The following is a 57671-nucleotide window of genomic DNA, read 5'->3' on the forward strand; positions in this document are numbered from 1 at the left end:
GATCCTTACTGTCAGTATACATGAATGGGTTCTGACAAATCATCTGCTTTCTCACCTTCTGGAGGAATTTTCATAGATAAATATTAGCTGTGCTTTAGACAAATGTAAGTATTTTAAAAGGTACCTGTGGGAGAAATTAACGTGAATGAATAAACATTCACGAAAGTTCCGTTCACAGGTACCCTTTGCTATATCCTTCAAGACGCGCTACGAGGTAAATGGCCAGTTTTTAACTGGTGAAAATCCTACCCGCTATATGATGCAATCTAGGCTCGGTCGCTCGACCGGATACCTGAAATAAAATAAAATTCAGTTTGTTAGGTTATTTACACTTTCATATAAATTAGGTAAATCAAATTTAATTTCATATGGTGAAAAAAAATAAATATTAGATGTAGAATTTTTCTTTTCAATATTATTTTTCAAACCAATTAATTTTCCATTCTTTATCTTAACAAAAAGATGTTTGTTATGAATTTTAAATTCAGCATAATCCTTACCATGATGCAAATTAAAAGTTTCTTTTACTTTTCTTAAATATTGCTGTTCTTCCTCGACAGGAAACGTTTTCAACTTCCCATGTACTAGATAAGTTAATAATTCTAATCCAAGTGATCGATTTAACTGTTCATGCTTAGTTTGATTTTGATAATTACGTAAGCACTTATAACATGATGAATCACATTCGTTACTACATGCTTCTAATACCTCAAATGTTTCTTCAATAATTTCAGATATTCTTTCTCCAGCTTCATATGAATAACCCGCCCCACCAGAAAGTGTATCAAATAAATATAAATCAACAAATCCTCCTTCTCCATCACGCTGATTAACACGGTAGCCTACAGTTAATTCTTGCGCGTCAATATCTAAGACTCGGCTGGAAGCAAGTATTAATCCTTCCCCTAATGTACAAAGCGCATCACGCAGCCAAAGCTTATTAGCATGAAAATCCAAAGTAGACTTCATAGATAATCGAATTAATAATAGATCTGTTTTAAAAGAATTCCCTAAATAAACTTCATGTATTATTCCATAGCAACTTTTATTATTAGATCCAGATCGTTGAAATGGTTTGTCATGTTTATTTAAGTTGCCAACATAGTTATTCTTTAATATAGGTTCAATAAAACCGCAATCTTCACACATGTTAAAACCACTTTCATTATCTGTACCACGATTAACTATAAGTAATTCTTCATTTTCTCTGTGTACATATTCAATTAATTCTAGTTGATTATAAATTTTTGAATCAATATGATCATCTTTCAATATAAGCTGAGGTGAACTAGTATAACTATACTCTTGTGATGAATCTCCTTTTCTTACTTCTCTGCCTTTCTGAGGTGAAAAACCCTTAGGTATTATATATGGTTTAATTACTAGCTCCTTTTTACAATTTGGACATTTGTCAATCGCTTCTTCTTTTTCTAGTTTTTCAGTAAAATTACATTCATTACAGATTGCTACTTTTTTATCGTAAATATTAATATCTTGGGCTGGTGCTTCTAGATTTTTCGAGAATGGATTATATATTCCGCCAATACGATATGTTTTTTTATTTACAACAATCTGTCTACCTGGTGCATACTCACTTAAAGCACGATTTAGCTCCAGTTGGGGACGTTGTACTAGAATAACTTTATTGTCTTTATTACGCCCTTGAATATACAAACTCGATAGATTTTGTGGAAATGCATACGTAGGTAAAAAACCATAGTTAAACAAAAAATTAAGCAATAATTCATCAGGATGTTTTTCTGTTTGTTTTTCATTTTCTAGTTCATAATACTTTTTTAAGTTTTCTTCTACTTCGAATTCAAATTTATCTATTAAGTCTTGTTCAAGATTTTCCGCAGCTTCTTTTACAAGCTTCCATTTATCATCATCATTTTCAATGGATTGTTCTGGTATAATGGCAAAAAATTCAGGATTATTTTTAAACTTAATTTTTATCTGCTTTTGAACCCACTCATTAAAATCATTTAGCGAGAATACTGAATAACCTTTAAAAAAGTCAATAGTTGTACCTAAAGCCTCAGATATATCACTAGAACTTTCTCCATCGTTATCAGCACATTCATGGAAATATGTTTGGATTAAAAGTGCATGAATATGTCTTTTAATTATTTTTTTGTTTTTTATATAAATAAGTGCCTCTCTCGCATCGCCACTAATAATTTGCTCTGGATGATTAAAATAATAATTGTCATGCGGACCGTCTTGGGCATAGGTAACTACAGTAGAAATTGATGATCCACGTCGACCCGCACGACCTGCACGTTGTTGATAATTTTCACGTTGTGGGGGAATATTTCTCATTCCAACTGCAGTTAGCGAGCCTATATCAATACCAACCTCCATGGTAGTTGTACAACTTAATATATCAACAATACCTAAATCCTCATCTAATACAATATCTTGGAATGCCATTTCATATTGTTCAGTAGTTGCAAAAGCTATACTAGTATCTTTTTGTGATAATTGGGCTGTATGCTCTTCAACTGATATGTTTGTTATGTTTTCTCCTTTTAAAACTTGAGCTATCGGCGTTCGCCAATAGCCCTTTTCAGCGCGAAGTATATCGCTTTCAGGTAATAATTTTATAATTGATAAAGAGTTACAATTAGGACAGCTTTCATTTACAATTACAGCGTTAATTTGTTTACACGCCCCACATTTATACCAAATATGGTTTATACCATCTTTAATCTTTAATTTATTAAGATCTAAAAAATACTTGTCAGATCTAGATCGACATAATTTTTCAAAGAGTAATTTAATCACTAACCGCGAATTTTCTTCTCCTACATAATTCCTGATAATTGAAAATAGTTGATCTGACACACTATTTATATTTCTTCCCCACTCGGAAGAATCACGATAAAACCCAAGAAGTTCTCTTCTTTCATATGTTTCTAAATCTATATCTACAGCTATATTATCTAACATTTCTTTAATAAATAAAATCGTTATATTTTCAAGATTTTCTTTACTTATTAAATCATGAATATCTCTACTATAAACACGTTTTAAATTTGCCGGTACGACAATACCAGTTGTTGTATCATATATTGAATACCCCGGCTTTCCAATAACCTCCAGCATACGTAGTTTAAACTCTTTACGAATAGATATATCTATATCATCATCAGCTTCTTCAAATACTTGTATCAAATCTGGCCCATGTTCATTAAAAAATTCTTTGACATAACTATCTTTGTCCCTAACCAAGTCTTTTCTCTCTTCCTGTGAAAATAAATACAATTTATTGGTATGCAAATAGTGTAAAATCGCGGGATATATATGCTTACCTAACTTAGCTCGAATATCGCCTTTCTCAAATTCATATGACGCTTTTAATACCAATTGACGAACAGAATCTTTCTCTACTTCTTCAGGTATATCTCGTGCCAAGCGTGCAGCCTTTTGGCGACCATCTGAAAATATTAATACTTTACGTCCTTCATTAATGTTTTCTCTTTTCCCTTCGACTGGAGGTTGTGTTATAAACTGTTCACGAATTAAGTTCGCAAAAGGTTGCTCACCCTTTACCCGAAGATCACGAATATTAAATTTCGCATTCTTTAAACAACAAGGACATTTTTCAAATGAAATAGCATCAGAATAAAATTTGTTGTGTTTACGACTTGATACTTTCTCTACTGATTTATAAACTTGTATAAATTCTTTATTCTTTTCGTTATCGGGCGGTATATTCTGTAAATAGCCTGTTTCAATATGAAGCCATAGTGGTGTTATAGTTTCACTCTTAACATTATCATGAGGTTTCTCAATTAATAAATGTATTTCTCTTAATTTCTCACTTATAACACCGTGACCACTCTCATTCCATAAATATTTTGGAAATTCTCCCATTTCATTTACATAACCTCTAATAAATGCAGATCCACAATATCTATGTGTTAATACTTCATATACTCTACCGTTACAATCACACGTCAATCGATTATCTTCATATAGTTTTCCCAGTGTTCCTACTTCATTACAACTTGAACATTCGTGATTTATACAGGTATAAATTCCAGTGACACCCCTAAAAAACATATGAACTCTTGCTGGTAATAATACTCGTCCATTTTTATTTGCTGTATTTGCTAGAAGTAGGAGATTACTTACAGCTTTCTCTGCACTCTCTTTAAGTTCTAGAGGATATAGTAATGAAATGATTTCATTGAATGAAGTAGCATTTCCGCTTATTTTTTTAATGACTTTTTCTAAAGGTTCCCATCCATCTAAATTATCATATAAATATTGTGGAAATTCTGTAGCGTTAGAAGGCGGAGAAGTCCAATTGAGACTTTCAAAAAAAACGGCTAGTTTTTCAATGTTATCACTATAATCGCTTTTAATATTAATCAGGGCTTCTGTATTCATATTCAATAAAATATTTAGATTGTTTTCTGTTGTATAAGTCGTTTTTCTATTTTCTTTTACACCCTTTATTAATTTGTATTCACGTTTATCAGGCTTCCCTGTTAATTGCTCCGCAAATTGAATTGCTCCTTTTTCATCATCTTCATTTCCTAAGCTCGCGGAAGTTAAAATACATTTCATTCGATTACGATCAATACCTAATCGTGATTGTAAGCGCCTTATTAGTAACGCAACTTCTGCACCACCAGTACCTCTATACATATGTGCTTCATCCAAAATTAAAATAAATTGATTTTCGTCACTTGCAGCTAACCAATCTTTTGTTTGTTTCCATATCGAACGTTCTATTGGTCGCATTAACATATATTCAAGCATAGAATAGTTAGTAACTAAGATATCAGGCGGGCAGTCTTGCATTTCATGTCTAGTAAATAGTTCCGAATCTGTTGATAACCCCTTATATCTACCTTTACTATTTTTCTTTGAATTCTTAAACGCATTTAAATCTTTTGCCGGCCACTTGCCTCTATCTTTCATTTGTTTTACTTCTTCAGGTTTATTATTTTCCAATTCGGAATAATAATTTAATATATCATTAAGTTGATATTTATCTTTATTTGGAGAATGTGATCCTGCATAAGGTGTCCGCGAAGTATACATACCGAATTGAGGATTTCTATCAGCAGCTTGAGAAAATAGTTTTTTAACCCTATCATCTCCAAATAATTTTCTTAACCTTGTCATTTGGTCACTAACTAATGCATTCATAGGATAGAGGATTAAAGCCCTAACAGATCTTTTTTCAAATTGAATTGGTCGTTCAACAGCTTCTATATACAATGTATTCAATATTGGATGTAAGAAAGACTCTGTTTTACCAGAACCAGTTCCAGTAGAAACAATAATATCATTGTCTTCTTGTAAAAAAGCTTGCATCGCAATTTCCTGATGTAAATACGGCTTTGGATATACACCTACTGATTTTTCAAAACGAGACAATTTCATCATTAATTCTTTCGATATTTCTGGAATGTTCATACTTTCATATATATTGCCAGACTCGTATACAGGCGTAGACTCAATGTAGGGCTCTGTAGATAGTGTACCTTTTTTATTTAATAGTATTGTACGTTTTTTTTGAATACTACTTTCACTGATTGGATATTGTGTTTCAATATATTCAGCTAATTTATGATGTAGACGATTAGCAATAAAAGTAATTGTGTAGTCCAACTTTCATCTCTCCCTTCTTAATTCACAACGAGATAAAATATGCTCAACATTAAATAAATTGTGTGATTCAAATATATATTGTTTTGGCCATTTTGCAAATTCAGGTGTTGCAAATATTCTTAAAAGTAGATGTTCTTCTTTAGGAAGTGAACAATTAATATTTAATTTCATATAGTTCCCTTCAATAGGAAATATATTAAAAGTAAATACTTTGCTTTTCTGATAATTCAACGCTAAATATAGGCGAATATAATGTGAATGACTCTCTATTTCAGATGCTTTCCATTGAAAACCGTCCCAAGATGCGAAGAATTTATCAATTTTTTCAGAGTTTCTAAATTTTCTATTAAAAAATAAAATATAAAATTCATTTTTAATTAAGTGATTATTTTTTTTTACTTTTAACGCTCTTGATTTAGTAAAATATATTATTTCTGATGGTTCTTCATCTTCTAGAGCTCCAAGTTTATTCTCATATACTTTTAAAATTTGACTAAAAGTAGGTCTATGCAAGTATTCTTTATATGACAACGCAATACTCATAGGATTCTCAATACTAATTCCCATCCCAAGAGTCTTATCATTTGAATTTTGTTTTAATGAACTAATTTTAAAATAATTTCCATCTGGCATTAACACACATCTTTCTGGTGGTAATGAATAAAAACCGTTACCTATATTTAGAATTTCGCCTACATCAACAAGATAGTTAATAAACTGCATTTCTAAGCTTGGCTTTTCTTTATTAAAAAATGATTTAAAAATGATATCTTCATTATTAAATAATCTAATCAATATCGTAGTTATTCTTTTTATATTTATTGATTCCGTTTGAAATTCTTCACAAAAACTAGCTAATAAATTTTTTGTATAGTTACTGTAATGATTAAGTTTTCTTTGCACAAGTAAATAATGGTCAATCATATATCTTTTCCATTACCTTTTGACATATAAAATGATTGTTTAAATAATTTGTAACACCATTCAAATAACTCTTCTTCATTTGGAATAAAGGTTACCAACTGATTAAGCCAAACAATCAAATTTTTTGGTGACTTGAGATCTTCATCCTTAACATCTTCAATCCAATGATTAAAACGTTTGTATATTCCGTTGCTGAATTCAGAGAATTCAAGATCATCAATCGACGTTAAATACAATTGACCAGTTACAATTTTACTTAAGTACTTTACAACAACTGGTTTTCTAATATAATCAGCAGATTTAATTAAAGGACTATTAGGCATTCTATCTATAAAGTCATCTGCATCTTTCAAAGAATCCAATGTTATAATAATGATATTTGAATTAAGTTTCTCATCGCGCCATTTTTGTTCTTTGATATAGAGTGGCAATGAATAAAATGCAGAAGTTACATGAGGGTTACTAATAATCATTGCTTTTACTAGCTCTAACGAATTGAATTTTTCATTCTGAATATTTAAATTGTTTAAGTTAAATGTTTCTATCTCTGGTATAATTGTTATGCTTTGTGATGAAGCGATACTCTTTGTAATACATTTAGCTAATATTAAACTATTTTCTCCATAAATTAAAATGGGCTCTTGTAATTTTAGTGACGTTAAAATCGTGGAAGATAGTTTTAATTCATTGTCTTTACCACCAAAGATCTTCAAATTTTCCTGTAATAATCTTTCAAAACCTATAATATTGTATATGTATTCACTTTCATATGAATCACTGTTTGAAAACAAGGAGTTACTTAAAGTTTGTTCTTTAATTGAAGGTTTGATTGTTTGAGATTGCGGGAGAGAAGATGTTGCCAATTGTTCAGCATAAACTTCTGCAAACTCAAATTGCATATCATATATTTTCTTATTCATCGTCTCTTGTACAGTATTAAGCTGAAGATCAACAGTTCTTAGTCTTTCCTCTTTTATTTCAGCTTGTATTGTAAGATCATTTATATATTGTTCTAGTTTAGTAATATTTTGCAAAAGACTATTGTTTTGCAATATAAAATTTTCATACTGTTCATCAAATCTCTCTCGAACTTTTGTATCTATGACATTCCCACTTGCCTCTAAGTTCAATAATCTTTCGGTGAAAGTATCTTGAGTCTCTTTATCTAATGACTTATTAGATATCAAATTTATAGTTCTGTTAATTCTCTCTTTTATATGAGGTTCATATTCATTAACTTCGCTATACCATTCTTTTAATCTGCTCGTCACTTTTCTTGTAATTTCACCAAATTCCTCATATTCTTTTAATTGCTTTAATACATCACTTATAACTCTTTGGTCAGTTGCTAAGTCAATCCATCCTTTAATATTATTGTCCTCTATTTTTTCTATACAGAAAAGTCGCTCCTGATTTTTAAAATGATCAAATACTCTTGTTATATTTAAATCTTGTTTGTAATAACCTACAAACTCATAATCTTTAACTATATATTTCTCTTTTTGCAATTCAAGTTTGACCGGGCCAATAATATAATCATCTGCTGTTCTGAAATAAATGAAATCAGATGGTATAAAAGAGAGTGATATACCTTTTAATAGATTTTCCGTTATTAAATGTTTGCTTTTCTCAATTGTTTCATCTAAATCTATCACTTCATATAAATCTAAATTCATAACATCTTTCTCAAGAGAATACTTCGAAAATTTAGGGTTTCCTTCTTCGAAATAAGTAGCCTCAATCAATTCACATAGTTTAAAAACTTCAGATTGTGGAGCTGTATATGAATTTGGAACAAAGACTTTTCCTGAGTTTGGAAATACTGATAAAAGCGAACTTTCATCTATAGGTTCTAATTCGCCGTTTATATATATTCCGTAGGGATATGCTCCAGCAGCATATATAATTCCAGCTTCTTTATTAACACTTACTCTAAATACTTTTAATAATGCTATCATTTATCTTCCTTCAACTCCCTGATATAATCAATTACTGGTTTTGGTATTTGGAAGCCATTATAATTAATTAGATATAACAATTTTCTTTTATTTTTATAATTACTATCAATCACCATTTGTTTTAATGAAATTAACTCCTGTATTGAATAAATGCCTTTAGGAAACATATTTACTCTTTCATAGTAAGACAGTAATTTTTCATAATCCCATATGTTTTTTTTAATATTTTGTTTTGTAATTTTCAAACTCCAAATTGTTGGTATATCTATTCTGAAAGGTGCTTTTAAACCACTTAAATCATTAGTGTTAACTTTATAATCAATTTCATCTTTAGAGCTAACGCAAAATGAATGGGTACTGCTAACTGAACATACATCTTTACAAACTATTTCTCTTTTTTTATAAATAACTTCATTATCATTTATTTTAATAGAAAATAAAGATTTATTGGAATGCACCACTTCAGGAAGATATCGGAGAGTTATGAACTCTGTTACTACTTGATCCATATAAATTATATAATCTCCTTGTCTAGAAAAATTAATTTCAACAACATTATTTTTATTTCCGAATAATTCAGAAATACTTGAATCTGGTGAAATTACAATAATTTTCTGATTAAAGGTAGATACTTTAATATTTGATATTTGTAATTCGACGAATGGTTCAGATACTTCATAAGTTGTTCCAATTTTCTTGAAATTCGAAGGTTTTATCAAGTCGATATGACATCTAACTTGTGTTAATTCATAATCCAAAGTTCTACCAAACCATTCTATTAAATCCTCCGAAAATTCTGTAGGCATTATTAAATCGTAAATATGGTAAACGGAATATTTAAGATAGCTTATAACATCTAAAGATTCATGGATGCTCAAATTATATTTAGTTACTACAAAAAATCTATCTGACAAAGTAATTTTTTGATATGGAATACTAGTAAATCTTCCTTGAATTTCCTTAAAAATTAGAGATCGGTTTTCAAATGGCAGGAATCCTCCACTAATTTTTAAATCTAGATTATTTTCCTTTTCTAAGTTTGAACTAGTTAATGTGTATTTGTTAAGTAAAGGAACTTCTATTACATTATTATTTCTACTTGGTAATAAATTCACTATATTGAATTCAAAGTCTACTATTTCTCTACAACTATACGAATAGTAACTTTTCTGGATCTGATTTAAAGTTATCTCTTTATTAATCAAAGGAAACTTCAAAAAGAATTTATAGTCTTTTGAATTTCTTTCTATGATTAATCTAACACCTTGGTTTGCAACTGTTTCCAAGTTATATACATTATCTATACTTAAACTATTAGAATATAGTTCGCACAATTCTTTTGAATAGTTCTTTTCACCTTTCATATGACGAAAATGTGATACCATTACTTTTCCTGGATAAAAAATCACTTGACATCTACAATATGGACAGTAATACTTCAGTCCAGATACAGCGTTTTTCGCTTGAATTAATTGCTTTTCTAATGTATAAGCAAAATCCAATAAAATCACCTCTCACAATTCATGGTTATATGTGCCTGTATAAATATGTTATTATAGAAAAATGAAATTTAAAAAAACAAAATTTATGTATTTTTCTACTTAAGATCTATTTAGTTAAGTGATTATTAATACATATATTATGCTAAATTTCAATAAAAATACTCTTAAATCATATCTTCAGATTTGCTATATATTTTACTTTAATTTTAAATATTGTATGGTAGTTTCTAACATTATTCTTAGCAACTAATCTTTCTACTGGATAAAATACACTACCCTGCCACACACACTAATCAGCACTGACCACAATCGGCTACCACTTTTTCATCAGTCCATATTCCCTACAACACATCCACCTTTACGATAATTATCCAGATCAGCATCATATCCGTAATCTCCACACCCATCTCTTGTCTATTATCGAGCACGATAAATTAAACGCTTCTCTGCTTCCGCATGCTCTACATACTCCGAAAACGCGAGGACTTTCGGCATTAACCAATCCGCTACGACCCGTCTCACGGAATTTTTTGGCTAAGTAAGTAGTACGCGTCTGCTAGTGATTTACTAAGGTAAAATGCAATCCAAACAGGTCGTTTGGATTCCACCACGAATAATTTAAATTTAAGGACATGTTTTGTTTGCAAATCGCCTTCAGAAGTGACGCATATTGGAAATCAGAACGAAGGCATCTCAGCCTAAAGCGATGTATGCGATAGCTCTCGTTTTCATTCTCTTCTAGAAAGTTCTCATATTGTAATCGGTACAATACTGATTTCTCTTTCACATATCTCGCAAAGATATTCAACTTCCGCTGCAGGGTAGATCCTTCTCCAAGATCGTAAACGTCTTCTACAGGATACAGCTTATCTCCAGATGCTTGGAGCGCTTCGAATAAATCCATAGCCCGTCGCTAGTTCTCTGTTAGTTATAAAGGTTTATCGTGAATTCTGAGAGAACTTTCGGTCACGCCGAATTTTAATTTAGATAGTTGTTTTTCATGAGTAAAAGAGTGAGATCCAAATTTTTAGGTTGGAGAAGTCGTTTTCCAAGAAATTAGTTGGTGTCATTTGGTTGGTTCGTTCCTTCTTTCCTTCTTTCTTAAAGGTAACTTCTTCAACATATTCATACTTTTTCATTTGAATAATTACCATTTTCCATTACAAGTATTCTTTATTTATAATTAATTAGCTTTTCGTTCGCATTGCGACCGCAGGAGCTCACTTTCTTCTTAATAGATCCTTCATTTCTTAGCTTGTACATATTTGATTCACTTGTTGTCTTGGTTTGATCAGCAGCGTTTCAGAAAGACAATCACCGCAGTAATAAATGCTTGTGCTATAAATGAAATCTCTTACCACTTGGGAATTTGACAGGAATCACTTGTCTTCTTTAAAAGAATACCAGGTCGTGATAGCATTCTGAATAATGTTGTGACTTGATGCTTCAAATCATGAAATATTGTTTCTTAATATCTCTCATAATAGCCGTTATCTGACCGCACCTCCACAGTACTGCGTCCATAACTTGACTGAACGTCAAACCTATATTTATTGTACGTATACATTTCTCCGCTCTTCTCATCTCGACTTCTTGCTTCTGACTGGGAGATGAACTGTATGTAAACTGGCTTATAATATGAATAATTACGAATCAAGATCTGCTTCACTTCGTCTTGTGTTAACTCAAAATTTCGTTTGCCGATTCGTGTGTACGTCATATCGTGAATCTTCCATTTTTCTGTTTCCTTTTTAAATATATAATCAACGAAGACTCCACCTGATACTGGTCCATCTGAATCAAGCAAAATCGTGTTGACTATCAACGTGTCTTTGCTTGATTGCGAATAATTAAGACGAACAGACAACTCCGATATATAATAAGGAAAGAATGACGTATCACATTCAAAGCACACATACTTATAGTCCGGTTTCATTTGTATGTCTGTGAATCTCGCAGTGGCATAAGGTAGTAATTGTGAACGTATTTCACTGAACTTTTTATCTGCCAAAAATCCCCTAATCATTACGCCTTCTACTTCAGCTGGCATGCGATTCAAAAGATCTAGCACTTGCTCTCTGCTAACCGTTCCAGATTCGACAGGTGTGACACCAACTTCCAGCGCACGGCTTAAAAATTCCGCATAATGCGCACGCGTAACAGGACGGTTTGGATGAAACTTACCGTTATTGCCATATGCTACGCCATTTGCCAGTAAAGCATTTGCGTGGACAAAGCCCCAATGATCCATATACATATCATGGAAACCACCTGTCCATTCATCCAAACGAAAACGGAACGCTAAATCTAGAATTTTTGCCATTTGAATCCGAGTTATTGGTGCATTCGGATTGAATTTCTGATTCAATCCGCCGCTCACGATTCCAGCTTGTGTTAGATTCATGATTGGCTGATAGTATGGGAGGTTCAGTGGTACATCTTTATAGATCAGCTTCTTACTTGCTTTTGGCAGTTTCAGTGCCTTGTCGAGCAGTGACGCGACATGTTTACGGCTGATCGGCTCATTCGGTCGGAATTTGCCGTCGGGATAGCCGCTGATAAATCCTTTCTTCTCCATTTCTTGAATCGCTGCATAGTTGGGATGCTTCTTCGGTACATCTTTGAACTCTTTTGCGGATGCCTGTCCTATGTTTATGAAAGTAATGGATAAGATGAATAGCATTGTAGTACAAAGAATAGTTTGCAGTAGTTTTTTCAAGACCTCACTCCTTGTAAAATTTTGTTTAATTATTAAACTCATATGAAAAACACTGGCACATTAAACCTTGATTTGTATTAGAACTTTGTTCCTGAAATTTGCACTCACCTTAAATGCTAAAAATGATTCTTTGTGTATAATTAGATCTCTTCAATGTAATTAATATATTAATGTTATTTTTAACCTTCTATTGTAGATATACATAGGTCAGTATTATGAAGAGCACGGTAATAAGAAGTATAATATTAAACCTTCTCTTGTTCATAGGTTCTTTAACTTTCAAAAAATCATATCCACAGTACCTACATGATTTGGCAAATGTTCCTGCTTCTTTATGACATCGTGGACAATTATCACCTACATTTACAGGAAGTACAGCACTACACTTCTTGCAATCTCTTATGCCTACTAGATTGTAAGTATTGCACTTATTGCAATTTGGCATATCCTACCCTCCTTCTACAAATAGTAATTCAAGATTTTTTTATGATTATTCACCAATACACTTAAATATAATAAACAAATTAAAAATAGGATTCTAAGGATGAAACATACTTAAAAATACTATTTGCGTTCATCTCTTCTCTCAAGAACTATGTTTTACAAGAAGAATTTGCAAAATCCCGCAATTGTAATTATATAATATTCCAACTAAACATAGAGCCTCCGCGAGGATGAGTAACAAGCCATAAATCCAGAGATACTAAGGTCTGGATTTGCCTGCGAAAGCTATTATCCACACCACTTCAAGTAAAGTTGCAACGCCGAGTTGGCTTGCAAAACTACGTACTTTCATTTTGCACTATACAAAACATATCAAACATGCTTTTTTCATTATATATTTTGTTACTCTGCATCCTCAGACTTACCCTAATCCTCAATGTCCTTCAGGTAGTTAACTGTACCAATTCTTTCACCAGAAGCCGCATTCACTGAATGTATTGTCACGTCCAACTTGTCAGAAGTTACTCTATCAAACAGTTGATAAAACATACCCGTCATACCTAAACCTAGTATAACGAATCCGTCGAAACTGCTCTCGAGTCGTTCTCTTGATCAACAACCATTGAAAATTCTTGTCTTAGGTAATATCTTTGATAGAAGAAAACTCTTTATGCTGCCTAAATCATCCGTATATTCAATGATGTTTTTTTCATCTCCGTCATTAATTCTTGATTCTTTGCTTTAGACATTTTATACGTGATCGTATCATCTGAATTTACAGTCGCACTCTTCATTTCACTTCCTTCTGCGTTTACTGCTACTTCGTTTAGCTCTTCATCATGGGAAGAAAGATTTCGGTACGGTTATTTCAACCTCTAGCAAACCTTTATCTACCGCCACTATTCTACTCGTATCTCCTGAGTTTTTTACTTCATACACTTTTTCACTTTGCTCTTTATTGCCATTCTTCTCTTTATCTTACAAACAGCAAGCTATGAAAATCAGCAAAGATAATACTAGAGTAAGTAGGCCCTTCTCATTTTCACATCCCGTTTTAAAATCACCAGTGCCAGTTATATGACTTAACCTACATTTCAGTGACCTTGCCTTTAATATCCTTAGGGAAGTTAGGATAGAAAATCTCAAAATCTGCTGTATTGTTCGGATTCAGACTTACTTGTAAGCTCTCTTTTAAGACAGCTACTAATTTCCCTTCACTATCATAAAGACCGGCAGCCAACCGAATATCGTCTACCAATTCTTTATTCGTATTATCTACCGCATTCCACATTGCGCTATCACCGAGAAATGCTGTTTCGCTAGGTGAAAGTACATTAGGAACAGGTGTGCTCATATCTGAAGTGCCCACTATTGACCCACTATCGTCAACAAAGTTAACTTGTGCAGAACCTAATTCTGCAATTGCGTCGCCAGTATTCTCTATTTCTTCGCTATAGTTTGCCAAAATGATACTTATGCTATCTTTCCAAAAATGTACCACTTGATCTACTACTTCGATACTAGCTTGCTACGCAACTTCTTTTTCTTTTCTTTAAACTAGTTCCTTTGGAATTGGTGCTTTGAAGTTATCTCTAAGCTTGTTGAAGATTTCAGTATTAGTCCTTCATACTCAGGACTAATACTGTAGATCAATTTAAGAACTTCATCTTCTTTTCAAAAGCCAATATAACTTTACGAAGATGCCTTTCTGTATTTTCTACATTAAGTAGTACAACCTTCCCTTTGGTTCCATCATCATTAATAATAGCTGAGCTTTCAATCACTCTTATATTTTGACTGTCATTTACTCATTTCTAATGAATTAATCATTTCTTCATAGTATGCTCTTTCATCACTATGGACATTTTCATCAAGAAACATTTCTTGCTCTCCTTCATTCCCCTTAACAAAGAGACTATAAAACTCCAAAGAAAATTTTTCCCTCCCGATTTAAATTTATTTTTTCTGAGGTATCTAGATTCTTAGCTTTTACTCAATTCGTTGACGTTGTTTCTTTGGCTTCTCCACAACCCAATAACAATGAGATAGACTTGCAGTTACAATTAGAGTTTTTCTCATTACCTTTTCCTCACCCTCTTTTTTTTCATTTTACATGAATTTATTTAACATAACAGGATTTTTGTACTAGTTAATAGATTTATGTTAATTATCTCATTAAAAAAACATTTTATGATAATAAAGCATATTAAAATTTAGATACTAGTGTAAATAGATTCATTATTTTTAATGCACACAAAGTCCATATCATGATTATCTCCTAAACAAAAGTACCTGACCCTTAAAATATATTAAATGAATCACGATCTGGTACATTTATAATTTTTATTTTTTCTAAAACATAACTGTCCTTCACTTAAAGCTTTTATACTCATAAAAAGAAGCGCCAAGCCCCAACACTATGCTGAATTGTGTCGGGACCTGGCACCCTTAACTTTAATTGTGTCGGAATCTGGCACCCATAACTTACTTGCTGGCATTCATTTTTGTTGTCTCAATTTCATAGTACAGCTTATGCTTAGTCGGCGCTTTCACATCCACCTTATAACGCACTTCTTTTCCGTTAGTTAAGCGGACTGTCGCGATATAGTTGCCATGTCTATTGACGCGAATGAACACATCCGGTGAATCGGTATATCCTTCAAAAGCCATATTGTCGGATATTACCACTCCATCGGTTTGCGCGAAATGAACACTTTCGACTTTTTCACCCGCTGCCATTTTCAGCCGTACACGAGTCTTTAAGATTTCACTCGGATGTTGAAGCTCGATCTTCAATCGACCGTTTACCTTTTTCACATCGACATAATATTTATTGTAATACCGTTTAATGTTTTGCGCTTCCATGCCATAATTACCACCGACTTGAAGTGTTCCTCTGCCCTCTTTAAGTGGCGTCAACTGTAAGCGGTCACCTGTATAGCCATCCGGTGTTTGTCTGCCTTTAATGATCGCTGCATGATAAATTTCAGAGTTTGGAATGAATTCATCTGTATCCTCATCCGCCATGATTTCCGAAAATCGCATCATCAGTCCAGACTTATCGCCTTGCGTTTTTATAGAATACGTATCAGGATACACGCGCTCCGTTGTCAGCATCATTTTAGAAGCTTGCCCTCTTGTTACGAATTCATTGATGCCGAACCTCTCCGGCGTAACTCCTGAAGTGATGCCGAGTTTATACAGAATCAACACATTGGCACCGTGTGAATTAGTCGATTTCACATCACGAAAAGGATTTTCCTTAGCGATGAAATCAAAACGTGGCAAGTCATACGCTTTGACAAGAATAGAAGCCAGTTGCCCACGTGTGACAGGATCATTCGGACCGAAATTGCCTTTCGCATAGCCTGACATGATTTCAAGTTCCGCAAGCTTCGCGATGGAATTGTAATAGCCATTCGCTTTCGAAACATCCTTAAATCCTGGATCCTGTACATAATAATCCGGGTTTTCTTTCAGCAGCTTCACGATGATCGCTGCAGCTTGCCCGCGAGTGATGGGATTGCCTGGTTTGAACAGGCCGTCCGCATACCCCGTAATAATATGACGTTCTGCCAATTCATTAACCGCCTCCGCAAAGTGCTTTGTTTCAGGCACATCTGTGAACTTCTGGTTACTAGTGGCCATACTTGTTAATGGCAAGCTCAGAGCGAGAGCTACCGTACTAAATGCTATCCAGATCTTTTTCATTATGTTCCTTCCTTTCTGTTCTGTAATCATAAGTCGACGTACAGACGCTAAATTTCCAATATAGTTTCAAATATTATTATTATTTTTTTTGATATAATAGGGTTGGTATATATAGGTAAATAGAATCTTTTAAGTAGTGTAATTTACAAGATCTATAAAGTCTAAAGACTCACTTTTTCTAATTGGTTATTATTCACAAAAACGTGTTGTTAACTTTCTCTTTATATAGTATATTAGAAAAACGGATTTAAAATATTCCGAATAATTCCACGACTTTTTTTAACGAATTGTGCTTACTAGACGTAATTAAAAAATGTATATCGAGGTGTCATACAGTGAAAAGTTCAACTTCAAAAGAAGATACACCTTTATTAGAGATTAAAAACCTTCAAACAGGATTTAAAATAGAAGGCGAATACTATAACGCAGTTGAAAATATGTCTTTTGATGTGAAGAGAAAAAGAATAATTGGAATCGTAGGCGAATCCGGTTGCGGTAAAAGTGTAATGTCTTTATCGATCATGCAACTTTTGCCGATCGGTATCGGAGAAATCCGCGGAGGTTCTGTACTATTTGAAGGTCAGAATTTAGCTCATTATAACGAAAAGGAAATGAATTCTATTCGTGGTAAAGACATATCGATGATTTTTCAAGAACCTATGACGTCACTAAATCCCGTATTTACTATCGGATCTCAAATTGCAGAAGTTTTATTGAATCACGAAAAGATGACAAAAAAGGAAGCCCTGGCTAAATCGGTAGAGTTATTGAACCAAGTTGGCATCTCTCGCCCTGAAAAAGTTATTCATGAATATCCACACCAATTGTCTGGTGGCATGAGACAACGCGTCATGATCGCCATTGCGATTGCTTGTCAACCTAAACTTCTAATCGCAGATGAACCAACTACCGCATTAGATGTAACGGTCCAAGCACAAATTTTAGAATTATTAAAAAGTATTCAAGAAACGAATGATATGTCGATCATCTTGATTACACATGATCTCGGTGTTGTCGCAGAGATTTGTGATGAAGTCATCGTCATGTACGCAGGAAAAGCTGCTGAGCGTGCTGAAGTGAATGAACTATTTAGTGCACCAAAACACCCCTATACGCAATTACTAATGAAAGCGGTTCCAAAAATGGACGAAGACGTGGATGAGCTTGCTACAATCGAGGGACTCGTACCTTCCATACAAAATATGCCTGCAACGGGTTGTAGATTTTCTAACCGTTGTCCAAAAGTAATGCCCGAATGTATGCAAATTACTCCCCTTCTTCGTGAAGTTGACGAAGACCATGAAGTAGCGTGTTTATTATATGACCCGAGCTGGCCCATTGAAGAAAAGAGGGTTGCACAATGACTACTATGCATGAAACAACACACACTTCAGACAACATGTCAGAAGACAATTTGCTAGAAATAAAAAATTTGAAAACCTATTATCCAATCTACGGTGGTTTTTTCAAACGAGTAGTCGGTAATGTCAAAGCTGTTGACGACATCTCCTTTGCGATCAAGCGAGGAGAAACAATGGGACTTGTCGGTGAGTCGGGTTGCGGAAAATCAACTGCCGGCAGAACCATTTTACGTTTGATGAAGCCGACAGATGGACAGATCATTTTTGATGGACAAGATATTACAAAATTGAGCGGTTCTAAGCTTCAACAAGCAAGACGAGATTTCCAGATGGTCTTCCAAGATCCTTACGCTTCATTGAACCCCACACAGATGGTAGGAAATATTATTGCTGAACCTATTTTGAATTATGAAAAACGCAATAAGAAAGAATTGAAAGCGTATGTGAAGTCATTGCTGCTGAAAGTCGGCTTACCTGAGGAAGCGTATTATAAATATGCACATGAGTTTTCTGGCGGACAACGTCAGCGAATAGGAATAGCGCGTACATTGGCGCTGAATCCGAAACTGATTGTTGCGGATGAGCCCGTATCGGCATTGGATGTGTCTGTACAGTCGCAAGTTCTCAATCTATTAAAGAGTTTGCAGAAAGAATTCGGTCTTACGTATTTATTTATCGCCCATGACTTAAGTGTAGTAAAACATATGAGCGATCGAATCGGTGTGATGTATTTAGGCAATCTGGTAGAGATTGCGGCAAATAAAGATTTATATCAAGAACCCTTGCACCCTTACACTCAAGCTTTAATTTCAGCAATACCGGAACCTAATCCGATGTTGAGGAAAGAACGAATTGTACTAAAAGGAGATGTACCCAGTCCTGCGAATCCACCAACCGGCTGCCCTTTCCACACCCGTTGTCCAGTAGCAATGGATATCTGTGCAGAAAGAAAGCCGCCCTTAAAGGAGGTGAGACCAGGGCATTTCGTAGCTTGTGTATTACATGAATAAAAATTAAGGATATAGGGAGGCAATAACATGAAGAAAAAATCCATGTTTTGGGTATTGTCAATGTTACTCGTTCTTTCATTATTTCTTGCAGCTTGTAGCAAAGACAATGCAGACACGGGTACGAAAGACGAAGGTAAAACAGACGACACAGAAGCAACAGATGATGGCAAACCAGAAAAAGGCGGAACACTTGTGTATGGTATCGATACAGAGCCTGAAGGAAAATTCAACTTTGCATTTTATGATATCGCAACAGACGCACAGATTCTTGAATTTATTGATGAATCATTATTCACATACGATGAAAATTTAGAAATTCAACCGAACTTAGCTTCATGGGAAACAGAAAATAGCCAACATTACACATTTACATTTAAAGAAGGCGTAAAGTGGCATAACGGTGAAGAACTAACAGTAAACGACTGGGTATTTGCACTTGAAACCATTGCAGATAAAGACTACACCGGCTCAAGATTTACAAACGTAGATACAATTGAAGGTGCGAAAGATTACCGCGCTGGTAAAGCCGACAGCATTTCAGGTCTTGAAGTTGTAAGCGACTATGAAATCAAAGTCACTTTCGATAAGCCACGTGTAAACAACTTATTGAACATCTGGTCTTACCCACTTCCTGAAAAAGCATTTGAAGGAATTGCCGTAGCAGATATGGCTGAATCAGAAGTGGTTCGTTCTAAACCAGTGGGCGTCGGTCCATTTAAAGTAGAGAACATTGTACCAGGAGAATCATACGAACTTATACGTAACGACGACTATTGGAATGGTGAAGTAAACCTAGATAAAATTATTGTTCGTGTGATCGACAATACGTCTACAGTAGGTGCACTTCAAAATGGTGATATTGACTTAATCGAAGTTCAACCCGTTTCTGCTCCCGAAGTAGAAAAGTTGGATAATGTAGACATCGTCACAGCACCTGGACTTTCTTATTATTATGTAGGATTCAAACTTGGTAAATTCGATAACGACAAACTAGAAATCGTTGAAGAGAAAGAAAAATATCAAGACAAAAACTTACGCAAAGCAATGATGCATGCCATTAACCGTCAAGAATGGATTGACGCATTCTTCTTCGGATATGGAGAGCCAGTTAACAAACCTGTTCCATCCGCACACTGGATTTCTGCTGATGATAGCGACTTAAACGAATACCCATATGATGTTGAAAAAGCAAAGGAACTTCTTGACGAAGCAGGATACGTGGATACAAACGATGATGGTTTCCGTGAAGATCCAAATGGTGAAGAGTTCGTAGTTCACTTCGCACATTATGCAACTGGAAACCCAACTTTTGAAGCACGTTCACAAGCTATTGCTCAATATTGGGAAGAAGTTGGCTTGAAAGCTGAAGTAGATATGACAGAAGTTACGCTTTACTATGACATGATTGAAAAAGATGATCCAAGCATCGAAACATTCTTCGGTGGATGGTCAACTGGTTCTGATCCAGATCCATCAGGTCTTTGGAAATCAGATGTTCTATGGAACTACCCACGCTACAACAATCCAGAATCAGATGCTCTTCTTGAAAAAGCATTAGATATTGATGAAGTCGGAACAGATAACGACAAGCGTAAAGAAGTCTATGTTGAATGGCAAAAGCTGATCAACGAAGACTTGCCAATGCTTTTCATTGCTGAACTTGAGGAAATTGATGGTGTCAGCAAGAAAGTCGGTGGATTTGAAAGAAATGTTGCAGGTAAAAACAATGCTGCAGAATGGTATAAGAAATCAGATAAATAAGAGATAAAAGATATCGGTGGTGGACGGATACGTTCGTTCACTGCCGTTATTTATTTTACAGACTCTTATATACGGTAAGATCTATTTTGGCAGTTCTTCAAATAACCGTGAGTATACAAAGAGAAACACACCTTGCCCAATCACCCAACTAAATAAAATGACTCGTAGTATCGTTCGCTAGACGTAGCCAACCATACGAACTGAGGTATTATTCAACGTCTACTTATGGAGTAAAAATACGTCTTACCGTGTTTAAGAGATTTAACGTAGAGTAGGACATAGTTAAGGAGAGTACCTTATGATAAAACTAATAATCCGTCGTTTTTTAGGGATGATCCCTATGTTATTTTTAATCTCCATAGTGGTATTCGGACTCGCTAAGGCGATGCCTGGTGACTCTTTCACGGGGGAAATCGATCCGAATAACACCAATCCCGAATATATTGAAGAGATGAGACAGAAAACAGGCTATTACGATCCTGTGTACGTTCAATACGGCAGATGGATCAAAGATTTCGTTCAAGGTGATTTCGGAAAATCCACGCGTTATAAAATACCGGTGTCTGAGTTAATCATTCAAAAGATACCGAACACCCTATTTTTAGCGTTAGTTTCCCTAGTCATAACGTATATTCTCGCATTCGCCATGGGCATGTATGCTGGGAGAAAACCCTATACACTTGGTGATAACTTGATTGCGGTATTTAACTATGCTGGGCTTGCAATCCCCTCTTTCGTCGCTGGGGTTTTTGCAATTTATTTCTTTGCTTTTGGTTTGAATTGGTTCCCTTTCGCGGGTTCTGTTGATATTGAAATCTCAAAAGGCACGCCTGCTTATTGGTTGAGTAAAATTCATCATGTGTTCTTGCCAGCTGTCGTACTCGGTATTTTCGCAACAGCACAATATACACAGTTTTTACGTAATGATTTAATCGAGAACTCACGCAGAGATTTCGTTAGAACTGCTAGAGCTAAAGGAACACCGATGAGCCGGATTTATAATGTACATATTTTACGTAACTCTATTATTCCACTCATTACATTCCTAGGATTCGATATTGCTTCACTGCTAGGCGGAGCGATCATTATAGAGAAAATTTTCACGTACCCTGGTATCGGCTTATTGTTTCTTGATTCAGTAGGAAATCGTGATATTCCGACGATGATGGCCATTACGATGATGCTATCGTTCCTAGTACTTTTCGGTAACTTATTAGCTGATATTTTATATGGCGTCGTAGATCCAAGAATAAGATTAGGATAGGAGGAAAGGACATGACAATGAATACAACACCTGTAGAAGAAAAGCCACCAGTGAAAGGCTTATCTCCTTGGGGAATGGCCCGAAAAAAATTCTTGAAAAACAAATTGGCAATGATCAGTTCATTCTTTTTAGCAGCTGTCATCATCCTTTCTCTTCTAGCTCCTGTACTGGCGCCTCATATTTCGCCCATTCCAGATATCGAGAAAGTAAATATTTCAAAAATGAACATCACGCCGAATGGTGAACATCTTCTCGGAACAGATAAAAGTGGCCGGGACGTACTGACAAGACTGTTATACGGGGGTAGAGTTTCACTGTTAGTCGGTTTCAGTGCTACACTTATCGTTATTTTCTTAGGTACTCTCGTAGGTTCAATCGCTGGATTCTTCGGTGGCCGAGTCGATAGCCTTCTCATGCGATTTACGGATTTCGTATTGAACTTCCCATTCCTTGTGTTCGTTATCGTGTTGAATACCATTTTGCACGGTAAAGTAGATGGGCTATGGGTATTGATCGGTTTGATCGGTCTGTTAAGTTGGGGTGGTGTGGCGCGTATTGTACGAAGTAAGATTCTTGCTGAGAAAGAGAATGAATATGTTCTTGCAGCCATTTCAATTGGTTGTTCACCAGCTAAAGTGATCGCGAAGCATTTGCTGCCGAACGTCATGTCGACGATCATTGTACAGGCAACATTACTTTTCGCCGGGTTGATCATCGCGGAATCTGGGCTTAGTTATCTTGGGTTCGGTGTTCCTCAAAAAACGCCTTCTTGGGGTAATATGCTTGCGTTCGCAAACGAGCCAGACGTGCTACAGGGCAAGCCTTGGATGTGGATGCCGCCAGCACTTGCGATTACGTTTACCATTTTGTCAATTAACTTCATTGGTGAAGGTCTAAAAGATGCGATGAATCCAAAGTCGACAAGATAATAGAAACAAAAAACGATCTCATTACTGTGAGATCGTTTTTTACTTGCTATAACTTAATACTTTGTTCTAATATGTTCGCCGCCTGCATTCTCTACTCTCGAAATTATTGTTGAATACATGCGCATCATCACACCGCCATCATAGCTATAGTCCCTTCCGTCTTTCATGTGAAGCATCACTTTTTCGACAGCTGTTGTGCCGTCTATTTTCGTGATGACATCCTCGACGCTTTCAAAATCATCCCATTCGTAGATTAGCGTTGTATGGGGTTAAATTCTACTTACCCTTCTCATCAATTGTCCGTAATAACATTTACGAAGATGTTTCGTACACTTGCTTGAGTAACTCTTCTAAGCTGGGTGTGCTGTTGTCATCTATATATTGCTGAAGGAGTAACTTTATTTTATTGGAAAGCGGCATGGGAACCTTCTGACTGATTTTTCTACTTAAATTTTTACATTCTAACAAATAACTATTGCCCTTTACGTTAACGTCAATGATACACTGTGCTTATCAGAAAATTCAATACAGGAGTGGTGATATCATGAATTCTAACACAGATGAAGATTCAACAGAATTATCTATTTCTATTTCAGACATAGCGAAGTTATACGATGTCTCCACTCGTACTATTCGCTACTATGAAGAAATCGGCTTACTACACCCCTTTCGAACAGCTAGCGGTCAACGTGTTTTCAGTAAAAAAGAGACCACGCGTCTAAAGTTAATTTTTAAGGGAAAGAAATACGGATTCCAATTGGATGAAATCAAGGAAATGATTGAGCTATTCGATCGCGATCCAACTGGCAAGAAACAATTAGCACGAACCGTTGAATATGGACAAGAAAAAATAAATGAAGTGACCGAGAGAATTGATGAACTGATGATCATCCGATCTGAAATGGACACCTTATTACGTGAGTACAATGTGAAATTACACGAATTGGAGAGTGATCATGAATGAACATTTCAAATTTATTAGCTATGCAAGCACGCAAATTCCCAAATCATGAAGGAATTGTTACGCCCAAAGAAAGAATTTCATACGCTGAATGGGACAAGGCAGTGAATCAGCTTGCTGACGGCTTGCGCACATTAGGCATTAGTAAAGGGGACAAAGTCGTCTTGCACATGCCAAATACAAAAGAACTTATCTATTCATACTTTGCTGTGCAACGTTTAGGAGCACTCAGCATCCCTATTAATGCGAAACTAGCTGAAAAAGAAATCCAGTTCATTGTTACACATAGTGATGCCAAAATGCTGATTACGCACAATATGCTATTCCCTTCTATAGAACATATGAAGCTCGATCCATCTATTACGTATGTGAAAACTGGTGCGGCTGTATTCGATTGGCGTTCACTAGACGACATTCTTTTAAATGGTAGCACATCGTCTATTGAATGCTTATCCTCTGACGATGACGAAGCTTCTATTCTCTATACGTCCGGTACGACTGGTGATCCAAAAGGAGTCGTCTTTACTCACCGCAACATCCTAACTGTCGGTATTATGATGGCCATTGAAATGAACATCACTCCAGATAGTCGTTTACTGCATATGATGCCACTTAGTCACTCTGCTCCCCTACATTTGTTTTTAATTGCAGGGACCTACGCAGGCGCAACACATATTGTAACGCCAACATTTACTCCCGAGTTATTCCTACACACTGTAGCTACTGAACGGACAACACATTTCTTCGGTGCTCCAATCGCTTATTTGGCAGGTGCTGCTCATGATAAATTAGCCGATTACGATTTGTCGTCGATGACACATTGGGTATATGGAGGCGCTCCGCTTGATCAATCAAAAGTAGATTTCATTCAACAAAAGTTCCAGACTGACCGACTATATTGTGTATATGGACTAACGGAAGCGGGACCTAACGGCACAGTGCTGATGGGCACAGAACATGCCAATAAAGCGGGTAGTATCGGTAAGCGTGCTGCACTCAACTGTGAAATTCGACTTGTAGATGAAGACGGTAAAGATGTAATCAAAGGCGAAATCGGAGAAATTATTCTAGCTGGAGAAGGAAATATGAAAGGTTACTATAAAGCTGAGGAACTAACTAAGGCTACGTTGAAAGAAGGATGGCTATATACCGGAGATATGGCTTATCAAGATGAAGACGACTACTACTGGGTTGTGGATCGCAAAAAAGACATAATCATTTCAGGCGGTGTCAATATCTATCCACAAGACATTGAAAAAGAATTGATCACTCACCCTGCTGTAGATGACGTAGCTGTTGTGGGTGTTCCGAATCCTGATTGGGGAGAAACTGTCAAAGCGTTCGTCGTCTTGAAAGAACCTATCGATGGCGACTTGGCAGAGGACTTTAAAACATACTTGACTGGAAAGATTGCCTCTTACAAGATTCCGCGATTAGTAGAAGAATTAGATGCTCTTCCGAGAAACGTCACTGGAAAACTATTAAAAAGCCATTTGCGCAATTTAGTATAAAGAGGAGGACATACAATGCCACACTTTTACGAGAGAGATAAAAACTTGCAAACTTTATTGAAAAATCATCTACCTGAACCTTTTTTCAAATGGGCCGACATTGAGCTGAACGATTTCAGTGAGAAATGTACAGGTGTATTCGACGAACGTGCAGTGCATACAGATCGAGAAGGCCAGCCAAAACTTATTCGCTACGATAAAATGGGCAATGAAATATCAAAGGTCTGGTTCAATGAAGGTTACCGTCAAACGGTTGCTGACACGTATGGTGCCGGAATTGTAGGCTATATCCATAAAGAAATTCCTGAACGTGGACACAAAGGAAACTACGTCTATGCATTTGCACAAGGCTATTTATTGTCACATGCAGAACCTGGCTTCTATTGTCCTGTAACTCTCTCAAAAGCAACGGCGTATTTATTGGATCAATACTCGGAGGGCTTCGTTCGTGAACGCTTTTTACCACATGTACTGGCTACAGGTAATGAGGAATTATACGAAGGCGCTACATTCTTAACAGAGCGTCAAGGCGGATCAGACGTCGGAGCAAACGAGACCGTCGCTGTACAAAATGGAGATTCTTATAAACTGACAGGTGAAAAGTATTTTGCGAGCAACGCAGGCGCATGTGGAGTTACTATGGTCCTCGCTCGTATAGAAGGAGCAACTGGCGGCACGAGAGGACTCAGCCTATTCGCTGTCCCTTGGGAAGAAAACCGTGTAGCAGGAAATTTACGCATCCGCAGACTAAAGGACAAACTCGGCGTTCGTGCCGTCGCTTCTGCCGAAGTAGAATTCACTGACACAACAGGCTATTTAGTCGGAGACGCTGACAAAGGCTTCTTCTATATGATGGAAGCACTCAACTTATCGCGTATCTGTAATGCGGTCGCATCCATTGGCATCATGCGTAGAAGTCTATTGGAAGCGTACGACTACGCTACTACGCGCGACGCCTTCGGAAAGCAACTTATTCAATATCCGATGGTGCAAAGTACATTAACGAAACTAGCTGCTAAACAAGACATCTCACTTAAAGCCGTGTTTGATGTCATCGGTTTAATGGATCACGTCATGGGACCTGAAACGAAAAAAAGTGCTTCACAAGATGATACGATTCTATTCCGTCTACTTGTTGCAGTTGTTAAAAAAGAAACCGCAGAACAAGCCATTCACTTTGCGCGCGAATCTCTTGAAATGCATGGCGGCAACGGCTATATAGAAGACTTCGTCACCCCCCGATTACTAAGGGACGCACAAGTACTCACAGTCTGGGAAGGCACCGCCAACATCCTAGGTCTCGAAGTACTGAGACTGCTAACTAAGTATCATGTAGATGAACTTTTCACTACTATGATGACAGAACGACTAATGATTGTAGAAGCTGCACTAAATGAGACACTTACTGAAGAACAAATCCCTACTTGGCAAACTCATCTCCAAACAGTAAAAGATGAATTAGGCGATCTTAATAAAAAAGTCCAGCACTTCCATTCTGCTTCATATGATCTTCAGACCTATTATTCTAAAGAGATCGCAAAAGAGTATTCTGATCTGTTTGAAGGATTGATCGCACTTGAAGCCGCTGCACACGGAGATGATAATCAGAAGATGTTGAGTGCTGTGTTTATTGAGATGACGTTTACTACGCAAGACTCTGGAGATATGACAGAAATGCCTATTGATTTGTTAGGGTTCTCTGCTGCTCAAGAAGCCATGCAAGGTTAAATTAAAATAGACTCCTGTTAAGCTCACACTACGAAGTGGGCTGATCAGGAGTCTAGTTTATTGTTTAGGCATTCAAGTTAATTTCTCAAGTAACTGTTACAATACGTCACAGATATTAACTTCTCAGTCCACGACCTTTTTCAATCAAATACCAGTTAATTACGTAAAGCACTACGATAAACGTAATCGAAATGACTATAGAAAATAAAATCGGAACGTCGATCACACCGAGAATCCCGAATCGGAATCCGGAAATCATGTAAACGATCGGGTTGAACTGTGAAATCACCTGCCAAAATGGAGGCAACATCGAGATGGCAAAAAACACCCCACCTAAATACGTCAACGGCTGAAGAATAAACGTAGGCACAATAGACACATCGTCAAATGACTTGGCAAAAATACCGTTCAAGAGACCGGCCAACGAGAACAAAATCGCCGTCATCAAAAACGTCAAGATGACAATGCTCCACGAGTGCACTTGCAATGGAACGAAAAACAGAGAGATGATCGTGACCAGTATCCCTACGAGAACACTTCTTCCTATTCCTCCAATGACAAAGCCCCAAATAATAATATGAGTCGGTACAGGGGCAACTAATAGTTCTTCAATGTTCTTTTGAAACTTTTGAGAGAAAAATGATGACGAAACATTTGAGTAGGAACTGGTGATGACGGACATCATGATCAATCCTGGGACAATAAATTCCATGTAAGAGAATCCATCCATTTCGCCAATCCGTTTACCAATCAAATTCCCGAAAATAATAAAGTACAAAGAAGTGGTGATGACTGGCGGGACCAATGTTTGGACCCAGATTCTTAAATAGCGATTCGTTTCTTTGACCGATAAACCCTTTAATGCTGTTAAATATAATTTAAACATATGTATCCTCCACTACGCAGTTTCTTCTGTAAGTTTTAAAAATAACTCTTCTAATCGATTGGACTTGTTGCGCATAGATAACACTTTAATCCCTTGTTCTGTCAATTGGTTAAACACTTCATTGATCCCTTGATCACGTGCTACTTCTACAGAAAGAGATCCATCGTCCAGGAGTTCACTAGTATAACCATTGATCACTGGCGCTTGTCCTGAAGGTTCGATATCTAAAATAATGGTTTCATACTGGAGCTTAGCGAGCAATGATTTCATACTAGTATCTTCAATCAGCTGCCCTTTTTGAATGATTCCGATATTACGACACAACATTTCCGCTTCTTCCAAGTAATGTGTTGTCAAAATAATCGTCGTGCCATTTTCATTTAATTCTTTCAGAAACGTCCACATCTCTCGTCTCAATTCAATGTCTACACCCGCAGTCGGCTCATCCAGAATAAGTAAGCGTGGTTCATGCATCAAAGCACGAGAGATCATCAGTCGACGTTTCATCCCTCCAGAAAGCATCTGCGCCTGAACATTTCTTTTCTCCCATAAATCAGACTGCTTCAAGTATTTTTCGCTACGCTTTAGCGCCTCTTTCCTAGACACACCGTAATAGCCCGCCTGATTCACTACAATCTGCTGAACCGTTTCAAACGGACTGAAGTTGAATTCTTGAGGAACCAAACCGATCTGCAGCTTAGCTTGCATTAACTGCGTATCCATATCATAGCCAAAGACATTCACTTTTCCTGATGTCTTATTGACGAGAGACGTCACAATTCCGATAGTTGTAGATTTGCCGGCACCGTTAGGACCTAAAAGAGCATAAAAATCCCCTTCTTCCACTTTCAAATCGATGCCACGCAACGCTTCCACACCACCAGCATAGACTTTTTTTAGATCTTTAATTTCTAATGCGTATGTCATTCTATTTATCTCCTCACGATCTTTTAGTTGGCTCCATATAATTATCCATTTGCCAGTATACCACTCCACTATTAAAGCTACCAGGTTCCAGCACCAGTCTGGATAGTGTTGAAAGCTAGTACTGTCTATAAATATAAACTCAATAAAAAGACAGCAAGCCCGAAATAATGAAAAATCATTCCGGAACTTGCTGCTTTTAAAATAATTATACAGATGCAAATTGATTAATTAATAGTCTACAGTTTGTTCTGCCTCTACATGAAGGTATGGTCCGATCTTTTTGACGTCTACGTGAATGCCATATTGGACTACACCATCAAGTTTATCATCGGGATTCCACAACCTACTTGGGAATCCTACCCAGAAATTACCCACTTGCTTTGGAGTGATACGAAATGTATTCGTCCCCGTCACTCTCGTCAATGTGGCTATTTTTTCATATCCTTTCGGCAAAATTGTCAGCTTGCCAAGATTCTTGTTGCCTTCATCTACCGTAACATCTACGTGAAGATTATTTATTACATGTGAAGACACGGTATAAAATGATTCGGACTCATCTAGTACGGAATGAATGCTGTAAAGCGTCTCTCTCCCGTCAGTATACCGAACAGTAGCGATGAAGTCGCCAGCCTGATCGATCTGGACGACGTGACAATATTGCTTAATAGAATTCGTACAGCTATCGAACGACATATCGTCAGTGATTGTCTTCCCCTTGACCGTCTTCAACGAAATCGATTTAGCTCCGATTGATGGACTGTCTTCCTTTTTTATTTCATCCTTCACCCATAATTCTAGCGGTACGGCAAAAGGTCCGTTAGCTTCTTCCAATAAAACCTGGAAGGCACCGTTCACTTTTTTCACCTGCACCATATAATTTTTATGCGATTTTTTATTTATAGAAAAACTTAACGTAGCGGTTCCTTCTTTTTTCGGTACGAGGTGAAGTACCATATCTGTTTCAAAAAGAGTATTCTTTTTATACTGCGTAACAGCGTCTAGAACGTCTGGAGAGGTTGTGTTTACGCGTGTAAAGTCATTTCCTCCATAGTCCTCCGGATGCAGCACCTTGATTTCTGATTTCACTTCTTCGGATGCTTTCAATAACTTTGCGGCCTGTCCGCGTGTCACTGCCGCATTCGGACTATAGGTAGTCGGCGTTGTACCTGTTGTCAGGTTGAGCTGATAGAGACTGTAAACACCTGCTCTATGGCTATTTCTGTAATTGAGGTCTTTAAAACTGTTCGCCCAATCAGGATTCCAGGGCTCTTCATACAACGGCAGTTCAAATGACTTGATTAGAATGGAAGCCATCTGTCCCCGGGTGATGTTGTCGTTCGGCCCGAAGCGTCCGTCACCATAACCATTAATCACACCTTTTTCTGACAGGCCGGCGATTGCTTTATAATAACCGTTTGCTGTCGAGACATCTTTAAATCCAGGATTGGTGACAGTAGTCATATCAAGATTTGTCATTTTTACGATAATCGCGGCTGCTTGTCCGCGGGTAATGGATTCGCCCGGTTTGAATGTGCCATCCGGATAGCCTCCGATGATATTGCGCTCAGCTAAATGATTCACCGCTTCCGCAAAGTGTTTGGTTGATGGCACATCAGAAAACCGCTGATTGTCCGAAGCGTAACTTGATAAAGGAAGGCTGAGTACAAGCAAAGCTGCCCCTAGTACCGATAGTATTTTCTTCATTTGATCCGATCCTTTCTATTCGTATATTCATAAGTCACCGTACAGACGGAAGAATAAGGAAAAAGTTTCATGGAAAGTATAGTTATTTTATATGAATTGTTCGGGGACCTGTCACCCTTAACTTAGTTCAGCACCATAGATAAAAGTACCTGTGCGAGAAGCTATTGTGAATGTTTAAACAGTCACGTTAGTTTCTCACACAGGTACCCATTACTCTATTGTTCGAAAAAACCACCTTGGAAATATATTTTTCCATGAAAACTCTTTATTTTGATAAAAAAGACCAGACATATAAACAGAACGAATTGTCTTTGTGTCTAGCCTTTTCCAGCCTTCATACAACATACTTACTATTAAAAAGGACCATATCCTGTTAGGACTGCATAAGTAATCGCGATAACTCCCACCACAATCCACATAAGTAATAGAGGAATTGCAAACCTAATCCATTGAGTCCATTTAACACCGCCTATAGCTAGCACTGCCATTAACACCCCAGAAGTTGGCGCAATAATGTTTGTAAAGCCATCTCCAAGTTTAAATGTAAGGACTCCGGTTTGTCTCGTCATTCCTAAAATATCGACAATTGGAACCATGATAGGCATAACGATAGCTGCTTGAGCATCTCCTGCTGTTACTAATAGATTAAAGCCCATATTAAACACGAAGAGCAGCAGTGCACCTACTAATAATGTTGTCGATTCCAATGGAACCAGAACCATATTCACAATGGTATCTAATATATGGCCATTTTCCATTACAATGACAACACCTCTTGCCAAACCTGCTACGAGTGCACCGTACGCGATAGATTGTGCACCTGAAATAAAAATCTTAACGAAGTTGTTCGGATTGATACGTGCAATGATTGCCACTATTACGCCCATCAAAATAAAGATACCTGCTAATTCATTGATACCCCATTGTTTGGTGAAGGCTCCGTAGACGAAAAACACTAGTGATCCAACAAATGCCAGAATGACAAGCTTTTGTGTAGTAGTAAAACTTGTAACTCTATTTTCATGGGATTCTTCCATCCCGTCTGAAATCTCTTGGTGATCGCCAAAAGGTTTACCCGCCATAATGGACTTCTCTGGATTATTCTTAATCTTTCTAGCATAACTATTTGTATAAAGTATAGTAACTGTAATTAAAGCAACAAATACAAATACTCGAAGAACTATTCCTGAGAATAAAGGTAATTCAGCAATTGTTTGAGCAAAACCTAATATCGTAGGATCAAAAACACCTGCAATCATACCTGAATAATACCCCAAATATATCATAGCAACTCCAGTTATGGCATCGAGCTTCAAGGATCGCGCTAAACCGATACCAATCGGAATAAAAGCAATAACAGCATTGGCTACAACTCCCATAGAAGCTAAAATACCAAACATCGCACTAACCGTTGTGATTAATATAATATATCGACCTTTTGTCTTATCTATTAACTTATTTAAACCAGAATCAATAGCACCGGTTGACTCAATAACCGCTATTATTCCCCCAATAATGAAGATTAAGAAAATGATATTCGCAGTTTGAACCATTCCTAGTTGAATAGAAGTAAATAAATCTAATACGTTTGCAGGATTAGATTCTTGCGCAGTATAACTATTTGGTACAACTTTTGTTATGTCGTCAACAGTTTCACGATCATAAGATCCTGCAGGTATTAGATAAGTCGCAATAGCTGCCAATACTATAATACTAAAAATAATTATATATGCGTCAGGCATTGTAAACTTTAGACGCTTTTTTTTGCGTTCTTGTTCCATAGTATCCTCCTCAGTCAATCCATCTAATTGTACTTGAATAAATTCTCATGACTTATGTGATTTTATTGCACTTACAGTTAAAAACTAAAACGTTGTATATCTATTGGTTGGCAAGGCTGTCCTTCTTGTAGATACAAACTTTTATTCGATAAGTCCATAATCACTGAAAAGACCGTAATAATGTCTGTATAGTCTGATGTACCAGGTACTTTATGAATACAAATAGAGTTTGGCTTATTTTCGTGGTCAGCTAACCATCCTTTTATATCTTCTTCTGTTACGACGTGATTGTCTTTTGTAGAGTTTTCTATTAATTTCTCAATCCTATCAATTCTATTATATGAATTTTCTTCTGTAGTTAAATTATCATTTCCAATATCATCAATAACCGTTTTAGAACAGAAATGATTTGTATGATATAGATAGGAATCTGAAGTTTCTTTTTCACCAAACTTATTTGGGGACAACTCTAAGTTTTTGGCAGTATGAACAGAGCCTTTTGATTGAGCCATTAAAAAATTGGCCGAAGATCCCAACTTACCATTTACTACTTTATTTCTAGCTTCTTCAATATTCTCTGAATTTAAAACTTCTCTTAGTCCAAGATGGATCGGCAGTTCGTTTGATTTAAGGTTTGAACGTAAAGCGTTTAAGCAAACCCCCAGACCGTGTTCATTCATACCGATTTTCCCAATAATTCCCGCTTCGGTAACCATGTGAATTTTCGGTCCATTCTGTTGAGTGATTTTCGTCATAATCAAACTTTTAGATTGAGCAGAAGTCCAATCCCAAGTTTGACCCAAAAATGCAAATTCCGATTTAGGTGGCATAATCGCAAAGCTTGTACAACCATCCGTTTTGTTTTGCGTTAACACAATTTCACTTCGGGCATTTAACACTAAAATATCTTCAAAATCCACAGAAGCACCTTTTGCTAGCCCTTCCATCTCTTCAAGTAATTTAATATTCGTCTTTTCAATAGCATGCAAATGTTTTTTTCCCATCTCTTTTGCCTGACTCCACGTGATATCCGCATTATTGTAAAATAATTCTTCGTACGCAGTTATACTGGATGCAACTTCACTTTTAGCTTGTTCTCCATGACTAAAACCAATCTCATACGGCGTACCACTTAAGTTTAATATCTTCATTTTATTCCACCCTTTAAAAGTATTTATCAATTACTTAAAAAAATGATATCGCTTTCAATTTTGATCAAAAAGGTAGTATACTTCGAAAATCATGCGCAGCCTCCGTCTAATTTTCCGCAACTTCCCTAACGACAAATGTTCCACTTGTGTTCTTTCTGACAACGACATCTCCTTCATTCATTTGGTATTTCTAAGTTTAGCTTGCTAGTCACCATTCGAGAAGTATATAATTCATATAACAACTATACGTTTTTCGAATACTTAGAAAGCTGGTGATGGAACAATGGAATTAAGACAGCTACGTTATTTTATAGCCGTCGCTGAGGAATTAAATTTCAGTCGCGCTGCTAAACGACTACATATCACCCAACCGCCTTTAAGTATGCAAATTCAAAACTTAGAAAAAGAAATGGGTATTATTCTATTTCTCCGAACGAATCGGAGCGTCGAATTAACAGCAGCTGGACAACGTTTCTATCATGATATCGTCAAAGTTATCGATACCCTAGAGGCTTCAATTGAAAATGCACAACGGATCCATCTTGGAAAATTGGGATCTTTGCGTGTAGGATTCGTTGGTTCTGCCACCTATGATATTCTACCTGCAGTTTTAAGGGTATTCCGAAAACAATTCCCTGACGTTCAAGTACATCTATCCGAATTGTCTACGCTGGCCCAACTTGAAGCATTGCGCCAGAATGAAATCGATGTCGGTGTCCTAAGACCTCCAGTCCTTGAAGACACGCTTCACACTGAAATCGTCTCCATTCATCCTTGCGTACTCGCGGTTCCAAAACAACATCCTTTACTTGAATTAGATGTAGTCACACTAGAGGACTTAAAACCCTACCCGTTCGTACTAATTTCACCAAAGACATGGCCCGGACTCTACACCGAAATTCTCGGACTGTGCCATCCCGTCATCCAACAAGAAGCTCTAGAATTTCAAACAGTCATCGGCTTGGTTGCTGCTGGTATGGGCATAGCCATTGTTCCCCAATCTATTATGAACATGCATACACAAGAAGTCGTTTACATTGATTCGATTCACCAGTTACCGCTTGCCTCGATGGGCATTACTTATCGGAGTAGCGATCAATCCATACTCGTCAAAACCTTTTGTGAAATTGCAGTTCGGGTTGCTAGAAGTGCAGGGTAGTTTTTGGAATACGGAGTATATGAGCCCAGACAATAAAAAGATCAAGCAAGTCAGATAATCATTCCTTTTCGGATTGCTTCTCTTTTTCTATTTACTTATATTCTAAAAAAGAGTACCTATGTGTTTCAAGCGCAGGTGCTTTTTTGATATATCGATAATCACAAACCCAAAGTACTCTCCATACCACCCAATCCCCCAAAAACACTCTTCACTTCACCGTTTTCCTCCCATAAAATCACCACCCCAACCCGCATAAAACAATAATAATAAGGACATGATGAATAAAACAGTAATGAAAAATCAATATATATGCGTACCTACGCAAAACACCAAACAGTAAATGAGGTAGTGTATGGGCTTTTTCAAAAAGAAAGTGAAAACTAAAGTACAATCCACTCCCCCTAGCCAAACGAAAGAAAATACTTCACCCAGTGATTTAAAGACAAGTCTTCAGGACAATATACAATTCGTAAAAGATAGTCTCGGTGCGAGCACCGATATTGTCATTCGTGAAATTCGAATTGGTAAAGGTGGATCGGTGAAAGCGGGGATTTTTTATACCGACGGCTTAAGCGATACACCGTCATTGCAAAATTTCGTTATGGAATCGTTGATGTTAGATATAAAAGGGACCCCGTTAGAGAAGAAGGTAACGCCTGAACAAAATCTCTTAACTGTTTTAAAAGATTTTGCTATGACGGTGGGAGAGATTAAAGATCTCACCAACTTTGATGATCTTTTTACCTTTCTTTTATCTGGGGATGCTATTTTGTTAATTGATGGATATTCTGAAGGTCTAGTCATTGGAAATAAGCACTGGGTTGAGCGTGGGGTAACGGAACCTACGTCTCAGACAGTAGTTAGAGGACCGCGCGAAGGTTTTTCTGAAAATCTACGAATCAATACAGCATTGATTCGTCGGAAATTGAAAGATCCAAGTCTTTGGATGGAGTCAAAAGTGATTGGAACGCGGACGAAAACGAATGTTGCTATTATGTATATTCATGGCGTTGCAAATGACAAAATCGTAGAGGAAGTTCGTTTGCGTTTGGACCGAATAGATATTGACGGGATTTTGGAAAGTGGTAATATCGAGGGGCTAATTGAAGATTCAACGTACTCCCCTTTCCCTACCGTTTTTAATACCGAACGTCCAGATACAGTAGCTGCAGCACTTCTCGAAGGACGCATTGCCATTTTAGTGGATGGAACTCCTTTTGTACTACTTGTTCCCGCACTATTCGTCCAATTTTTCCAATCTCCTGAAGACTACTATGTGCATACCGGTATTGGAAGTCTAATTCGACTTCTACGCTTCTTTGCATACCTAATTGCTTTGCTTGCACCCGCATTATTTATTGCGGTCACCACTTTCCATCAAACGATGCTACCACCTGCACTCCTTATTAGCCTGACAGCCCAACGAGAAGGTGTGCCATTTCCGGCATTTATTGAAGCCGTTATAATGGAAATTACTTTTGAAATTTTGAGGGAAGCAGGCGTAAGGATGCCCCGCTCCATCGGTTCAGCCATGTCCATTGTAGGTGCGTTTGTGATCGGGACCGCTGCGGTCGAAGCTGGCATTATTTCAGCTGCGATGGTCATCGTCGTTTCCATAACCGCTATATCAAGCTTTGTTTCACCTACTTACAACCTTGCGATCGCTGCGAGGATACTACGCTTTGGATTTATGGCGTTAGCTGCTTCGTTTGGGTTATATGGCATCGCCATAGGTTTAGTGGCTCTTATTCTCCATTTATGCAGTTTACGTTCATTTGGTATACCTTATATGTCACCATTAGCTCCATTTAACGTTTCCGATCAAAAAGACACGTTGATTGTGGCGCCTGTATGGAAAATGTTTACTAGACCTCGCCTGACGAATCAAACAAATAAAGTTAGGCAACAAGATCCAGCTTCCGCGAAACCACAGCCACCAAAAAACGATGAATAAGAAAGGGAGTATATGATGAAAAAATGCATAGTTACACTCCTGATTCTTACCCTCTTTTTGTCGGGGTGCTGGGACAGGAGAGAATTAAATGAGCTGGGCATCGCCATGGCATTAGGAATCGACAAAATAGAAAATGAATACGTTGTCAGTGCCCAAGTGGTCGTACCTTCAGAAGTATCGATGAGAGCAAGTACGGGGCGTTCAGCGGTCACTCTCTTTCATGCCACCGGAGACACTGTGTATGAAGCTTTTCGAAAAATGACAAAGGTTTCCCCACGAAAAATTTATCCAGGGCATCTACAAATACTAGTCATCAGCGAAGAACTAGCAAAAGAAGGAATAGCTGATTCATTAGAATTACTGTCCAGAGATTGGGAGCTTCGATCGGACTTCTATGTAGTCGTTGCGAAGGATTTAACAGCTTCTGAAGTATTGAATGTGACGACGACAATAGAAAGTATTCCAGCCAATAAAATGTTTAATGCTCTTAAAGTATCAGAAAAAAACTGGGCCGGAACAGAAGGCGTCATATTAGATGAGCTAGTAACCAATCTTATAAGTGATGGAAATGAAGCCGTGTTAACAGGAATTCAAGTATTTGGTGACAAAGAAACAGGGTCAAGCAAACAGAATACGGACTCGATTACTCCTACTACGCGAATTCAATATGATAATTTAGCGGTGTTTAAAGCAGATCAATTAGTCGGCTGGTTAACTGAAGAAGAGAGTAGGGGCTACGCAGATATTACCGGAAAAGTTAAAAAAACCGTGACATCTATTCCTTGTCCTAAAGAAGGAAATATCACTATAGAAGTTCTAAAATATCATTCTAAAATTAAAGGATCTATAAACCAAGGCGATCCTGAGATAGATCTCATAATTGAAGCAGAAGGAAATATAGGAGAAGTATTATGTTCAATTGATATTATGAAACAAGAAACCATTGATGAGCTGGAGAAAAATTACGAAGCAGAAGTGAAAGAAATTATTCATCAAACGATTGAGTCCGTACAAAAACAATATCAATCAGACATTTTCGGATTTGGCGAAGCCATCCATAGATCCAATCCGAAAGAATGGAACAAAATGAAAGAACACTGGGATGAAAGATTCTCCGATTTAACCGTAAATGTTCATATTGATATGAACATTCGTCGCATCGGTACAGTGAATAATTCCTTCTTAGAAAAGATTAAGGACTAACTGATCATGTTAAATAGTATAGGCGTCCTCTTGATAGCAGCTGCCATTGTGTGGTTTGAAGTTCCCTCTCTCTTAGATAAAAAACATAAAAAAGAATTGATCGCGTTTTCTGTTTTTCTTACGATAGGAGTGGTGTTAGGCATGGTGCTTGGATTTGGAAAGTCCATTCCTAACCCAATGGACTTACTCACTTTTTTATTTACACTACTAACTAACCTGATGGCTCCTTTGCTGAAGTGAAGATCTAGGTGAAGGGAAAGGTAGGATATGACATGATGCAAAACGAAAAAATTAATCCATACCAATTTCTAATTTTGGTTATTTTCTTTACGATTGGTACAGGCATCTTAATTGTCCCGTCAGTTTTAGCTACTGAAGCGAGACAAGATGCTTGGATTGCCGCTATCGTAGGTATAGTAATCGGCTTATTGGTCATATGGCTATTCACATCTATAGCCCTTTGGTTCCCTCATCTCACTTATATCCAAATTAATGAAAAGATATTTGGCACATGGATAGGAAAAGCTGTTTCCGTACTATTTGTAGCAATGGCTACTCTTTACACGTCTAGTCTATTGTATTATTCGGCGACATTTATAATGACCAATATGATGCCTAACACGCCAGTAGTAGCCCTAAATATTCTAATGATCGCAATCGTCGTGATGGGTGTCAGACTTGGATTGGAGACAATCGCTCGTTCTGCAGAAATTTTCATTGTCGTCTTCTTTATTTTATTCGTCATTTTAGCAGTGTTTATTTCACCGCAAATCAAATTTGAAAATTTGCAGCCAGTATTTGAGGTAGGGACCAAAACGATCGTTCAATCCAGCATCTATTTTATTACCTCCTCTTCTGTCAATGCGATTGTGTTATTAATGATCTTCCCAGCCATGGTCAATAAAGTGAAACAAGCGAAAAAGTCTTTTCTACTTGGAAACTTAATAGGTGGTATCTTCATCCTCATTTTTACATTCTTAAGTATTTCGGTAGTAGGTGCTGACGATACAGCTAGACAGATTTATCCAAGCTATGAATTGGCCAAACGGATTAATGTTGGAGATTTTGTACAGCGTATTGAAGAATTGATGGGTTTCCTTTGGTTTATCGCCCTTTATTTTAAGACGATTCTTTATTTTTATGCTTCTGTTTTAGGGATCGCACAAATTTTAAACTTAAAAGACTACCGCCCTTTAACGCTACCGTTAGGCATGTTGGCTGTTATACTCTCTCTCGTGATCTATCCTAACGTCGTCTACCAAAAAGAAGTGGAACAATCGACTGAAATATATTTCACTATAACTATTGGACTGTTCTTCCCTCTTTTACTTATGATCGTCTATGCTTTTAGAAAAAATAAGTTAAAAAAGGAACTTAAGAGCCCTTAGAATGAATTCGTTTAGGAATTGATAATGAGTAATATGGATATCCAGCATATCTTCTTTTATGAAGACAGCTGGATTTTATCATGCCTTATCAAAAATAAAACGTACGTAAATTCTACAGCGAATCTCTTAATTAGTCTCTGCCCACTACGGCCTTCCCACCGCTATACAAACCGCCAGCAGACAATCCCATGACAACACCACTCAACACTCCACTAGCCCAGTCCTCTGGAAACACATACACGACACCGCTTGCTACACCAAGTACTATCGATACAATCGGACACCACTTCTTCGGCAGCCCGTATCCTTTCAGCGCATCTACTAGTCCGATAATTACTGGGACTACCACCATATCCGTTATCTCCACACCCTTCTCTCCTTTCGTTTATAACACACGTTGTACCAAGCGCTTGCCTGCTTCTACATGACCAACATACACTGGAAACTGCATCACTCGTTTTCGGTACTCATACAAACTTTCCTCTCTACCTGATTCAGCAAAAGTTAATAAATTCGGCATCAATCGGTCGGCGTAAGTGATTTTCACACCCGTCTCGCGAAACGTTTCGCTATGTAATCGATAAGCGTCTGCCTCTTTCTTGCTGAGATAAAAGGCATACCAATTCGGTTGCTTACTTTCCACCACAAAGAGTTTGATCTCTCCAATTCGCAATATGTTTTCTTTCATCGATTGCTGAATCGCCTCCTGATCGAATTCGATTTCCTTTAGCTTCTTGCTGTCTTCCTCCATGCGAATTTTTTGATGGCTAATTGCCCAGAAGATACTGTGGGCGGTCAGGGACATATCGGTATCGATCGCGTAATCGAATAGTTCTTCAACTGTAATCATGTGTAGTCTCTCCTTTGTTTTAGCTTTGTAAGTTTCTGAGTCGACCCGTGTCTTTGTCGTAGTGGACGGTGAAGCTGCCGACTGGGCCATTGCGGTGTTTGGCAACGGTAATATCCAGATGATTCGATATTTCTGATTCTTGGTCGTAGTAGTCATCCCTGTAAAGGAAGCACACGACGTCAGCATCTTGTTCGATGTTGCCTGAGTCACGTAAGTCGCTCATCATCGGGTGTTTGTCTTGTCGTTGTTCGACAGCTCTTGAGAGTTGCGACAAGACGACAACAGGGCAGTTAAATTCTTTCGCCATGGATTTTAAATCTGCGCTAATTTGACCGATTGCTTGATTTTGATTGTTCGCTGCTTCCTCCGGTCGGATGATCTGCAAGTAGTCAACGAAGATAATCGGACGCTTTTCTGGATTTGCTTTGATGATTTTACGAGCTGCAGCTTTTATTTGGCTCACTTTGATTCCGCTGCGGTCGTCGATTCTAATCCTTGCACTTTGCAGGAGCTCGAGTGCTTTCATCCAACTATTCTTTTGTGAATCGGGAAAATACTTATTCGGATCGCGCATTTTCAAACGACTGTATCCACCAGCTGAGGCAATGAGTCGGTCTGACAGCGTTTTTCGGCTCATTTCAAGTGAGAAAATCAGTGGCAAATGATTAGCCAATCCAGCAGTAAGTGCGAAATGATTGAGTGTATCTGTCTTACCCATCGATGGTCTTGCCGCGACGACGATAAATTCACCATCTTGGAATCCGTTCAGTACATAATCCATAGACTGTAAGCCCGTACTTATTCCCGTCATCCCCGGTGCTTCGATGAATGGTTGTTCGTATTGGGATACAAGATAGTCGTCGAGTAACTCCAATTCGACGGATGCATGATCACTATCCAGTTCGTCTAAAGCTTTTTGAATCTTGCCGATCACCCACTGCTCGGCCAACGCTCGCTGCAAAATCTTCTCCGTTTCAATCTTCTTAAACTTGTCGATCACAATCTCCAAGTATTCGTCAAAGCGGTCTGGGTTCGCAAATCTACGTAAATCCGCTACATAATTTGCTCCACCAAGTTCTGCTGGTTCGCGTGTTGTCAGCAAGGTAATGAAGTCGATTGAGCGTCCCTGTAGCGCCAATCCTTTCATGGATAGATAAATACTTCTGTGTAGCTGTGTCTCAAAAAAAGCCACTTGAATTCCACTGTCGAGTATTAGATAGTTTTCCTGCATCATCGTACCGAGAAGACTTTTTTCTACTAGTTCGTTCATCATACGTGATCATCTCCTTTCGTGAAATCTAGCACTGGCGGAACGAGCGGGCGTCTTTTCGGCTTCTTTGACAAAGTCTGTTCGTTTACATAATTTTCGAAGTTACTTGCGCTGAACAACGTCGCGGGCCGCAAATATTGGTTGAATTCCGGTAGATGCAACCACTGATTTGTTTTGAGGTCGATGACACGCATGAAATCTTCTTGTGTGTATCCCTCGCTCAATCGATCGTTGATACATTTTCGAGTAGTAACGTTTTCAGTTTTGAACTGTTTTCCGGTCTTGTTATTTAAGTACTCAATAACGGAATGGAGGACGTCGAGATTTATCTCGACACTCTTTTTATTCTTTTTTATTAAAGGTTCTTTAAGTTCTTTAGTTATTGGCTTGCTCAATTCCGACACCTGGAGTTGTTCAACATCGACACGTGCAGCTGTCGGTGTTGGACAATCGATTTGCCCGATTCCGAACGGATTTCCTGGGAATAACGTATAGTCGATTCGGTACCACTTCGTTTTGTCAATTTTCATTTGGTTGTGTTGATCTGTTGAAATGAGGTAGCCCTTTTTTTCCAAATCATACACAATACGTCGAATCGTATTTGTAGACCAAAATGTAAATTCTTTTGTCCAGTCCGCATACGTCTTATAGACCCATTTATAACCATCCTTACTACTTTTTGAAATAAGCGAACGGTAATGCAATTGCTGTAAAAATAGTGCGCCATTTATTCCAACTTCGTGTACAAGCGATGGTAATAATGGGATTGTTTCTTCATCAATTAATAATTTCATATGGTGGTCCCCCTAAATTTGTTGTAAGAGTACGCGTTTCGCACTCCTCACACTTCATATAGAAAGTTTTTCAGGAAAGGATACTCATTTTGAAAATTAATTTTGCGAATTCAAAAAAAGAGTTGAAGTAATGTACTCCAACCCCTTGCAACGTATGGCTTTTCTTTACACACACATTGCATAATTAATTCGATAACATTTTGATGTACTTCCTTCTCTACCAGTCATTACGTCCAAATAGCCGATAGTTTCTAAATTCAATAGAATGCTTTCAATCAGCTGAAGCGACCAGAACGGGAACATCTCTTGCCAGGCGTTTTGTTCTACTAATAATCTCGTCGTTTTTAAGTAGTGCATAGTAGCGCTTTGTCTCATATCCCATTCTCCCTCGACGTAACTTGCTCGTTTCATCCGTTATATAGCGAGATTTATATAGAGGGATACACAAAAAAAATAAACCGATCGCCTTTACTACAAACGGTCAGTTTATGATCTTTACTGATTGGATGCTCAGTCTCACCCGAAAGTGTCAGGCCGTGTTATCGTTCCAAAGATACTTCAATGAATGCTATACTAGGATACGTTGAAAATAAACTGTCGCATGCTTTCTATATGGACGGACAAGGGTGTAATGTTTTTTCATCTGTCACAGGTTTTTACTGAGGAAGAATAGACGTTAAGGAAGTACTTGCTGTTTTAAATCATTCATACATACCACCAAATCAAAAATCTGCTAAGTGAGTGCTTTGCAGCGTGTATCATGACAGCTTCTTTTAAGCGCTCACTATTAAATTCAGCGACAACTCATTCGATTCATGCAATGGATTCTTGCATCACCATTGATAAGACATGCTCTTCGAATTTTACATAAAGAATGACAGTAGATAAAACTGCACATACTAATTTGCAGTTGGAAACGGGGGATTATTTTGAATATCACAAAAGTATTCTGGTATAGCATAATAATATGTTTAGCAATTGTACTTTGGGGATCTATTGCCCCTGAACATTTAAATGGTTTAACCGCATCTATGACAGAGTTTATTTACACTCAGTTTGGTTGGTTTTATATGCTTGTCATTGTTGCTATGATTAGCTTTTGTCTGTATATGATGTTCTCACGCTTTGGTAAAATCAAACTAGGTAAAGATCATGATCAACCAGATTACAGCTTACCCGCTTGGTTTGCTATGTTATTTAGTGCGGGGATGGGAATTGGGCTGATGTTCTTTACTACAGCAGAAACGATTTCACATGCTTTCATTAAATCACCAAATGCTCTGCCGGGATCAGAACAAGCAATTTTAGATTCTCTACAATATACATTCTTACACTGGGGTTTTCATGGCTGGGGATTATATGCTATTGTTGGTCTAATCTTCGCTTATTTTAAATTCCGTGTCGGTGCACCTGGGTTAATTAGCGCAACACTTGAACCATTATTTGGGGCAAAGGCAATGCGTGGCACATTTGGGCAAATAATTGATACTCTGGCTATTTTCGCAACCGTTGTCGGCGTTGCCTCTACACTTGGCTTCGGTTCAGCACAAATTAATAGTGGGTTCACTTATGTATTTAATACACCAAACACGTTTAGCGTTCAATTGATTATTTTGGCAATTGCCACAGTCATTTTCATCCTATCTGCTTGGTCAGGTATTGGAAATGGCATAAAATACTTAAGTTCAATTAACATGTGGTTCGCCATCATACTATTATGCGCACTATTTGTTGTTGGACCATCGATGTATATTTTAAATATGTTCACTACAGGAATTGGTAGTTATATTAGCAACTTTATTCAAATGAGCTTCGAGTTAAAGCCAGAAAATCCAGAACAACGCGAGTGGATTAATGAATGGACCGTTTTTTATTGGGCATGGTGGATTTCTTGGGCTCCGTTTGTTGGCATGTTTATCGCTCGCGTATCCAAAGGACGTACGATCAAACAATTTATTACAGGTGTATTACTCGCACCTACACTCGTGACCATGATCTTCTTCGCAGTTTTCGGTGGTTCAGCATTGAATATCGAGCGAAACGGTATTGCCAAGTTATCTGAATTAGCTACAGAAACGGTGACATTCGGCATGCTGGAACAGTATCCATTTGGAACCGCACTTTCATTCTTGACGATCATCGTCATTGCGATATTCTTTATTACGTCAGCCGATTCAGCTACGTTTGTACTCGGTATGTTCAGTACCGGCGGCCAACTAAATCCATCCAACTCAGTGAAAATCATTTGGGGACTACTACTTTCATCGATGGCTGCCATTGTCATGTATTACGGAGGAATTAGCGGATTCCAGAACATGCTCATTATTGCTGGTTTACCTTTTTCCATCATTCTTATTTTGATGCTCCTGTCCTTTTACAAGACAATCAAGAAAATACGATAAATAATAGGACAGATTATATTTCAGATGAGGCGGGATCATAAATGAAGCTATTGAACGTTCGTAAAGGTCAATTCGTTTATTACAAAAATAAATTACACAAAGTCTACTCTATAAAAACACTTCTTCAAAAATCGGTTCATCTCATTCGCTTGGAGGACTATGAACAAGAATTGGCTACAGCGAGAAGCATTGATTATTACAAACCTAGACATTTGGATAGTTTCGTTTTCCTTAAAAAACGTTATACGCTTGATCAAGACGTCAAAGCTAAAGTGGGCGATTACATTTTGGTCATCAATCCAAAGCCTGATTTGCTTGATTTCCATCATCTTCATGCAATAGAACTCGTTTCATCGATTGAGAAAAACGGCATAGTTAGTAGTAAATCTAATGGTATTAAACATCACGAATATTGGGTGATGGTACCTGGTCTTATGGAAGGTGCAACGACTATTGACTTGCAAAATCCGGTGGTAGATGTAGTGGATGAACACGTATTAAATGAGGAAGAAGCCGAATTGTCGGAAACGCATATACCGAAAGTTGGGGATGTGTACCAAAAAAATGATAGTGTCCCTTTCTATGCGATGATCGTCGCTATAAAAGGAGAAATCGTTTTTTTAGGTGGCAATGTAGAAGTGGAAATGAGTGAGTTAATTGATAATGAAGAATGGCGTTATGTGCCAAGTATAGTAAACTAGTAATTTGAGATAACACTTGAATAGCAGCTTATTTCTAATGCACAACGTTAGTTAACGTTGTGCATTAATTTGTAATAACCGATCTAGATACCGAATGAATCCAGTCGGAAATATCCTGGATCACTTGCTGATCCAGGTGCTGTTCAACGTTATACTCTTTCTTCGCTTTTCGTATTTCTCCATAAACAGATGGCATGAACGCATGATTCAAGTTTGGATAAAGTTTATATATAACCTTTGGATGATCTCCGAAAATGTCTTTATAACCGTTAAAATCATTTTCCACTGATACATGGAAATCTTTATCTCCTTGCAGAATAAATAGTTGATTTGGATCAATACGTGAATGTTCTCTTATCATATCATAGGACGACAATCCCCTTTTTTGACAAACCATCAGCAAGATCCTTAAAAGGATAAATGATTCCGACTTTTTCATCCATATTCCTTGGACCAGAGCCATGCGCCAATACAACTCCAGGTAACAATTTATTCAATTCATCAGGAATGGTTAAAACTCCGTTTAGTGGATACTTCGTTTTGGCACCGATCACAATCATTTCATTCCTCATTGTATTTCCTTCTTATATAGTCAATCCATATGCCAATTACTCTAGTTTCGAATATTATGCATTACTGGCATAACGTTATTCTTAATTTGGATAGACTTCATTTATATAAATAAAAGATTGCTTTATTAATTTCACCAATACGTCTATATCAATATCATCTACTTTGTTTATATACACACATGATTTTCCGGTAGTATGTTTCCCGAAACGTTCCAATAAATCACTTCTGTGTTCATCCCCTGGAGTTACATATAAACTGATTTTAGCCTTTCGCGGTGAAAAGCCAACAATCGGTGCATCCCCTTCGTGTCCAGATTTATATTTGTAATGATATTTGCCAAATCCTATAATACTCGGTCCCCACATTTTGGCTTTACAACCTGTTGCTTCTGTAAATATATCTAATAACCTAAACGCATCTTCGCGTTTTTTAAGATGTTCCACGTTTTCAATAAATTCGATAACACTGCTGTCGGTTTCTGTAGTTTTTAATTTGTACATCATCTAAACTCCTTCAAGTGTTGGATGTTAGCGAATAGTTTAAAGTTGAGGTAGTTCTTTCCCTAACACCACAACATTACGTATTATTCAATGGCCACCAAAACTTCCAATGTACAGGCCTCCGCTCCCAATGCATGTATATAACGTTCCAATCCATAGCTTTCTCTAATCCGTATCCCAGGCTTCTTTATCAGTTCAGAAAATACATAAGGGATGCTCTCTATTCCACCCAATACTTCCGCAACAATAAATTTGCCGTTTGGAATTACAATTTCTTGCATGTTGGGTATATCTATACAGTGCTCCTTTTTGATACCTGCTAAATAATGAATGAAACCATCCTCTATTGATATGGTAATACCAAAGGATTCATCAGCCAGTTTAACATTTGGATATTTCTGCAGTTCTTCGTTTAATTGATCCCACAACTTAGGAATCTCCGAAATAGGTCCTTTCATTTCAAAACCTTTCACTGTGAATGATTCCATATAAATTATTCGTGTTTCCATTGACTTCACTTCCCTCATTACCTAATTGTGATCTTCTTCTAAAATTGCAGTAAACTTTACAACTACTATTATTTTGTTTTATTCAACAAATGTTTATTTTGAATGAATTTACTATCCAGTTTTTCTTAAGTTTAAAACAGCTCCTCCAATATTCTTTTATATACGATCCGTTTCCCTTCCTCGAATTCTCGTAAATAGCCATCTACATATTTAGTTTCCACAGTCCACTCTAGTTAGAACTAATCAGTGAGTCCGTACAAAACGTATGTTTTACGCATCTGGTAACACTTTTTCAATCCATTGGTAAGTCCAGTTGCCAAGAAACACCAAACTGGTCATTGACCCAGCCAAACTTTTTACTGAATCCGTAGTCACCCAACGGCATAAGTGCTTGTCCATTCATCAGTAATTTTTCATACAGTGCGTCAATCTCTTCTTCAGAATCACAAGTGAGATAGATTGAAAATGAAGGTGTAAAGGTGAACTCATGCTTTACATTACTATCAATACACATGAATTCCTGACCCTTTAGCGTAAAGATTGCATGCATCACTGTACCTTCTTCTCCCGCTTCATTTGCTCCGTAATGAATTATGCTTGTAATACCCGAGTCTTCAATAAGTGAACAATAATAATTCATTGCTTCTTCTGCGTTTCCTTCTTGGAACATTAAGAATGGTGTCACTTTTTTCATTGGTAGTCAATTCCTTTCCTGTTACATCAAATCAGTGTTTGTTGCTATCGAATTTTTTTAACCTAACTAGTATATTACCCAATATACCATTAAGTAATACGAATATTCTATTTGTAAATCATTTTCAACTCTTATCTATATAATCGTACTAGCGATTCATCGCTATTTTCACCCAGACAACGTATAATAAGAAAAGCAGAAGAAGAATCATTTTTCTATAGTTAAAAAAAGAGGTGCAATGATTTGAAACAATTTGAAACCGCATTACCTGAGCAGTATGAAGCATTAAAAAAACAGGCCAATTATACGTCTAGCTGGCGAGATCGTTTGGAAGCAGTCAAAACATTATCGGATTATAAACATGACAAAGTCATAGATTTATTAAAAAACCGCATGCAGCATGATACTGTCCACCAAGTGCAAGTAGCAGCGTATGAAGCACTTGCGGCGTTTGGCGAGGAAGTAGAGAAGCCGGCACCTGCACGTTTTGACATTATCAAAAACACAGACAAGATCTTCTTGCGCGTGAAAAAAAGCTTGCCGAAAGATCATACCGTGGCAGACTTTGCGGATAAACTAAAACGTATGCGTGTAGATGTCTTTGATGCATATGAAGGCGACAAAGGTACAGAATTTATGAACTGGTTAGAGCAACGTTGGGCGAAGCTATAATATGAAAGAAAGCCATTTTCTCTGTTGAGAAAATGGCTTTCTTTATTTCACAATTACACTAAAATCATCCACTTCAAAATTACTTCTTCCGTAGCATCCTTCTATTTTTCTTAGTCGCTAAATCTGCCAGTCTAACCGGGATGGGTATTCGACTTTCATTATTAATTAATTCCATCGTAATAGTAGTTGCAGTCGGTAAGTCTATATAGTTCCCACTTGAAACAAATATCGGTTTGACATTTTGATGCGTTCGTAAAGCTCTGCCGTATATCTCTTTTTGTATACGTATATCTTCATAAGAACCCGCTACGTTTTCAGGCATTTTAAATTCGGCATCCGCTATTTTCAAGTAACTTTTGGCGATGCCGATAGTTGGTTTATCCAGAAAGAAAGAAGCATGCGTAGCGATTCCCATATGCCTCGGATGCAAATAACCATTGCCATCAAACATAAACAGATCTGGCGTGTGTGTAAGCTTTTTGGCCGCTTCAATAACTAAAGGAAGTTCCCGAAATGCCAAATAACTCGCTATATAAGGAACGGTAATCGTTCCGGTGCTCGTTGTTTCCTCAATAACTGCCTTTGTAGCATAGTCGATGATGACGATGCTGCAAACGCCCCATTCCATCTCATCATCTTCCCAGTAAGCTACGTCCACCCCCGCAATGAGATGAATAGCAGAGGCAGTCGTTCTGTTTACCAAACGTATCTTTTCTTTTAAACCGCTTTGAATAGCATTCCATTTCGTATGGTCGTTCGATAGCGGATGAACATCCTGTATATGTATTTTCATTCCTCCTAGATGACTACATTGCTTCTGTCTATCGAGTAATCAGCTAACCTACTTTTAACTATAATATGTTCATTATGAACGATATATATACTCTCCCCTGCTACTAGTGAAATCATTTCTTGAAATTTATTAATTTGTATTTGAATAATAGGGTCATCCCCATATTCATTATGAAATGAACAAAAATCGGCACTAGCAGATTATTCGTTTTGAAATAAATCCAACCAAAAACTAAGCTTGGGATGCAAATGTTCAGTAACATAATAGGCTTTTTAAAGTATTGGGTATGTATGAGCAAAAACAAACCAGTCGTTAATAAAATAGCACCCCATTCGTGGGATGTATAAAGGAAAAGTACGTTTTGAATGATGCCCCTAAAGAATGTCTCTTCGAACAGTGCCGCTATGAACATAAATAGGAAAATCCTTGGCAGGGAATCGTCTTGATAGGAATTATTATTGTCATCGATATAAGTCGATGGGATCGTAAAAGTCAGAACGACTCCGTATATAACTAAAGCAATGGATGAAACAACTACAATCATGATAGATTCCATTGGATGATCAAATGAAAGTAGATTTTGTATGGTGAGGATGTCATAAACTAACAAGGCAAATATGATAGCCATACAAATAAATGTGAATGAAGTAAATACGATCATCATGTCTTTAGTTTTGGATTCATCTGTTCTTTTTTTAGATCCATTGTTCACTTGATCCATTTATATGACTTCCTTTCTAGATGACGTTGTTCAAGCTGAAATACTATCTGGTGATTCATAAACTTTCTAAAATGCCCTCATTTTCTAGGGAGCGTTCCATTCGTTATCTTATTCATCATTTTATCTTAGAAGGCATGACCCAAACTTTATACCGGTCCTCTCGTGTGTTTTCTGTAATCACCTTGAATTCTTCTATCGCAGCAAGTCTAAAAGCTAATGCATACGCTATTTTATAATCTGGTGTGTCATAGCCATCATACAATCTAGCATACATGTCATTTGCTAATGAATCGGCCCAAACATCCGCTTCGAACATGCTATCGAATATAATATCCTCAGTTTTCCACCTATGCGTCATCTTTTAACCTCCAATTATTGAGTTCGATTCATTAGAAATTTTTAAAAGCTACTATATCCCTTTTCCTTCTACTTGAAAATGATAGTCATTATCACTTGTTTATTGTATACTAAAAGCAGTCTTCCTCTACTTGATTTCATGTAAGGATCTGTTAACATACTTTCTCGTAGGGATCAGCTTTATTATACAAAGAAAGGACGAGTTAATAAAACATATATACATATTTTGCAACAAACATATGGTTTTCTACCTGTATTCCAATGTAGGGTAGAGTCATTCGTAAATTCATCAAAAGTGAGGTTAATTATTGTGAAAAAATGGTCATTATTTGTATTCATATTTGCCTGTATGCTTGTGATTTCCGCATGCGGATCGAAAGAAATGGATACACAAACAGACAAATCGTCTAGCGCTACTCAAGAAGGCACGGAATCGACTGAAATCAAGATTAAGCATGAACTTGATGATCAAGAAGTAGTTTTGAATAAAGTTCCAGAAAAAGTTGTAGTATTGGATTTTGGTGTTTTAGATACGTTAGATTCATTAGGTATTGAAGTTGCAGGTGTTCCACAAAATGCGGTACCTGAGTATCTAAAAAAATACGCTGGATCTGAGTATACGAATGTCGGAAGTTTAGTGGAACCGGATTTTGAAGCAATTGATGGAATGAAACCAGACCTTATTATAATCGGAGATCGTCAAGCTGAAATGTATGACGAATTCAAAAGTATTGCGCCAACCGTTTATATGAGTGTTGACTTTACGAACTATATGGATTCATTTACAAACAATATGGAAACGATTGCGACTATATTTAATGAAAAAGAACAAATCGACAAAGAAGTAGCTGAAATAAATGAAAAAGTCGAGGCTGTTCAAGAGAAAACGAAAGATCTAGATGCGAAAACGTTAATTGTCATGGTCAATGAAGGTAAAATAAGTGCCTATGGACCTGGTTCACGTTACGGTGGATTCATCCATGATGTGGCTGGATATAAAGCGGTAGATGAAAATATTGAAAAAGCGAAATTTGGTCAATCCATTAACTTCGAATATATAACGGACAAAAATCCAGACATTATCTTTGTGGTTGACCGTAGTGCAGTGCTAAATCCGTCGCATGATAGTGCGAAGGAAGTAATAGAAAACGAGCTTGTGAAAAGAACCAACGCGTATAAGAATGACCATATTATTTATCTGGATACAGAAGCATGGTTTTACGGCGGCGGATTGCAATCATCTAAAGTGATGGTTGAAGATACAAATGCGTATTGGAATTAACAAGATACACATATCATTGTTTTTAAACTAAAGAAAAACCATCTAAAGCTCTCCCTTTGCATTAGATGGTTTTTTTCTGTGTAATCAAGTGAACATCGCTTGACCCCGGTGCTATACTCATCTCACTAGTCCCCTATGTACGTCTCTTTACTACTTAACTTCACTAAAAATGGATATAGAATCAGAACCAAAATAAATAAAATAGGAAATAAGCTGAAAATTATAGCCCCAGGAATGTCAAAAAACAGTTGAATTAGTAATGGCAATAAAACAATCATAAGTGAACATACCCATTTTCCCCTTAGATTTTTGCGTTTGATACTGTGTTTTATCGCAATGAGGGCAAGTCATAGAAGGGTTCAATGTGGAAGTCTTTTTTATTGTTTGCATCCAACTCCATTTATTATGACAAATTTGGCATGTTGGCATATAAATCACTCCTATATTTCTTTTAACTGGCCTTTTAACTGAATGGAATATCTAAAGCCATGCCCACTAACCTTGTGCAGAATTCCTTTTTTTAATTAATAAATCCGAAACTACAAATGATATTACGGGAACTAATGGCAACAAAATTATCCAATTTCTGAAGCTAAAATAAAGTAAGGGCGCAATAAAAGTAATTGTACCAAAAAATATAGTTAATCTGGACTTACTCTTTAGCCCTAGAAAAAGAAGAATAAGTGATATGAACATCATTAATCCCACGAAAATTTTTAACAAAACATCCACCCTTTCACTTGTTAATCGCATAGAGCTTGTACAACAATCTGAACCCGTTAACGGATAATCGGAGCAATAATTAACAGTATTATAGAGCTTGAAATTAGAATGGTGCTAATTATTCTTGGTAGTTTTACTTTTTGGTCGCCTTTATAAAATCCAGAGAACTGAAGCTTGTTTCTATACAAAACAAAAAGAATAATTAGAATGGATATCCCTACTAGCCAAGCACCATTAGTATCATCTACGTTTATTCCAAAACTTGCATAGATTAAGTTCACTAGTCCACCTAATAAACCTCCAATAATTAATAATATAATTGCAATTCGAATCAATTCCAAGCCTGCTCCCAATCCTTTTTTCATTTATTCACCCCTTACAATATATAATTCCTTTTAAGCATCTTATTTCTCAAAATGGCACGTTAACAGTGTAATTTTTACTAAACAACGGCCCCCTAATCTTGAATTGTTAAGGGGCTACAAGCTCCACTTTTATTCTGTCTGGGTCTTCAAAATAAACAGCATAATAGTCATTTCCACCAGCGAATGGATGCTTTATTGTATAAAGTATAGAAATCCCCTTACTTTTCAATTTCTCTGTTATGTCATCGACGTGTTGACGTGAATCAGCGTGAAATGCTAAATGATTTAATCCCACTCTAGATCTATGATAGGGGACGTCAAGAAAACGTTCTTCTGTTTGAACAAAAACTAGATAAGTATCATCTAATTTCCAACTTCGTCCGCTTTCCCACTCTTGAAAGGAACTGTATCCTAATTCCTCAAGAAACCAACCCCAAAAATTGATTGTTCTTTTCAAATCCGAAACATATATCTCAACGTGATGAAGTAATCCTTTCGACAATAAATAACGCCCCTTTATTTGTTCAAATGGTCCCATTTAGGCACAGTTCTTGTTCTGTTATCGCCCTCGATTGATGAATTACTGTTTTCTTGATAAAACAACATAAGTAGCAGAACAAAGAAAGAGTACTACACCAATAGCAAGCAAATACTTAAAAAGTCATGTGGCATAAAACCTATAGAGAATATCAAAAATAGTATAGACGCTACAAAAAAGCGATCACCCTTTGTTTCTTTATCCACGCTATACCAATTTAAGAGAACAAGAATATAAGCTTATAGCCAAAGTATTTATTAGTAATATTAACCATATCCTTATTTTCCCATCGTATGAATCCTCGATCATCGGATTTGTTTGCTAGGCAATGTTCGCCCAGTTGGCGCCTTTATTTATGGAACTACCAAAGTGGTTCATCTTTTCCAGTTAATTTGATTTTCGAAATTATAAACGGAACAAATAGTAGACTTAACCATCCCAAAGTTAATAACCTCTGCGATTCAGCTGAGATGTATTGTCTGTCACCACAATTGGGGCAGTCTTTCCCCTTCTTTGAAAATCCAAGAGCGATTAAGTCTTTTGCATTCCACTTGAAATTACAGTTCGTGCAACGTGGCATGACGATACCTCCTATTCTTCTTTAACCAACACCCATGTTCTTAATGAAAAACTAACTTCCAGTAAAAACATGGACTACTCTACTATTCTTACGTTCACATAGTAGAGTAGGTTTCACTTTTTTGAAGGTTTCGAATTCATATAACGATGTTCCAGCCTTCTCCCTATTGTTACTACTCTATGTATTTTAAAAAAAGCACCGCAATATGCGATGCTTTCCTCTACTTTCCTACTTATTGATGACGCAAAATAAATCGTAATTTCTTCAACCCTTTTTTCGATTTCTTCACCGCCACATAAACTCGCGCAAATAACTTTTCTACCTCTGTGCGTTCTTCATTGGTCACATTATGCGGACTATATTTGGCTTTTTGATAAATTTTCAAACTGTCTTCTGTGTCTTGTCGTAGTTGCGGATCAATTCCCCCAACTGCGTCAGGTATAGTTTCAAATGAAGGCAGTTTCGCAACAACTTGTTCTTTTTCTAACATTTGCACCATGAGCTGGACATGGTTCACAACCGCTACTCGATGATCTTTCACATGGAGTTTGTTTTGTCGTTTTCTCTTTCTTAAGACGTATAATACAATCAGGATGAATAGAATCACGACGATGAGCATATTCAACCAGAACCACAACACCGTGTTTGGATTCACTTGCTTTGCATCTTCTGGTTTGTCCTGATCTTGCTGCACTTCCGTCGTATCATTCGGTTCGGGTTCCGCTGTACTTCCACCGGTGACATCCGGTGAATCAGCACCCGAAGCTGGATAGTCTTTTTTATTGATTTCCGGCATTTTCTCAGCATACCCCGGTGTCACTTCAATCGGTACCCAACCGACCATATCGACGTAGATTTCCGTCCACGCATGAGCATTTTTCTCGCTGACATTGATTTCACTGAATGACTGTAGATCTTTCACGTCATCCATCCCGACGATATAGCCTTCCGCATAACGCGCAGGTGTGCCGAGCATTCTGAATGCTAATGTCGCGATCGTTGCGTAGTGAACGGAGTAGCCTTCTTTTGACTCTTCCAATATACCCGTCACAAAATCCTGATCATGTATCGGTTCGGCACGTTCGTTATAACTCATCGACTGTGCCAAGAAACGTTCCACTTCTTGAATCGTTTGTTCATATGGTAAACGTCTTTCTGAATCGAGTACGCTCTCGTCCAAATGGTTACGCAACACATTTAAGCTATCTTGCGGCACAGTAAGATATTCATTGTAGACGTATTGATTGTAATGACTTTCACGACGTAAATAGTCGGTGTCTTTTGTTGCATACAACGCATTCGCGATTTGCGGATAATCGGTGTACGGCGTCAACATATAGTTCATTTCCACTATGCGTCTGCCGAATATCCCTGTCGCATGCAGCGCGTCTGCTTGTTTCGTACGGATAATGTTTGTATCGATCCCAGCCAACTCATACGGCGCATAAATATATCGACTGGATGCACCGACATTTTGAATGACGAGTTTCGCCTCTTCGTACTCCTCTGGCAAACTGCTTTTCGCAGCCAAACTCAGCTGTTTCGCTCCGGTGAAATCTTCTTTCTCTAGCGCTTCAAGCAATGACTTCTCTTTCCTATATGCGTCGCCCTCGATTTCCTTCCAGCCAACCGGTGTGTAAGTCGAACCGACGAATCCTTTCAAATACAGTGGACTCGGATTTTCCATCGCGACTTTTAACGCAGTATGGTCGTCCGGTGTAAACGTAGATAGCCGATGGAAGTTTCCGCCTGTCAGAACAGGTGCGCCGCCTTTAAAATAGCGGAACTTCTCACCTTGGTAACGTATAGTGTCTTCCCATTTCGAACTGCCCGTGAATTCTCCATTGCCGTTTTGATTAATTGCCGTATAAGCAAACATCAGCACGATCAATGAAATAGGTAAGATCGCCATCCGTTTCCACCAACGCAATGAAAGATGATTCATATACAGCAGTGTCAAAATCAATACTGCGAAAAACAAAATATCCAGCATCAATGATGGAGACGTGCCTAGAAGTACTTGAATCGACCAAATCACAAGTGCAAGCGTCACGACGATCCAACGTTTTTGATTAACAATCGCATAATAAATGGCACTGCCGACTAATAAAGCGATTTGACCGAGGATCATACCGTTCAGCCAGGAGTCTGTTTCATTTACAGACAATACATCCAAATATAAATGCTTGCGCTCTGCAAGCGTTACAAACAAGGCGTTAATCGTCCGCTTCACGTCATCCACGTACTTCGATAGGAAGAGTAAGCTGAAGACGACACTCGCGATTAATACGACGTCACCGCCACGTTGTTTCCACTGAATGCGCGCGACCATCCACAGCAACACGAGCACTAGCGCGGGAACGATATGAATTTCCGGAAACAACATCGCACGGATTACAAGGAAGGCTGACACTAGCACACTATACGCTACTACTCCATTGATCCATTTCATACAGCGGATCCCTCCCTATTCTCCGAGATCACGATCGTTTGATATTCCGTGCTGCGCGCATTATTTGTCGTCAACACGATACAGTGTGGATACGTTTTTCTTAACCTTTTCCATTGTTCATCCGACATCGATAACGCGGATGCACTTCTTGTTAGTACTTCTTTTATCGCCAGTGCAGCTTCATGTTCATTTTTAATCGTCAACTGCTCACTTGTTGTGTGATCTACTAGAAGCTGGACTTCATGATGGCCTGCGACATAGGAATACAGCAAAGCGGAAAACGTTTCGATGAATTCATCATAGAGTGCGACGCGTTTTGTAAACGACGTGAAATCAATCGTCATCATTACCGCATCCCCTATGAGCGTGTCATGCTGTTTGACGAATAGCTCATCCACTTTACTTGATAACTTCCAGTGAATTTGTTTAACTGAGTCGCCTGGTTTATAGACCGATACGTCCGCAAGCTCTTCGCCATCGATTTTCTTCATCGGAATCGCACCTGGCGTTTGCAGTACATGCTGATTCTGCTCGATGCGTTGAAGTTTCAAGAAATACAGATTCGGCATGATTAACATCGCGGACTGCGTATCGATCTTCTGCACTGAACGGAAGAACGCGAAACTGTCTTTGATCGTTATCTGTTTCATTCTTATCGTCACTTGTCCCATATATTTCTGTGGCAGAATGAATGCAAATTCTTCCGCACTCTTCGCGGGGATGGACAAGATGTGCTCGTGACTTTCTTGCCTGCCCGTGAATACGTGCTCGATGACGAGATGCATATGTAGTTGTGTGACGGGTAATCGACTGGTATTTTCTACGCGCAGTTGATAGCCCATCTGTTCATTCTTATATAGTTCATTCGCTGCTATGATCTCGCAATGTAATTTTCCTTTTACGAGATAGACGCTTAACACGAGCCACAGCCAGACAATGAATGATCCGATTGCGAACAGTAGCGCGAAATGCGTCGTCGTAAAGATGAAAAATGCGAGCGTAAACAGCAACCAGACGACGCTGATCAGTAATGTAAACACCATACGATCAGCCCTTAAAATGTCGCAAGCATTGCTTGATCGGGCGTGGCAACACTTTGCAGTAGTTTTTCGAGTAGCGCATCTTGTTCTTGTTCAGCGCCTGGTACGCTCGACAGGATAATGCGGTGTCGGCTCGTCGGTAACCACACAGCATGGACGTCTTCTGGAATGACGTAATCACGGTCTTGCATGAAGGCATGTGCTTTCGCCATCTGGCAGAGTGCGAGTGCGCCACGTGGGCTGATTCCTTGATGAATGGACGGATGGTTTCGCGTTTTCTCGGTGAGT

At 37.5% G+C, this 57671-nt stretch carries 48 protein-coding genes (1 of these 48 running past the window's edge); 17 read left to right on the forward strand and 31 right to left on the reverse strand.

All coding sequences use genetic code 11. The annotated features are described in order from the left end of the window. Positions 1 to 309: 309 nt before the first annotated feature. From Q7P97_RS12885 to Q7P97_RS12915, 8 genes are all read right to left on the reverse strand, one after another. On the reverse strand, positions 310 to 5631 hold the full coding sequence (locus Q7P97_RS12885) for a DEAD/DEAH box helicase (protein WP_303969617.1): 5322 nt from the start codon (positions 5629 to 5631) through the stop codon (positions 310 to 312). A gap of 3 nt (positions 5632 to 5634) precedes the next feature. Then, on the reverse strand, positions 5635 to 6555 hold the full coding sequence (locus Q7P97_RS12890) for a hypothetical protein (protein WP_303969619.1): 921 nt from the start codon (positions 6553 to 6555) through the stop codon (positions 5635 to 5637). Continuing rightward, the gene (locus Q7P97_RS12895) at positions 6552 to 8513 is read right to left on the reverse strand and encodes a hypothetical protein (protein WP_303969621.1); all 1962 of its coding nucleotides are present in this window, start codon (positions 8511 to 8513) and stop codon (positions 6552 to 6554) included. The genes Q7P97_RS12890 and Q7P97_RS12895 overlap by 4 nt, the downstream gene beginning before the upstream one ends. Further along, entirely contained in the window at positions 8510 to 10015 is a 1506-nt protein-coding gene (locus Q7P97_RS12900; RefSeq protein WP_303969623.1) for a competence protein CoiA family protein, read from the reverse strand. The genes Q7P97_RS12895 and Q7P97_RS12900 overlap by 4 nt, the downstream gene beginning before the upstream one ends. 556 nt (positions 10016 to 10571) lie before the next feature. Further along, positions 10572 to 10919 carry a DUF3885 domain-containing protein gene (locus Q7P97_RS15600; protein WP_483315734.1) on the reverse strand — a complete coding sequence of 116 codons (348 nt, stop codon included), beginning with the start codon at positions 10917 to 10919 and terminating at the stop codon, positions 10572 to 10574. 564 nt (positions 10920 to 11483) lie between these two features. After that, positions 11484 to 12734: an S-layer homology domain-containing protein gene (locus tag Q7P97_RS12905; RefSeq protein ID WP_303969625.1), complete on the reverse strand. Its 1251-nt coding sequence runs from the start codon at positions 12732 to 12734 to the stop codon at positions 11484 to 11486. Positions 12735 to 14265: 1531 nt separating this feature from the next. Then, complete coding sequence (locus Q7P97_RS12910) at positions 14266 to 14679, reverse strand: hypothetical protein (protein WP_303969627.1); 414 nt, start codon at positions 14677 to 14679, stop codon at positions 14266 to 14268. A 983-nt stretch (positions 14680 to 15662) separates the two neighbouring features. After that, on the reverse strand, positions 15663 to 16889 hold the full coding sequence (locus Q7P97_RS12915) for an S-layer homology domain-containing protein (protein ID WP_303969629.1): 1227 nt from the start codon (positions 16887 to 16889) through the stop codon (positions 15663 to 15665). Between the two features lie 335 nt (positions 16890 to 17224). Between Q7P97_RS12915 and Q7P97_RS12920 the strand changes: the two genes are divergently transcribed. From Q7P97_RS12920 to Q7P97_RS12955, 8 genes are all read left to right on the forward strand, one after another. Then, the gene (locus tag Q7P97_RS12920) at positions 17225 to 18253 is read left to right on the forward strand and encodes an ABC transporter ATP-binding protein (RefSeq protein ID WP_303969631.1); all 1029 of its coding nucleotides are present in this window, start codon (positions 17225 to 17227) and stop codon (positions 18251 to 18253) included. Further along, complete coding sequence (locus Q7P97_RS12925; RefSeq protein WP_303969633.1) at positions 18250 to 19260, forward strand: ABC transporter ATP-binding protein; 1011 nt, start codon at positions 18250 to 18252, stop codon at positions 19258 to 19260. Before Q7P97_RS12920 ends, Q7P97_RS12925 begins: the two co-directional genes overlap by 4 nt. Before the next feature lie 27 nt (positions 19261 to 19287). Then, a complete protein-coding gene (opp4A, locus tag Q7P97_RS12930) occupies positions 19288 to 21021 on the forward strand; it encodes an oligopeptide ABC transporter substrate-binding protein (protein ID WP_303969634.1) in 1734 nt (577 codons plus the stop codon). A 298-nt stretch (positions 21022 to 21319) separates the two neighbouring features. Beyond that, entirely contained in the window at positions 21320 to 22285 is a 966-nt protein-coding gene (opp4B, locus tag Q7P97_RS12935) for an oligopeptide ABC transporter permease (RefSeq protein WP_303969636.1), read from the forward strand. Positions 22286 to 22296: 11 nt separating this feature from the next. Then, positions 22297 to 23214 carry an oligopeptide ABC transporter permease gene (gene opp4C, locus Q7P97_RS12940; protein ID WP_303969638.1) on the forward strand — a complete coding sequence of 306 codons (918 nt, stop codon included), beginning with the start codon at positions 22297 to 22299 and terminating at the stop codon, positions 23212 to 23214. Positions 23215 to 23758: 544 nt separating this feature from the next. After that, positions 23759 to 24178: a MerR family transcriptional regulator gene (locus Q7P97_RS12945; protein WP_303969640.1), complete on the forward strand. Its 420-nt coding sequence runs from the start codon at positions 23759 to 23761 to the stop codon at positions 24176 to 24178. After that, positions 24175 to 25686: a class I adenylate-forming enzyme family protein gene (locus tag Q7P97_RS12950; RefSeq protein WP_303969642.1), complete on the forward strand. Its 1512-nt coding sequence runs from the start codon at positions 24175 to 24177 to the stop codon at positions 25684 to 25686. The genes Q7P97_RS12945 and Q7P97_RS12950 overlap by 4 nt, the downstream gene beginning before the upstream one ends. Positions 25687 to 25701: 15 nt before the next feature. Continuing rightward, complete coding sequence (locus Q7P97_RS12955; RefSeq protein ID WP_303969644.1) at positions 25702 to 27414, forward strand: acyl-CoA dehydrogenase family protein; 1713 nt, start codon at positions 25702 to 25704, stop codon at positions 27412 to 27414. Between the two features lie 115 nt (positions 27415 to 27529). Here Q7P97_RS12955 and Q7P97_RS12960 read toward each other — a convergent pair whose 3' ends face one another. From Q7P97_RS12960 to Q7P97_RS12980, 5 genes are all read right to left on the reverse strand, one after another. Next, positions 27530 to 28300, reverse strand: a complete 771-nt coding sequence (locus Q7P97_RS12960) for an ABC transporter permease (RefSeq protein WP_303969646.1) — start codon at positions 28298 to 28300, stop codon at positions 27530 to 27532. Between the two features lie 12 nt (positions 28301 to 28312). Then, positions 28313 to 29227 (reverse strand): ABC transporter ATP-binding protein, encoded by a 915-nt coding sequence (locus Q7P97_RS12965; RefSeq protein WP_303969648.1) that lies wholly within the window; start codon positions 29225 to 29227, stop codon positions 28313 to 28315. A gap of 228 nt (positions 29228 to 29455) precedes the next feature. Continuing rightward, positions 29456 to 30931, reverse strand: coding sequence for an S-layer homology domain-containing protein (locus tag Q7P97_RS12970; protein WP_303969650.1), 1476 nt, complete (start codon positions 30929 to 30931; stop codon positions 29456 to 29458). 353 nt (positions 30932 to 31284) lie between these two features. Further along, on the reverse strand, positions 31285 to 32712 hold the full coding sequence (locus tag Q7P97_RS12975) for a YfcC family protein (protein ID WP_303969651.1): 1428 nt from the start codon (positions 32710 to 32712) through the stop codon (positions 31285 to 31287). A gap of 77 nt (positions 32713 to 32789) precedes the next feature. Beyond that, positions 32790 to 33863: a C45 family autoproteolytic acyltransferase/hydrolase gene (locus tag Q7P97_RS12980; RefSeq protein WP_303969654.1), complete on the reverse strand. Its 1074-nt coding sequence runs from the start codon at positions 33861 to 33863 to the stop codon at positions 32790 to 32792. 283 nt (positions 33864 to 34146) lie between these two features. Between Q7P97_RS12980 and Q7P97_RS12985 the strand changes: the two genes are divergently transcribed. The 5 genes from Q7P97_RS12985 to Q7P97_RS13005 all read left to right on the forward strand — a co-directional run bounded on the left by Q7P97_RS12985 (position 34147) and on the right by Q7P97_RS13005 (position 39567). Beyond that, on the forward strand, positions 34147 to 35022 hold the full coding sequence (locus tag Q7P97_RS12985; RefSeq protein ID WP_303969656.1) for a LysR family transcriptional regulator: 876 nt from the start codon (positions 34147 to 34149) through the stop codon (positions 35020 to 35022). A 352-nt stretch (positions 35023 to 35374) separates the two neighbouring features. Beyond that, positions 35375 to 36976 (forward strand): spore germination protein, encoded by a 1602-nt coding sequence (locus tag Q7P97_RS12990; protein ID WP_303969658.1) that lies wholly within the window; start codon positions 35375 to 35377, stop codon positions 36974 to 36976. A gap of 15 nt (positions 36977 to 36991) precedes the next feature. After that, positions 36992 to 38179 carry a Ger(x)C family spore germination protein gene (locus Q7P97_RS12995; protein WP_303969660.1) on the forward strand — a complete coding sequence of 396 codons (1188 nt, stop codon included), beginning with the start codon at positions 36992 to 36994 and terminating at the stop codon, positions 38177 to 38179. A gap of 6 nt (positions 38180 to 38185) precedes the next feature. Next, positions 38186 to 38419, forward strand: a complete 234-nt coding sequence (locus Q7P97_RS13000; protein ID WP_303969662.1) for a hypothetical protein — start codon at positions 38186 to 38188, stop codon at positions 38417 to 38419. Positions 38420 to 38451: 32 nt separating this feature from the next. Continuing rightward, positions 38452 to 39567: a GerAB/ArcD/ProY family transporter gene (locus Q7P97_RS13005; RefSeq protein ID WP_303969664.1), complete on the forward strand. Its 1116-nt coding sequence runs from the start codon at positions 38452 to 38454 to the stop codon at positions 39565 to 39567. Positions 39568 to 39697: 130 nt separating this feature from the next. Here Q7P97_RS13005 and Q7P97_RS13010 read toward each other — a convergent pair whose 3' ends face one another. The 5 genes from Q7P97_RS13010 to Q7P97_RS13030 all read right to left on the reverse strand — a co-directional run bounded on the left by Q7P97_RS13010 (position 39698) and on the right by Q7P97_RS13030 (position 42856). After that, positions 39698 to 39934: a hypothetical protein gene (locus tag Q7P97_RS13010; RefSeq protein ID WP_303969666.1), complete on the reverse strand. Its 237-nt coding sequence runs from the start codon at positions 39932 to 39934 to the stop codon at positions 39698 to 39700. 18 nt (positions 39935 to 39952) lie between these two features. Beyond that, positions 39953 to 40417, reverse strand: a complete 465-nt coding sequence (locus tag Q7P97_RS13015; protein ID WP_303969667.1) for a hypothetical protein — start codon at positions 40415 to 40417, stop codon at positions 39953 to 39955. 19 nt (positions 40418 to 40436) lie between these two features. Then, complete coding sequence (locus Q7P97_RS13020; protein ID WP_303969669.1) at positions 40437 to 41690, reverse strand: replicative DNA helicase; 1254 nt, start codon at positions 41688 to 41690, stop codon at positions 40437 to 40439. Next, positions 41687 to 42481 carry a conserved phage C-terminal domain-containing protein gene (locus Q7P97_RS13025; RefSeq protein WP_303969671.1) on the reverse strand — a complete coding sequence of 265 codons (795 nt, stop codon included), beginning with the start codon at positions 42479 to 42481 and terminating at the stop codon, positions 41687 to 41689. The genes Q7P97_RS13020 and Q7P97_RS13025 overlap by 4 nt, the downstream gene beginning before the upstream one ends. Positions 42482 to 42646: 165 nt before the next feature. Beyond that, positions 42647 to 42856, reverse strand: coding sequence for a hypothetical protein (locus Q7P97_RS13030; protein WP_303969673.1), 210 nt, complete (start codon positions 42854 to 42856; stop codon positions 42647 to 42649). Between the two features lie 551 nt (positions 42857 to 43407). Here Q7P97_RS13030 and Q7P97_RS13035 point away from each other — a divergent pair. Beyond that, positions 43408 to 44883 carry a BCCT family transporter gene (locus Q7P97_RS13035; protein ID WP_303969729.1) on the forward strand — a complete coding sequence of 492 codons (1476 nt, stop codon included), beginning with the start codon at positions 43408 to 43410 and terminating at the stop codon, positions 44881 to 44883. Positions 44884 to 44924: 41 nt separating this feature from the next. Further along, positions 44925 to 45584 carry a hypothetical protein gene (locus Q7P97_RS13040; protein WP_303969675.1) on the forward strand — a complete coding sequence of 220 codons (660 nt, stop codon included), beginning with the start codon at positions 44925 to 44927 and terminating at the stop codon, positions 45582 to 45584. A 64-nt stretch (positions 45585 to 45648) separates the two neighbouring features. Here Q7P97_RS13040 and Q7P97_RS13045 read toward each other — a convergent pair whose 3' ends face one another. From Q7P97_RS13045 to Q7P97_RS13065, 5 genes are all read right to left on the reverse strand, one after another. Then, complete coding sequence (locus Q7P97_RS13045) at positions 45649 to 45945, reverse strand: hypothetical protein (protein WP_303969676.1); 297 nt, start codon at positions 45943 to 45945, stop codon at positions 45649 to 45651. A gap of 1 nt (position 45946) precedes the next feature. Beyond that, positions 45947 to 46156 (reverse strand): dienelactone hydrolase family protein, encoded by a 210-nt coding sequence (locus Q7P97_RS13050; RefSeq protein WP_303969678.1) that lies wholly within the window; start codon positions 46154 to 46156, stop codon positions 45947 to 45949. A gap of 81 nt (positions 46157 to 46237) precedes the next feature. Next, positions 46238 to 46657 carry a DUF1801 domain-containing protein gene (locus Q7P97_RS13055; RefSeq protein WP_303969679.1) on the reverse strand — a complete coding sequence of 140 codons (420 nt, stop codon included), beginning with the start codon at positions 46655 to 46657 and terminating at the stop codon, positions 46238 to 46240. Between the two features lie 83 nt (positions 46658 to 46740). After that, positions 46741 to 47166, reverse strand: a complete 426-nt coding sequence (locus Q7P97_RS13060; RefSeq protein ID WP_303969681.1) for a GyrI-like domain-containing protein — start codon at positions 47164 to 47166, stop codon at positions 46741 to 46743. A gap of 292 nt (positions 47167 to 47458) precedes the next feature. Beyond that, complete coding sequence (locus tag Q7P97_RS13065; RefSeq protein WP_303969683.1) at positions 47459 to 47860, reverse strand: VOC family protein; 402 nt, start codon at positions 47858 to 47860, stop codon at positions 47459 to 47461. Positions 47861 to 48103: 243 nt separating this feature from the next. Between Q7P97_RS13065 and Q7P97_RS13070 the strand changes: the two genes are divergently transcribed. Continuing rightward, on the forward strand, positions 48104 to 48532 hold the full coding sequence (locus Q7P97_RS13070) for a HEAT repeat domain-containing protein (protein ID WP_303969684.1): 429 nt from the start codon (positions 48104 to 48106) through the stop codon (positions 48530 to 48532). A gap of 79 nt (positions 48533 to 48611) precedes the next feature. Here Q7P97_RS13070 and Q7P97_RS13075 read toward each other — a convergent pair whose 3' ends face one another. From Q7P97_RS13075 to Q7P97_RS13085, 3 genes are all read right to left on the reverse strand, one after another. Then, complete coding sequence (locus tag Q7P97_RS13075) at positions 48612 to 49325, reverse strand: endonuclease V (protein ID WP_303969686.1); 714 nt, start codon at positions 49323 to 49325, stop codon at positions 48612 to 48614. A 112-nt stretch (positions 49326 to 49437) separates the two neighbouring features. Further along, on the reverse strand, positions 49438 to 50046 hold the full coding sequence (locus tag Q7P97_RS13080) for a CPBP family intramembrane glutamic endopeptidase (RefSeq protein WP_303969688.1): 609 nt from the start codon (positions 50044 to 50046) through the stop codon (positions 49438 to 49440). A gap of 115 nt (positions 50047 to 50161) precedes the next feature. After that, the gene (locus Q7P97_RS13085) at positions 50162 to 50404 is read right to left on the reverse strand and encodes a hypothetical protein (RefSeq protein ID WP_303969690.1); all 243 of its coding nucleotides are present in this window, start codon (positions 50402 to 50404) and stop codon (positions 50162 to 50164) included. Between the two features lie 309 nt (positions 50405 to 50713). Between Q7P97_RS13085 and Q7P97_RS13090 the strand changes: the two genes are divergently transcribed. After that, entirely contained in the window at positions 50714 to 51685 is a 972-nt protein-coding gene (locus Q7P97_RS13090; RefSeq protein ID WP_303969692.1) for a siderophore ABC transporter substrate-binding protein, read from the forward strand. A gap of 779 nt (positions 51686 to 52464) precedes the next feature. On the opposite strand, the gene Q7P97_RS13095 is transcribed toward Q7P97_RS13090, so the two are convergent. The 5 genes from Q7P97_RS13095 to Q7P97_RS13115 form a co-directional block, all read right to left on the reverse strand. Then, complete coding sequence (locus Q7P97_RS13095) at positions 52465 to 52773, reverse strand: hypothetical protein (RefSeq protein WP_303969694.1); 309 nt, start codon at positions 52771 to 52773, stop codon at positions 52465 to 52467. Between the two features lie 106 nt (positions 52774 to 52879). Then, positions 52880 to 53275 (reverse strand): VOC family protein, encoded by a 396-nt coding sequence (locus Q7P97_RS13100; RefSeq protein ID WP_303969696.1) that lies wholly within the window; start codon positions 53273 to 53275, stop codon positions 52880 to 52882. Between the two features lie 848 nt (positions 53276 to 54123). After that, complete coding sequence (locus tag Q7P97_RS13105; protein ID WP_303969698.1) at positions 54124 to 56343, reverse strand: transglutaminase-like domain-containing protein; 2220 nt, start codon at positions 56341 to 56343, stop codon at positions 54124 to 54126. Further along, on the reverse strand, positions 56340 to 57386 hold the full coding sequence (locus Q7P97_RS13110) for a DUF58 domain-containing protein (protein ID WP_303969700.1): 1047 nt from the start codon (positions 57384 to 57386) through the stop codon (positions 56340 to 56342). Before Q7P97_RS13110 ends, Q7P97_RS13105 begins: the two co-directional genes overlap by 4 nt. An 11-nt stretch (positions 57387 to 57397) precedes the next feature. Beyond that, a protein-coding gene (locus tag Q7P97_RS13115; protein ID WP_303969702.1) for an AAA family ATPase crosses the window boundary here: on the reverse strand, positions 57398 to 57671 show its final stretch. The gene runs 671 nt beyond the window's last position; 274 of the gene's 945 nt are visible here — the last part of the coding sequence; its start codon lies off the right edge, out of view — the gene reads right to left on this strand; it ends in the stop codon at positions 57398 to 57400.

The sequence above is a fragment of the Sporosarcina ureae genome, assembly GCF_029267015.1.
GTDB lineage: Bacteria > Bacillota > Bacilli > Bacillales_A > Planococcaceae > Sporosarcina > Sporosarcina ureae_D.

Coding starts and splice junctions, on each gene's coding strand:
- Q7P97_RS15600 (WP_483315734.1), bottom strand. CDS start 10,919: ATGGATTTATTCGAAGCGCTCCAAGCATCTGGAGATAAGCTGTATCCT.
- Q7P97_RS12890 (WP_303969619.1), bottom strand. CDS start 6,555: ATGATTGACCATTATTTACTTGTGCAAAGAAAACTTAATCATTACAGT.
- Q7P97_RS13005 (WP_303969664.1), top strand. CDS start 38,452: ATGATGCAAAACGAAAAAATTAATCCATACCAATTTCTAATTTTGGTT.
- Q7P97_RS13085 (WP_303969690.1), bottom strand. CDS start 50,404: ATGACGCATAGGTGGAAAACTGAGGATATTATATTCGATAGCATGTTC.
- Q7P97_RS13015 (WP_303969667.1), bottom strand. CDS start 40,417: ATGATTACAGTTGAAGAACTATTCGATTACGCGATCGATACCGATATG.
- Q7P97_RS13110 (WP_303969700.1), bottom strand. CDS start 57,386: ATGGTGTTTACATTACTGATCAGCGTCGTCTGGTTGCTGTTTACGCTC.
- Q7P97_RS12960 (WP_303969646.1), bottom strand. CDS start 28,300: ATGTTTAAATTATATTTAACAGCATTAAAGGGTTTATCGGTCAAAGAA.
- Q7P97_RS13040 (WP_303969675.1), top strand. CDS start 44,925: ATGAAGCTATTGAACGTTCGTAAAGGTCAATTCGTTTATTACAAAAAT.
- Q7P97_RS12950 (WP_303969642.1), top strand. CDS start 24,175: ATGAACATTTCAAATTTATTAGCTATGCAAGCACGCAAATTCCCAAAT.
- Q7P97_RS13030 (WP_303969673.1), bottom strand. CDS start 42,856: ATGAGACAAAGCGCTACTATGCACTACTTAAAAACGACGAGATTATTA.
- Q7P97_RS12945 (WP_303969640.1), top strand. CDS start 23,759: ATGAATTCTAACACAGATGAAGATTCAACAGAATTATCTATTTCTATT.
- Q7P97_RS12995 (WP_303969660.1), top strand. CDS start 36,992: ATGAAAAAATGCATAGTTACACTCCTGATTCTTACCCTCTTTTTGTCG.
- Q7P97_RS12895 (WP_303969621.1), bottom strand. CDS start 8,513: ATGATAGCATTATTAAAAGTATTTAGAGTAAGTGTTAATAAAGAAGCT.
- Q7P97_RS12965 (WP_303969648.1), bottom strand. CDS start 29,227: ATGACATACGCATTAGAAATTAAAGATCTAAAAAAAGTCTATGCTGGT.
- Q7P97_RS12985 (WP_303969656.1), top strand. CDS start 34,147: ATGGAATTAAGACAGCTACGTTATTTTATAGCCGTCGCTGAGGAATTA.
- opp4A (WP_303969634.1), top strand. CDS start 19,288: ATGAAGAAAAAATCCATGTTTTGGGTATTGTCAATGTTACTCGTTCTT.
- Q7P97_RS13025 (WP_303969671.1), bottom strand. CDS start 42,481: ATGAAATTATTAATTGATGAAGAAACAATCCCATTATTACCATCGCTT.
- Q7P97_RS13105 (WP_303969698.1), bottom strand. CDS start 56,343: ATGAAATGGATCAATGGAGTAGTAGCGTATAGTGTGCTAGTGTCAGCC.
- Q7P97_RS12915 (WP_303969629.1), bottom strand. CDS start 16,889: ATGAAAAAGATCTGGATAGCATTTAGTACGGTAGCTCTCGCTCTGAGC.
- Q7P97_RS13045 (WP_303969676.1), bottom strand. CDS start 45,945: ATGATAAGAGAACATTCACGTATTGATCCAAATCAACTATTTATTCTG.
- Q7P97_RS13000 (WP_303969662.1), top strand. CDS start 38,186: ATGTTAAATAGTATAGGCGTCCTCTTGATAGCAGCTGCCATTGTGTGG.
- Q7P97_RS13050 (WP_303969678.1), bottom strand. CDS start 46,156: ATGAGGAATGAAATGATTGTGATCGGTGCCAAAACGAAGTATCCACTA.
- Q7P97_RS12980 (WP_303969654.1), bottom strand. CDS start 33,863: ATGAAGATATTAAACTTAAGTGGTACGCCGTATGAGATTGGTTTTAGT.
- opp4C (WP_303969638.1), top strand. CDS start 22,297: ATGACAATGAATACAACACCTGTAGAAGAAAAGCCACCAGTGAAAGGC.
- Q7P97_RS13060 (WP_303969681.1), bottom strand. CDS start 47,166: ATGGAAACACGAATAATTTATATGGAATCATTCACAGTGAAAGGTTTT.
- Q7P97_RS12975 (WP_303969651.1), bottom strand. CDS start 32,712: ATGGAACAAGAACGCAAAAAAAAGCGTCTAAAGTTTACAATGCCTGAC.
- Q7P97_RS13080 (WP_303969688.1), bottom strand. CDS start 50,046: ATGGATCAAGTGAACAATGGATCTAAAAAAAGAACAGATGAATCCAAA.
- Q7P97_RS13095 (WP_303969694.1), bottom strand. CDS start 52,773: ATGAAAAAAGGATTGGGAGCAGGCTTGGAATTGATTCGAATTGCAATT.
- Q7P97_RS13065 (WP_303969683.1), bottom strand. CDS start 47,860: ATGAAAAAAGTGACACCATTCTTAATGTTCCAAGAAGGAAACGCAGAA.
- Q7P97_RS12990 (WP_303969658.1), top strand. CDS start 35,375: ATGGGCTTTTTCAAAAAGAAAGTGAAAACTAAAGTACAATCCACTCCC.
- Q7P97_RS12955 (WP_303969644.1), top strand. CDS start 25,702: ATGCCACACTTTTACGAGAGAGATAAAAACTTGCAAACTTTATTGAAA.
- Q7P97_RS12970 (WP_303969650.1), bottom strand. CDS start 30,931: ATGAAGAAAATACTATCGGTACTAGGGGCAGCTTTGCTTGTACTCAGC.
- Q7P97_RS12925 (WP_303969633.1), top strand. CDS start 18,250: ATGACTACTATGCATGAAACAACACACACTTCAGACAACATGTCAGAA.
- Q7P97_RS13020 (WP_303969669.1), bottom strand. CDS start 41,690: ATGATGAACGAACTAGTAGAAAAAAGTCTTCTCGGTACGATGATGCAG.
- Q7P97_RS13075 (WP_303969686.1), bottom strand. CDS start 49,325: ATGAAAATACATATACAGGATGTTCATCCGCTATCGAACGACCATACG.
- Q7P97_RS13055 (WP_303969679.1), bottom strand. CDS start 46,657: ATGTACAAATTAAAAACTACAGAAACCGACAGCAGTGTTATCGAATTT.
- opp4B (WP_303969636.1), top strand. CDS start 21,320: ATGATAAAACTAATAATCCGTCGTTTTTTAGGGATGATCCCTATGTTA.